We start from the raw sequence: 57,671 nt of genomic DNA on the forward strand, positions 1-57,671 counted from the left end.
AATTGAAGAAAGGGTCGGTCGCGAACCGACAGGCTAACCGGATGAAGGCAGGTTTTCTCGTGTCGTGTATTTTGAACGGTCTTTGGCTGCTCGCGTTCACAAACGAGTGGTTCATCGCCTCGCTCGTCGTCATGGCCGCTTTTTTAGCGACGCTCGCTTGGTTGTATTACATCGCCTTCCGCACGTCGACGAGCTGGCTTGACCGTTTCCCATTCTCGGTTTACCTCGGTTGGGTGTCGGTCGCGACGATCGTTAACGTCTTCATCGTCATGAAGACGGAACGGATTACGACGTTGCTCGGCTTAGATGAGTTGGCATGGACGTCACTCATGCTCATGGTCGGGGTCGTCCTCGCTTTGGTGTTCATGTGGTGGCACCGCGACTTCATCTACCCGCTCGTCTTCGCCTGGGCGTACGTGGGCATCTTCGCCCGAATCGACAACGGGACGCTTTACGTCGTCCTCGTGAGCGCGCTCATCGTGCTCGCGCTCGGTTACGTCGGCTTGATCATTTGGAAACGGCCGCGTTCGTTTTTGCATCACTCCAGAAAAACAGTATGACAAGCAAAAAGATAGCCTAAAACGGGCTATCTTTTTCTTTGGGAATAACAAGTTCTGATGAACCTATACATAAATATATTTGATGGATAAATATTCATTATGGATTATAAGTTGTTTTGAGAAATCCCTTGATATCAAATATGTATCCGCTTACAAAAAATATTCATCCCGTTACCGTTATGCAAAAATCTATTCAACATACTTGATTTTTCAGAATATTTAGAACAGAATAAAAATTACGAACAAGATGGATAGAGAGGGGCTGATTCGATGGAGCGAACAAGTTTGTACGATCCACGATTCGAAAAAGACGCATGCGGTATTGGATTATATGTCAATTTAATGGGAGAAACAAAGCACGAGATCGTCAGCAAATCGCTATCGATGCTCTGTAAGCTCGAACATAGAGGTGGGCAAGGCGTCATCGACGCTGGTGACGGGGCCGGCATCATGACCGAGTTGCCACACGAGTTATTCACTCAGACGATGAACTTGCCAGCGCCGGGGGGCTATGCGGTCGGCATGGTGTTCTTCCAACCGAACGAGACAAAGTTGCGCGACAAGCAACAACAAATGGAGCGACTCGCCGATGAACTCGATTTCGCGACGATCGCCTGGCGGGAAGTACCGGTCGACAGTTTGGCGATCGGTGAACACGCTCGGGTGACACAACCGACGATTTATCAATGGTTCGTGTCGTGCCCGTTCGCGGACTACGATTCAAACGAACGCTCGCTCTATCAGCTTCGCCGGATGATCGAGAAAACAGACGAATTAAACCTTTATCTTCCGAGCCTGTCGACGAAGACGATCGTTTATAAAGGGATGTTGACGCCGATCCAGATTGAGCGGTTTTATCTCGATCTGCAATCGCCGGCTTATAAGAGCACGTTCGGGATCGTCCATTCACGGTTCTCGACGAACACGTTCCCGTCATGGGAGCGGGCCCATCCGAACCGGATGATCGTGCATAACGGTGAGATCAACACGTTGCGTGGGAATATCGATGCGATGCGTGCCCGCGAAGGTGTGACCTCGACCGACCTGTTCGATGATGTGAACGAACTGTTCCCCGTGCTCCAAGAAACGGGCAGTGACTCCTCGATGCTCGACAACGCGTTCGAGTTCTTCACTCGGACCGGTCGTTCGATCGCACACACGGCGATGATGCTCATCCCTGAGCCGTTCGCCGAAGTATCGATGGATCCGTTCAAAAAAGACTTTTATCAGTATCATTCGTCGATCATGGAGCCGTGGGACGGACCGACGGGCGTCGTCTTCACGGACGGGCGTCAAATCGGGGCAATCTTGGACCGGAACGGCTTGCGGCCGATGCGTTATATCGAGACGATGGACGGGGAACTCATCCTGTCGTCTGAGAGCGGAGTCATCCCGGTCCATGCGGAGAACGTCAAGACGAAGCAGCGTCTCCGTCCCGGGCAGCTCCTCCTCATCGACTTGGAATCGAAACGTCTCATTCCGGATGCTGAGATCAAACAGACAATCGCCCGGGCCGAACCGTACGGGAAATGGTTGAAGCAGATGACGACGATTGCGGACCAGCCTGTGAATGAACCGGTCGTCGAACAGGTGCACCGTAAACAACGGGCGTTCGGATACACGAAAGAGGATATCGAGCAGTATCTCGTGCCGCTCATCCTCGAGAAAAAAGATCCGATCGGCTCGATGGGCCATGACCAACCGGTCGCCGTCTTGTCAGAGCGACCGCGGTCACTGTTCCATTACTTTAAGCAACACTTCGCCCAAGTGACAAACCCGCCGATCGACGCGTTGCGCGAGAAAATCGTTACGGCGACGTTCACTTGGCTCGGTCCTCAAGCGAATCCGGTTCATACCGGTCGGGGACACGCCCGCCGCGTCTGGCTCGAACATCCGATCATTGACGCGGCGACAGTCGAGGCGGTGAAGTTGAAAATGAACGTCGCCCGCATCACGACAACGTATGAAACAGACCTCGAACGTTCGCTCGAGTCATTGTTTGAACGTGTCGATGCGGCCGTCCGAGATGGGGCTGAAGTCATCGTCTTGTCTGACCGTGACATGTCCGAGTCATCGCTCGCGATGCCGGCCCTGCTCGTCATGAGCGCGGTCCATCAACATTTGATTCGGTCGAACTTACGGGCGTCATGCAGTCTCATCGCTGAAAGCGGAGAAGTGAGAGAAGTGCACCAAGCCGCCGCTTTGATCGGATACGGGGCCGATGCGGTCTATCCGTATTTAGTGTACGCGACGATCGCGGAAGCGGTAGAAGCCGGATTGATTTCGTTCTCGGTCGAAGCAGCAATCCGCCGCTATCAAACGGCTGCAGTCGATGGAATCGTCAAAATTATGTCGAAGATGGGGATCTCGACCGTGCAAAGTTACCGGGGAGCACAAATTTTTGAGGCGGTCGGCATCGACCGCGCATTGATCGACCGTCATTTCCGCGGGACGACGTCACAACTGTCCGGGATCGGGTTCAAGGAGCTCGAAGCAGAATCACGGCGTCAGCACGAATCGGCGTTTAGCCGTGACCGTCCGCTTGAAGCGGGAGCAGATTTCCAGTGGCGAGCCGACGGAGAAGAGCACGCCTTTAACCCTAAGTCGATTCACTTGTTGCAGCGGGCGTGCCGTGAGAACGAACGCCGTTACTATGACGCTTACGTCAAACAGCACGAAGCATCCGGTCAATTTTTAAGACAGTTGTTCGACTTTAAATCGCAAGAGCCTATCCCGATCGACGAGGTCGAATCGGTCGCCTCGATCGTCAGCCGTTTCAAGACGGGCGCGATGTCGTTCGGCTCACTGTCGAAAGAGGCACATGAGACGCTCGCCATCGCCATGAACCGGATCGGCGGGAAGAGCAACTCAGGTGAAGGCGGCGAAAACCGTAACCGCTTCACTCCTGACGCGGACGGGAACGAGCGCATCAGTCGGATCAAACAAGTGGCAAGTGGACGATTTGGTGTCACGGCCGAATATTTGTATCATGCCGATGAGATTCAAATCAAGATGGCGCAAGGTGCGAAACCAGGGGAAGGTGGGCAGTTGCCGGGCAATAAAGTCTACCCGTGGGTCGCCGAAGTGCGCGGCTCAGTCCCAGGTGTCGGGCTCATCTCGCCGCCACCGCACCATGACATCTACTCGATCGAAGACTTGGCCCAGTTGATCTTTGACTTGAAGCACGTCAATCCGCAAGCAAAAGTGAGCGTCAAGCTCGTCTCGAAATCCGGTGTCGGAACGATTGCGGCCGGCGTCGCCAAAGCGAACGCCGACACGATCGTCATCAGCGGCTACGATGGCGGGACAGGGGCTTCGCCTCGGACGTCGATCAAGCATACGGGTCTTCCTTGGGAGCTCGGATTGCTTGAGACACACCAGACGCTCGCATTGAACGGACTTCGCGGTCGCGTCACGCTCGAGACGGACGGCAAGCTCATGACCGGACGCGATATCGTCCTCGCCGCCATCTTTGGGGCGGAGGAATACGCGTTCGCGACGGCACCGCTCGTCGTGCTCGGCTGTATCATGATGCGGGCCTGTCATCTGGACACGTGTCCGGTCGGCGTCGCGACACAAGACCCGGCGCTTCGCCAAAAGTTCATGGGTAAACCGGAACACGTCGTCAATCTTATGACGTTCCTCGCCGAAGAAGTGCGCGAAATACTCGCCTCGCTCGGCGCGAAGACGATCGGTGAGGTCATCGGCCGAACGGACTTGCTAGAAGAGAGCGCCTGGAAACAGGAGCACGCGAAAGCGAAAATGCTCGATTTGACACCGATGTTATCGGTCCCGACAGCGTTACCGGGGAAGGAAGAGTTACCTCATCCGGCTTTTCAGTCGTACGACCATCGAAAATTGATCCCAGCCGTATCGCGTTCGATCAAATCGCTTCAACCGACGTTCTTCGTCGGGCGGGTCCGCAATACGGACCGGGCCGTCGGGACGATGCTCGGCTACGAAGTGACGAAAGTTCACGGCAACATCGGTTTGGCTGAAGATACGATCTCACTCCGACTGAGCGGATCGGCCGGACAAAGTTTAGGCGCATTTCTTCCTCATGGCATCACGATCTCTGTGATCGGGGATGCGAACGATTATGTCGGAAAAGGGTTGAGCGGCGGGAAACTCGCGGTCATCGCTGAGAAACATGCCCCGTTCGACGAGAGCGAACAAATCATCGCCGGCAACGTCTGCCTGTACGGGGCGACATCGGGGATGGCATTCTTTAACGGACACACGGGGGAACGGTTCGCGGTCCGAAACTCAGGTGCCGTCACCGTCACTGAAGGCGTCGGGGATCACGGGTGTGAATATATGACCGGTGGGACGGTCGTCGTCCTAGGAACGGTCGGCCGCAACTTCGCGGCCGGGATGTCCGGAGGTGTCGCCTTCCTATACGGTGACCAAGACTATGACCAACTCGTCAACACGGAACTCGTAGCGGTCGAACGCGAGTTGACCGATGAGGACACAGAACAGATTTATTCGCTGCTCGAGATGCATCAATTCCACACGGATAGTGTGAAAGCGAGTCGTATCCTCGAGTCGTTCGATGACGAGCGGAAGCGCTTCGTCAAAATCGTACCTCGCGATTATGCGAACGTACTTGACGTCATGCGTCAAATTGAAGCCACTCGTCCGGAACTGAACGAGGCAGACCGTGCCCTCGAACTGTTCCGGGTCGTGACTGAAGGAGGCGTAGTATGAGACATAAATTTATCGATATCCCACGTGAGACGCTCCCTGAGCGGACAGTGCTCGAGCGGATACGTGACTATGATGAATATGCATCCCGGATGGACGATGAACCGATCGTCAAGCAGGCCGAGCGCTGCATGGACTGCGGGACCCCGTTTTGTCACGTCGGTGACATGATCGGGCAAGAGACGATCGGGTGCCCGATCCACAATTTGATTCCGGAATGGAACAAGCTCGTCTCGGACCAAGACTGGTATCGCGCTTACGAGCGGTTGATGGAGACGAACAACTTCCCAGAGTTCACGGGCCGCGTTTGTCCGGCCCCATGTGAAGGGTCGTGTACGCTCGGCATCAGCGAGGACCCGGTCGCCATCAAATCGATCGAACGGACGATCATCGACCGCGCGTTCGAAGAAGGATGGGTCCAGCCGCGCCTCGTCCAGATGCGGACCGGACGCTCGGTCGCCATCATCGGCAGCGGTCCAGCGGGTCTCGCTGCGGCGGACCAGTTGAATCAAATCGGTCATCACGTCACTGTGTATGAAAAAGCTGACGAGGCGGGCGGGTTGTTGTTTTACGGAATCCCAAACATGAAGCTTGATAAAGACGTCGTCCGGCGCCGGATTCACTTGCTGGCGGCGGAAGGAATCCGCTTTAAGACAGGTGTCAACGTCGGTGTTGATGTGACGGTCGAGTCACTCCGCCACAAGTTTGATGCCGTCATCCTCGCGACGGGGGCGCAGAAACAGCGGACGCTCGGAATCGAAGGGGACGATGCGACCGGCGTCGAACCGGCGATGGACTATTTGACCGAGTCGACACGGGTGCTCGGCGGAAAAATGATCGACGCACAGTATGACGCGGCCGGGAAAGACGTCATCGTCATCGGTGGCGGTGACACCGGGGCCGATTGTGTCGCGACGGCGATCCGGCAAGGTGCGAAATCGGTCACACAGTTCGGCAAACACCCGGAAAAAGGCATGTTCCGGGCGCCAGAACGTCCGTGGCCACTTCAACCAGACACGCTTTCGGTCGATTATGCTTACGCCGAGGCGATCGAACGTTATGAGCATGACCCGAGAACGTATTTGATCCGCTCGAACCGAGTTATTAGCCAAGACGGTCGCGTCGCCGGCATCGAGACGGAACGGATGGAAAAGATCGTCAAACCGGACGGACACGCGACGTTCTTCGTCGTCGAAGATTCAGTTAAGACGTATCCGGCCGACCTCGTCCTCGTCGCCATCGGTTTTGAACGTCCTGAATCCGAATTGCGCAAACTTGGCGTCGAAGCGAAGCAAGACTACGTTTCGAACGTAGACGGCGTCTTCGTCGCCGGGGACGCGAGACGCGGACAAAGCTTGATCGTCTGGGCGATCCGCGAAGGGCGAGAAGTCGCCGAAACGGTCGACGCTTACTTGGAGGCTTGTCAATCTCGTCTAAAAACTTCATCATAAAAAGGAGCGACGATTTCGTCGCTCCTTTTTAGATTGATCAATAGGAGGAGTCAGAGATGCTAATGGAAGTCCTCATGTATACGGGTTTTTGGTTTTTACTCGTGCTCGTCTTACTGGGCACGATTTACGCGCGGCGTAACCGGAAGTGATTACAGCACCATTGCGGCAATCAAACCGAAGACGATGAGCGGGATGTTGTAGTGGAGGAACGTCGGCCAGACCGTCTCACGCAAGTGGTCGTGTTGCCCGTCCGCGTTCAAACCGCTCGTCGGTCCGAGCGTCGAATCACTCGCCGGGCTACCGGCGTCACCGAGTGCTCCGGCCGTTCCGATGATGGCGATCGTCGCCTCGACCGAGAAACCGTACTGGATACATAACGGCACGAAGATGGCGGCGATGATCGGTATGGTCGAAAAGCTCGAGCCGATACCGAGTGTGATGACGAGACCGACGAGGAGCATGACGAGGGCGGCGAGGAACTGCGAGTCACCCATCAAGTTGCTTGCTCCGCTCACGAGCGGTTCAATCGCACCCGTTTCACGGATGACGGCGGCGAATCCGCTCGCGGCGATCATGACAAAACCGATGAAGGCCATCATGCGCATACCGCTCGTAAAGATATCGTCCGCTTCTGACCAAGGGATGAGACGGAAGAGCGTCAACAGGATCAAACCGGTCACGGCCGAAGCGATCATCGATTCGGTCTGCAATTGAACGACCAAGACGACCAAGACGACGATCGCCGTCAACCAAATCTTCATGTTGCTCAACGTGCGGACCTCATAGTCGCTCGGACCGAGTTGGATCGTTTCATACGACCGCGGTTTCCGGTAGTGGAAGAAAGCGGTGATGAGTCCGACGAGCATCCCGAGTGCCGGGATGGCCATGATGCTGACGATATTGACGTCACCGACGGCCATCCCGTTCGTCTCGACGTTCGGGAGCAAAATCTCGTTCAAGTAGATGCCGCCGAAGCCGACCGGTAGCAACATGTACGGTGTGACAAGCCCGAACGTGAGGATCGTCGCGACGAGCCGGCGATCGAGTTTCAACTCATTGAACAAGACGAGTAACGGCGGTACGACGATCGGGATGAAGGCGATGTGGATCGGTAAGACGTTCTGTGAGCTGATAGCGAGTAAGAGCAGCAGCGACAGCAGTAACGCTTTGACGCGACCGACACTCTTGCCGGTCACATCACGGCCAGACATGCTGATCAACCGTTCAGCCAGGACGTCAGGCAGGCCGGTCTTTGACAAGCCGACAGCGAACGCACCGAGCAGGGCGTAGCTGAGGGCGATCGTGGCACCGCCACCAAGCCCGTCGCTGAAAGCGGTCAACGTGTCGTTGAAACCGAGTCCTCCGACAAGTCCACCGACGATGGCGGCGAGGATGAGCGATAAGACGATATGGACACGACTGATCGCGAGAGCAAATAAGACAATGACAGCTAATAATACAGCATTCATGAGTTCCAACACCTTTCGAATCATAAGTTCTTTCTCTTGTTATCACTTTAATACGATAAAGACTTTTGAAATTTAACATACGTTTTATGACTTGTCAAATCATGAAAACAAAAAAAGCGACAACTTCGAAAAGTTATCGCTTCTTCATCATAGTTCGACGTTATGGTACACCTGACGAACGTCTTCTAAGTCTTCGAGCACGTCGAGTAGTTTCTCGAATTGCTCTTTCGACGCTTCGTCGAGTTCGACTTCGTTTTGCGGTAGCATCGTCAGCTCGGCGACTTCGAACGTCTCCACACCCGCCGCTTTGAACGCGGTCTGGACGGCATGGAATTCTTCCGGCTCGGCATAGACGATGACCGTCTCATCTTCTTCGATGACGTCACGGACATCGAGATCGTGCTCCATCATGAGTTCGAGCACGTCGTCTGCTGTCATCCCGCCGACACCGATGACGGCCGTCGCATCGAACATATACGCGACCGACCCGCTGACGCCCATGTTACCACCGTTCTTGCCGAACGCGGCCCGAACTTCAGAGGCGGTCCGGTTGACGTTGTTCGTGAGCGTGTCGACGATGAGCATCGACCCGCTCGGCCCAAAGCCCTCATAGCGGAGTTCGTCGAAGTTCTCTTCGTCGCCGCCTTTCGCTTTGTCGATGGCCCGGTCGATGATCGCTTTCGGGACGTTATACGTCTTCGCGCGCTCGACGACGAACTTGAGCGATTGGTTCAATTCTGGATCAGGTTCACCTTGGCGGGCGACGATGTAGATCTCGCGGCCGAACTTCGCGTAGATACGACTCGTATTGGCGTCTTTAGACGCCTTTTTCTCTTTAATATTGTTCCATTTACGACCCATTACGTGTCATCTCACTTTCCATTGTTCGATAGATTCACTGTCGATTATATAAGAAGAAGCGAGCGTTGACGAGAGAAAATCATCCCTCGCTCTTGTCCATCTTCTCAACGATCTCGGTCAGCGTCTTTAAACTGTCGATCAAGCGGTCGGTCTCATCCTCATCGAGGAACGCTAACCGATCCTCGAACAGGCGCCGAAACGAGTCGCGCCGCTCGAGGAGCACGCGCTCTCCTTGGTCGGTCAATTGGTTCCAGATGACGCGGCGGTCGCGCTCGTCAGGGACACGTGTAATATACCCTTCGTCGACGAGCTTCGTGATGAGCGGCGTCACGTTCGGCGGGGCAATTGATAACGTCTCACTAATTTGTCCGTTCGTGACCGCGCCTTCATCCTCGATCAACATCAATAGATGAAAGTGAGAGAAATTTAAGTTCGGGATTTGCGGGAGGTCGGAGCGGCGGAGCAGTTTTCTTCTGATTAACGGGATCAGTTTCACAAACTGATCGGCTGCATCTTGTCTTGGCATAGTCATAGTCACTTCCTAGTCAGGTTCTTTCTTCATTATACACGACCACAGGCGGGGTGGACGAGCAATCATCGGACTGTGAGCATTTACACACCGATTCCGCCAAACTAACGACACAAATAATGTAAGCGTTTACATATAGGTCTGTCCTTGTTTTCATGAAAACGCATACGATTTTACTGAGCTGATCTATAAAAATCAAGACCTATCCTCAAACAGCAAAAAAATATTGTGAAAGAGTTCACATTGTTGTCACGCACAAATTGAATGAAACGGTGTATTCTATGAATGTGAAGGAAAGCACAAACTCTTATCAGGCAAACCGATTATCCCGTGCTCTCCATCAAGTCAGAAGATCAGCTCTCATTCATGAGGAGGAAACCAACATGGCAGTTAAAGAGAAAGCAGTAGTGGAAACATCAGCAGAACAGATGGTCGACACGCTCGTCAAGCAAGCGCACACGGCACTCGACACGTTGATGACGTTTGACCAAGAGAAAATCGACACGATCGTCCAAGCGATGGCGTTAGCCGGACTCGAGCAACACGTCGTACTCGCTAAACATGCATATGAAGAAACAGGTCGCGGTGTGTTTGAAGACAAGATGATCAAAAACATCTTTGCGACAGAATATATTTTCAACTCACTTCGCGGTGAGAAAACAGTCGGCGTCATCGAAGACGATGAGCAAAACGGCATCACATACATCGCCGAGCCGGTCGGTGTCGTCGCCGGGGTCACACCGGTCACGAACCCGACATCAACGACGATGTTCAAAGCGATCATCGCCATCAAAACACGTAACCCGATCATTTTCGGCTTCCACCCGTCAGCACAACAATGTTCAAGTGCAGCGGCCCGCGTCCTTCGTGACGCAGCGATCGCAGCAGGTGCACCGGAACATTTGATCCAATGGGTCGAAAAACCGTCACTCGACGCGACGAAAGCACTCATGAACCACCCGGGCGTGGCCATGGTACTCGCAACAGGCGGCGCGGCAATGGTGAAGTCGGCTTACTCGACAGGTAAACCAGCGCTCGGCGTCGGACCTGGTAACGTCCCGGCTTATATCGACAAGACAGCGAAAGTGAAACGCGCCATCTCGGACGTCATCTTATCGAAAACGTTCGATAACGGCATGATCTGTGCGTCAGAACAAGCGATCATCGTCGACCAAGAAGTATATGAAGACGTGAAACGTGAAATGACAGCGCTCGGCTGCTACTTCTGCTCACCAGAAGAAAAAGCCAAACTCGAAACACTCGTCATCAAGACAGACACATGTGCGGTCAACCCTGAGATCGTCGGGAAACCGGCAGCATGGATCGCCGAGAAAGCTGGACTCAGCGTCCCGGCCGACACGAAAATCTTGATCGCTGAACTCGAGACAGTCGGCGCGACAGAACTGCTCTCACACGAGAAGCTTAGCCCGGTGCTCGGCGCTTATAAAGTTCAATCACGAGAAGAAGGCTTCGCCATCGCTGAGAAAATGCTTGAAATCGGTGGTCTCGGCCATACAGCTGCAATCCACTCGACAGACGACGACGCGATCCTCGCGTTCGGACTTCGCATGAAAGCTTGCCGCATCATCGTCAACTCGCCAACGGCACACGGCGGTATCGGTGACCTTTACAACGAAATGACACCATCACTCACACTCGGTTGTGGGTCGTACGGTAAAAACTCCGTCTCTGAGAACGTGACGGCGAAACATCTACTCAACGTGAAAAAGGTGGCGAGACGTCGCGTGAATATGCAATGGTTTAAAGTCCCTGAAAAAATTTACTTCGAGAAAAACTCGGTTCAATACTTGCAGTCGCTCACGTCAAAAAAACGAGCAATGATCGTCACAGACGAAATGATGGTCAAACTCGGATTTGCTGACAAAGTCATCAAAAACTTGCCGGCTGGTGTTGACTACCGCATCTTCGACCAAGTCGAGCCAGATCCATCGGTCGAGACGGTCATGGCCGGAGCTGAGGCGATGCGCCAATTCCAACCAGACATGATCATCGCGCTCGGTGGTGGTTCACCGATGGATGCCGCGAAAGGGATGTGGCTCTTCTACGAACGTCCAGAAGAGAAGTTCTCAAACCTTCGCCAGAAGTTCATGGATATTCGCAAACGGACGTACAAGTTCCCGACGCTCGGCAACAAGTCGATGTTCGTCGCGATCCCGACGACGTCAGGTACAGGTTCAGAAGTGACACCGTTCACGGTCATCACTGATAAAAAACGGAACGTCAAATACCCGATTGCCGACTACGCGATCACACCAGACGTCGCCATCATCGACCCTGAGTTCGTTATGACGGTACCGGCTTCAATCACGGCTGACACAGGAATGGACGTCTTGACACACGCCATCGAAGCGTACGTATCGGTCATGGCGAACGACTATACAGACGGACTTGCCCTCCGTTCGATGAAGATGATCTTCGACTACCTCCCGAAAGCTTACGAAAACGGAAGCGACGCTGAAGCTCGTCAAAAAGTGCACAACGCCTCAACAATGGCCGGTATGGCATTCGCGAACGCGTTCCTCGGGATCAACCACTCGATCGCGCACAAAATCGGTGGCGAGTTCCACGTGCCGCACGGTCGGACGAACGCGATTCTCATGCCGCACGTCATCCGCTACAACGCGACACGCCCATCGAAACTTGCGGCGTTCCCGAAATATGAGTCATTCATCGCTGACGAGCGCTACGCTGAAATCGCACGCTTCCTCGGACTCCCGGCGAAGACGACTGAAGAAGGCGTCGAGTCACTCGTCCAAGCGATCATCGAGCTCGGACAGCGCTTGAACATCAAACTCTCGTTCAAAGCACAAGGCATCAAGAAAGCGGACCTCGATGCGAAGATCGACAAAATGGCGGTCGATGCGTTCGAAGACCAATGTACGACGGCGAACCCGAAAATGCCGCTCGTCGAAGAATTGAAAGAAATCATGTACGCAGCGTACGAAGGCGTCTAAGAATCCATGATCAGAGCGGTCATCCTCACAACGGGGATGACCGCTTTTTTTGCTGTAAATTAGGATATACAATTGTCAGATGACTTACTATAATTGAATAATGCCAATCAAGTATGGCGAATATTGATGTAGATGGAGACGACCAAATGACAATCATTTATAGCTTACTGTCGGCCTTGTATGCCGTATTTCTTTACTTCAGTCCGGCCGCTTACGCAAGCCCGTATGAGACGGCCGAATATTTTGCGTCGTACGACCGAGACGTTAACAGTTGGGAGAACGTCGAGCTGTTCGAGTCGCTCGGGACCGAGCTCGATCTTGAGATGGACCGTTTCGTCCATTATGCCTCCGTACCGAGCCATTGGACGACGTTGACCATTGAAGACGACGAACGATTCGATGGTGTATCTCATTTCATCTTAGAAGCTGGATTTGACGGTGAAGTGATTCAAACGGATTGGAACGAACCGATTGATGATGTAGAAGGAAAAGTCGTCGTTTTGCCGATGACGGTCAAATCACTCGAGCTTGACGGGAGGGACACGTCGGCTGATCCATATGGAGAGGTCCTCATTGATGATGAGGCGAATCGCCACTTACTCAACCTGTTGGAGGCAGGAGCCGAAGGGTACATTGTCACGCCCGATGAACAAGAAGAGGGTTATTACGGAACCATTTATACTTCGCCACGGACGCGGCTGCCCGGCATCGGCGTCGATGTTGAGACAGCAGATTGTTTGACGGACGGGACGCATGTCTCGGTCGAACCGTTCGTCGACGACGAGGTGCCGTATGTCGAATTTATTCAACCTGGTAAAACAGACGAGGAGATTGTGATCTTGGCTAGGCTTGACGGCACGGGTTACGGGGACCATGCGTTATGGAGCCTTGGTGGTTCATCGATATTGTACGCGCTCATCGAACAAATGGATGGCATTGATACGGATGCGACGATCCGGTATGTCTTCTTGAACGGAAGTGGGGGTGGCTACGAGACCGCCATGGATTATTTAGAAACAGCGAAACAGGCTGAAACTTTGCCGTCTTTAGTACTGTCATTAGATATTCTTGGTACCGGGGAAGATGCACGTTTTGTAAGGACAAAAGGGATGACAAGACTGCCGGTCCTTGAGCAAGGAAGCTGGTCATCACTTGATGTGAAGCCACTCGGGACGTCGTATTTAGATGAATTTCATGCGGAAGGCGTACCGGTCATGTCATTAAGCGATTCATTGACGGCTGAGTTTGATGCTTTAACTGAAGCCGATACAATCGACCGTTTGTCGAACGAGGCGATGGAAGACCACGTCGCTTGGCTAACAGATTGGCTCGCCACACAATGATGTCTTGAACCGTCCCCGTGTGAGGGCGGTTCTTTCTTTTTGACTGAAACACTCGTCCTCTCTCGAATTGTTCGGTATGATGAAAGAGGAGGCGATACAATGGAACGAAACATGAACATTACAAGACATTACGGTGAACTGGCCGGTACGCTTTTATTGCATGACACGCCGCGAAAGACGGTCGTCATCTTGAGCGGGAGCGGGCCGAGTGACCGGAACGGCAATGTCGGACCCGTCCACTTCAATACGTATAAAAAACTAGCCGACGCGCTATATGGCATGGGCGTCAACGTATTTCGGTACGACAAACAAGGGATCGGGGAGTCGGATGGTGACTTTAATAAAGTCGGACTCCATGACTTGGTCAACGATGCGATCGAAGTCGTGAAAACGATCCAACGGTTGCCTGAAACGGGCGACGTCTACGTGCTCGGCCATAGCGAAGGGGCGGTCATCGCCCCGGCCGTTCAACTCGAGACGAATGCGGCCGGGTTGATCCTCCTCGCCGGCTTCAACGACTCGTCGAAGCAGATGTTCTTACATCAAGCCGACGCGCTCGCGTCCGAGATCGGGCGCGTGAAAGGGTTGAAAGGGATGTTTTACCGGTTGACCGGCGTCCCGAAAAAAGTCAGACAGCGTCAAGACGATCTGCTCGAGCGGTCGCTCCGGACGAACGTCGCTGCGTTCAAATACCGAGGCCAAGTCGTCAACGCCAAGTGGATTCGCGAACATGCGTCGTATGACGTCCGGGAACGGCTCGAGCTCGTGCGCGTCGCGCTGCTTGCCATCACCGGTGACCGCGACGTCCAAGTCCCGCCTGAACACGTCCATTCACTGCGGACGAAAGGCGATGTCGACAGCTATATCATTAAAGATATGAACCACCTCCTCGTCGAACGGACGAGCCCGCATTCACTTTTAACGTTGCACAAAGAATATCGTGAGGCGATCGAGGCCCCACTTCATCCACAGTTGTTACAGAAATTGAACGATTGGTTAATCAAATAGTAAAAAACAGTCGTAAACGGTCACTAAGTGACCGTTTTTTGTGTTACAATTGTGACAATAAGACAAAAAGTGAATGAATTTGAATGTTTTTGATTGTTTTTTGAATGTAAACGCTTTATATTGGAGATACGGAGGGAATACGATGTTAACGAAACAACGACATCAGATGATTTTGCAACGGTTGTCGGAACAAAAGATCGTCAAGCTGAAAGAGTTGGTCGAATGGATGGGGGCGTCAGAGTCGACGATCCGCCGTGATTTGACGGACCTTGAGGCCGAAGGCTACCTTGAACGGGTCCATGGCGGGGCGACGCTCGTCGTTCGCGCTGAAGATGAGCCGACGTTCGAGGAAAAACGGGATCGGCACGTCGATGAGAAAGTCGCGATCGCACGGAAGGCCGCGACGTTCATCGAAGACGGGATGTCCGTCTATCTCGATGCCGGGACGACGACACAAGCGATGGTCCCGTTCTTGACCGGAAAGAAAGTCATCGTCGTCACGAACAGCCTCCCGATTGCCAACGACTTGTTCGATCTCGATATTAAGACGTTCGTGGTCGGCGGCGAGTTGAAACGTTCGACGCAAGCGCTCGTCGGCTACAATGCCCGCGAGAGCATGATGAACTACCGGGTCGATGTCGCTTTTCTCGGTATCAACGGGGTCGACCTAGAAGCGGGCTATACGACGCCTGACCCAGAAGAAGCCCTCGTCAAAAAAACAGCGATTGAACTGGCTCGGGACGCCTACATCTTGGCGGACGATTCAAAATTCGGGAAACGTTCGTTCAGCCGAGTGGCGCCCCTCGAGGCGGCGACACTCATCACGATGAGCGGTGCACCGTACGTCAGTTCAGTCGAAACATTAACAAAGGTGGTGAACGCCCAATGATTTACACGTTAACACTCAACCCATCAATCGATTATTACGTCACGTTACCAGAAGTCGTCTTAGGTGAGGTCAACCGCATCCAAGAGACGACGCAGCGGGCCGGAGGAAAAGGTATCAACGTCTCGTTCGTCTTACGTGAGTTCGACGCCGATACGGTCGCCCTAGGATTCATCGGCGGGACGACAGGTGAATTTATTAAGAAAGCGTTGACGGACAAGGGTGTCGAGACCGATTTCATCGAAGTCGATGGCGAGACCCGAATCAACGTCAAGATCCGGGCGAAAGAAGAGACGGAATTGAACGCGAGTGGTCCTGTCATCTCGGACGCGGAACTTGAACAGTTGACGGCACAGTTCGAACACGTCCAAGCAGGTGATATCGTCGTCTTGGCCGGAAGTATCCCTGGCAATCTGCCGAGCACACTTTACCGGACGCTCGCTGAGAAAGTTCGAGCGAACGGAGCCGACTTCGTCGTCGATACAACAAAAGAGGCGATGCTCGAGGTGCTCTCGCTCGAACCACTCATGATCAAACCGAACCATCACGAACTCGGTGAACTGTTTGATGTCGATATCGAGACGTTTGACCAGGCGCTCCCTTACGCGGAACAGTTAGTCGAGCGTGGCGCCAAAAACGTCATCGTCTCGTTCGCAGGAGACGGCGCGATGCTCGTCAACGCGACAGGTGCCTATACGGCGAACACGCCGAGCGGGAAACTCGTCAACTCGGTCGGAGCGGGGGATTCACTCGTCGCCGGTTTTGTCGCTAACATTTTAGACCACGACGCAACCAAGGCGTTCCGCTATGCGGTCACGACCGGCAGCGCGTCTGCTTATACGTTTGGCCTCTGTACGAAACAAGACGTGGACCGCTTGGTCGGCGAAGTCGACGTCACCCCACTATCCCGATTGGAGGAAACAACATGAACATCACGGACCTACTCAAAAAGGACACGATCCAACTGAATCTCCGCAGTCGTTCAAAAGCAGACGTCATCGAAGAGCTCGTCGACGTGCTCGACCGGGCCGGTAAGCTAGCGGACCGGAACGGTTATCGCGACGCCATCTTGGCCCGCGAAGCGCAAAGCACGACCGGACTCGGTGAAGGGATTGCCATCCCGCACGCGAAGACGAAAGCTGTCAAAGCACCCGCGATCGCCTTTGGTCGCTCGAGCGGAGTCGACTATGAAGCGCTCGACGGCCAAGACAGCCGCCTGTTCTTCATGATCGCAGCAGGCGAACACGCCGACAACGAGCACTTGGAAACACTCTCGAAATTATCCGTCTTCCTTATGGATCCAAAATTCCAGGAACGTCTCTATGCGGCAACGTCAGAAGATGACGTCATTCGCGCGATCGAAGAGAAAGAAGCGGCCGAAGCGGCACCGGTTGCTGAAAAAACGGTCAAAAAGGATGCACCTTATATCCTTGCCGTCACGGCTTGCCCGACCGGCATCGCGCACACGTATATGGCAGCAGACAGCTTGAAACAAAAAGCAGAAGCGATGGGTGTCGACATCAAAGTCGAGACGAACGGTTCGACTGGCGTCAAAAACGAATTGACGGCAGCTGATATCGCCAAAGCGACAGCTATCATCGTCGCGGCCGATAAAGCCGTCGACATGGAGCGGTTCGCCGGGAAACACGTGATCGAAGTACCGGTCGCGCAAGGCATCCGCAAACCGGAAGAGTTGATCAACCGGGCTGTGAAACAAGATGCACCGGTTTACCGTTCGACAGGGACGTCAGGCGCTCCTAAAGAACAGCGCACCGGCATTTACAAACACTTGATGAGCGGGGTATCAGCCATGCTGCCACTCGTCGTCGCCGGTGGTCTATTGATTGCCCTCAGCTTCTTCTGGGGCATCAACTCGGCAAACCCAGATGACCCGTCGTACAATGAATTTGCGGCTCAGCTCATGACGATCGGTGGCGCGGCGTTCGGATTCCTCGTCCCAATCCTTGCCGGTTTCATCGCGATGTCGATCGCCGATCGTCCGGGTCTCGCACCTGGTCTCGTCGCCGGTGTGCTCGCGAGCGAAGGGAATGCCGGATTCCTCGGTGGACTCATCGCCGGTTTCTTAGCTGGTTACGTCGTCCTGTTCTTGAAAAAAGCACTCGCGAAATTGCCAGCGACGCTTGAAGGAATTAAACCAGTCCTCCTGTATCCGTTGCTCGGCTCGTTCATCTCAGGGATGATCATGCTACTTGTCGTCAACGAACCGATTGCAGCGTTCATGACATGGTTGATGGATACGCTCAACAGCATGAGTGGTGCTAACGCCATCTTGCTCGGTGTCATCGTCGGTGGGATGATGGCCGTCGATATGGGTGGCCCGATCAACAAGACAGCATACGTGTTCGGTACGGCGGCACTCACAGCCGGTAACCAAGAAGTCATGGCGGCCGTCATGGCAGGTGGGATGGTGCCACCGCTTCTCGTCGCGCTCGCGTCAACCGTGTTCGCTCGTCAGAAGTTCTCGAAACAAGAACGTGAAGCTGGTAAGACGGCGTACATCATGGGCGCCTCGTTCATCACAGAAGCGGCCATCCCGTTTGCTGCGGCCGACCCGATCCGGGTATTGCCGTCAGCGATTCTCGGGTCAGCACTCGCCGGTGGATTATCTGCCTTCTTCGCGATTCAATTGCCGGCGCCACACGGTGGGATCTTCGTCTTCCCGTTACTTGAAGGAGCTGGAAACGTCGCGATGAGCATGGGTCTCTACGCACTTGCGATTCTCGCAGGGGCACTCGTCGGGGCACTCCTTCTCTCGTTCTTGAAAAAACCGCTTACGACAGCGACTGCAGAGCCAACGCGTGACGTCGCTTAACAAACTCGACCGTAGGGATTCCTACGGTCGTTTTTTGTCAAATGATTGTCAGTCGTTTCTGGAAGAAGTGTGATTTCGATTCGGTGATTTGTGGTAAACTACTTGTAAAACTTAGGGTAGGAGGGGGTACGGATGCAAATACGGAAAGCTGAGCCGAAAGACGCTTACGGGATCGCGCGCGTCAGGGTCAACGGTTGGCGAACGACTTATCGGGGAATCGTTCCGACCGAGTTTTTATTAAAGCTTTCTTCTGGGTCGATCGAGTGGTCGGAAAAAGTCCGGAGTGCCCTTTCCAACCGCGAAATCAGCGGATTCGTCGCCATAGTCGATGAGGAGATCGTTGGTTTCGTATTGTATGGGGACGAGCGGACGGGGGACTATCCGGACCATCCGAACGAGATTTACGCGATTTACATTTTAGAAAACCATCAACGGAACGGGATCGGCTCACTCTTACTCGAACGCGCGGTCCAAACGATGTCTAGCCGTGGTGTTCTCATTTGGGCGCTCGAGCTGAACCCGCATCGGGCGTTTTATGAACAGCGCCAAGGACGAGTCGTCGATGCGAAAGAGCGCTTGTTCGGCGAACTCGCGTTGCGCGAAGTCGCCTATGGCTGGACGGAAGCGACCCATGATGCGATCATCGGGGCATGAACGGACGCGACGAAACTGTCGCGTCCGTTTTATTTAGACAACACACAAATATATAGCAAAATAGGTGACTACATGAACATGTATAACATAACCAAATATCATCCTGAAACGAGAGGGAAGATTGACGAGTGGAGAGTATAAAGTGAATGAGTCAGACGAAGAATATAGGTTCAAAGTGTTCTTCGGATACGACTATATGATGGGCGTCCATTCGTTGAACGATTTGTCGCCGCTGCGACATGAGTTGTTGCATTTGGATATGTATCTCGAAGATTGATGCAGAGGTGACACCTAAAAAACGATTACAAGATAAGGGGAGGACGATGTTTATCTTTTCTCCTTATCCATTCCGTTAATCGGGTTTAAATGGTAAAATTTATAAAAATAAGAGTCGGAAGATTCCTGATTTTATAACGATATCTTACAAAAAGGTGCTGGCTAAATGCATAACTACACTCTACTGGAGAGAACCCTATTTTTATCGCCTTCCCTCAATTTCGAGAAGATGAAAAAAGAGATGGATGGGAAGACTGTCCTGATTACTGGATCGAGTTCAGGAATCGGTAAGGAGTTCGCCTATCTATTAGCGAATACAACTGCGCATCTGATTCTGGTGGCCCGCAGCGAAGCAAGCATGAACGTCATAAAAGTCGAAATCGAAAAAGCTACAGCCAGTGTAACGGTATTCCCGGCAGATTTGCGAAATGAAGAGGAACGAAAAGGATTGCTAACATTTCTTCATCAATTGACGGACGGAGTGGATGTTGTCGTCAGCAATGCCGGAATCTCCATCAACCGTCCAATTGCCCAGTCGCTGGATCGTTACCATGACTTCACACGTACCATGGCGCTTAATTATTTTGCTCCGGTACAGTTGTTGCTATCGCTCATTCCGGTGCTTGAGAAAAAGAACGGGCACATCATCAATGTCTCCACCATAAATGCTTTGCTATTCCCTATACCTCACTGGGCTGCCTACCAGGCGTCGAAAACCGCTTTTGATACGTGGTTGCGCTCGGCGGAGCCGGAACTGAAAATCAAAAACATTTCCACCACTTCCATTTATCTGCCGCTCGTGAAAACACCCATGATCAAACCGACGATTGCTTATCAGACTTCCCCTGCCATGTCACCGGTTCACGTGGCGGAAATTATAGGACACGCCTTGTATACGAAAAGAAAAGTTTATAAACCGTGGTGGCTGATTCTAGGTCAATGGGCTTCAGTTATTTTCAGATCACCGTTATCGTTTATCGTCCTCAGGTTATTAAGAAAAAAGGAGCGTGAAAGAGACAATGTTTAATTTGCTGAAAATATTGTCGCAGCTCAATTTTCTTTCTCCATCAAACTTAGGACGTCTTTGCTTCGCGATCCGTCAAAACGGTGTAAACCTTATGCTGCTTTTTTCATTGACGGAAAAGACAGGAGGCCAAAAAACTGCTTTGGTGGATAGTCGGGAAACATTCAATTATCTGGAGCTGCAGAAGCACTGTGAAAATCTCGCTCATCTTCTAGCGGAGAGGTATGGGATTTGTAAAGGACATAAAGTGGCGTTCTTCTGTAAAAATCACGCGTCCTTCGTGCAGGGCATTTTTGCTGCTTCGCGGCTCGGAACAGATATATACTTGCTCAATTGTTCCATGAGTCAACTACAGTTCGATCGACTAGTGCAAGAACATCATTTCGACTTGCTGATTTACGACGAAGAGTTTAGCGGATTGATTGAAAAATCGTCTTACCAACATTCAAAAATCGTCAGTTATCATGAAAAAAATGAAGCCATCAACAGTTTGTCGGATTCGGCTCTACATAGAAAAGAAAAATTGACGGCTTCTTCCAGCGGAAAGATTGTGCTGTTGACCGGTGGCACCACCGGAAAGCCCAAACAAGTGATTCACCGTCCATCCCTCTTTAATTTCCTGAATCCTTTTGCTGCTTTACTGAACCGACTGCAGCTGCCAACATACAGCACTGCCTATATTGCGACGCCGATTTACCATGGCTATGGCATCGCTGTACTGTTATCATTTCTTGCTTTGGGAAAGAAAGTTGTCATTCAGGAGAGTTTTGATGCGAAAGGAGCATGCGCCCTTATTCGGCAGCATCAGGTAGAAGTTGTCACGGTAGTTCCTTTGATGATTCATAAAATGTTGAAGCGCGATAAAGAAGCGCTCGGCTCCCTAGCTTGCATTGCGTCTGGAGGTGCAAAACTAAATCCGGTTTTAGTGAATGAAGTAAACAATCATCTGGGGAATGTCTTATACAATCTATACGGAACTTCGGAAGCTGGCTTGAACATCATTGCTACACCCGAAGATTTAAATTTTCATGCAAACACGCTTGGAAAAGCAATTCCGGGAAGTCAATTGCAGGTAGTCGTGGACGGGAAAAAAGTTGAACCTGGCAGTATTGGACAATTTTGTATTCGGAATAAATGGTCCATGAAAAACAGCCCAAGCCACTGGATTCAAACTGGCGATATCGGATACCGGGACGAGAACGGCTATTATTTCCTGTGTGGACGAACAGACGACTTGATCATTTCGGCCGGCAACAACATCTATCCTTCGGAAATAGAAGTTGCATTGTGCAGCCATCCGAGTGTCGAAGACGTCGCTGTAATCGGTGTAGAGGATGTCTACGCTGGCAACATTCTGAAGGCATATGTGCAGTTGTATTCCGAGAAAAAAATGAGTGAAGAAGAACTTTTGAGCTGGTTACGCACACGAGTGGCAGCATACCAAATCCCTCGAGAAATCGCTTTTGTTGAAGAGCTGCCTTATACACCTGTAGGAAAGCTGGACCGAAAACGAATTCAAACAATTACTCGTAGCGGGGGTTAAGTGATCTAAGAATAGAGTTATAAAGATGTTGAGAGTACTTTGATCGCGGGGGAAGGAAGTGGAATTGAACGAGGCAATCATCGAACGGATGAAGTGTTGCGCTTAATTCGACAAACCGTCGGATGTAAAGGTTTTCAGGTTAGAAAAATAGAAAAACGGTGACGATTTTTTGTCTAGGTCATCAAAAAGCCCCAGTTCTAGCCGATAGATAGAATAACGCAGCGGGAATTATTCTCGGGAAAAGGGGTTTTCTATGAATCGGACGAAACAACGAACCATCAGCATTAAACAAAAGTTGATCACGATGTCATTGCTCTTATTATTGATTCCATCGTTATTGATCGGCTTTGTCGCTTACTATCAGGCGAAACAAAAAATTACGGATCAAATCATGCAGTCGGCGCACGCGGGTGTGGAGCGGATGAATGACGAGATCACGAATCTGATTGAACCGATTGAGCGCGACGTCGCCTTTTTTGCGGGGCGGATTGACGAGTCGCTCTACGAAGAAGGAGAAGACAACCTTGGGTTAGAGGAGAAGTTCGTCGAATATTTGGCGACCCATCCGAAAGTGACGAACATCTATTACGCGTCGACGGAAGGCGTGATGACGATTTACCCTGTCCAGTCGTTGCCTGACGGCTATGATCCCCGGACACGTCCGTGGTACGAAGCGGCAGATGGTGCCGGAGGGAACGTCGTCATCACCGACCCTTACGTCGATGCGTCATCAGGTAAAATGATGGTCACGCTATCGCAGACAACGGATGACGGTCGTGGCGTCATCGCAGTCGACGTTGACGTCGATGACATCGCGAGTGTTGCGGCTGGCATTCAAATCGGGAAAGAAGGCTATGTCACAATCCTTGATGCGAACCAGCAGTTCGTGACCCATCCGACGTTAGCCGCAGGCGAGAAGGCATCAGGCGATTGGGTCGAATCGCTTTACGACGGCAAAGACGGCAGCTTTTCATATGTGTTCGAAAATGAAGACAAACAAATGGACTTCATGACGAACGACTTGACGGGCTGGAAAGTGGCCGGGACGTTGTATGATAAAGAAATTACAGATGAGACGGTCGGTATCCTGTGGACGACATTAAGTGTCATCGCCGGGATGAGTTTGCTTGCTGCCGTCATCTTATACTTCATCTTACGCTCGATCATTCGACCGTTGAACCGGTTGACGACGGGCGCGGAACGGATTCAAGCAGGAGATTTGACGGAAGAGATCGTCGTCGATTCGAACGATGAGATCGGACGTGTCGCTGAAAGTTTCAACGGCATGACGGCGTCACTCCGCTCGATCATCATCAATCTCGATCAATCGATCGGGCAAGTCGCCGCATCGTCGCAAGAACTCATGGCCAACTCGGCGCAGAATGCGGCATCTTCTGAGCAGATTGCCGGCGCGGTCCAGCAGATGGCGGCCGGGGCCGACGATTCGAAACGTCAGCTCGACGACAACGCCGTCTCGCTCCAAGCAATCACGGCAGGCATCATGCGCATCGCTGAAAGCTCGACGGACGTATCGGAACTGTCTCGCGAGACGGCGATCGAAGCGGAAGACGGGACTGCTGCCGTCACTCATAACGTGACGCAAATGAAAGCAATCGACACATCGGTCGAGACGTTCGGTGCAGTCATCGAGTCGCTCGCCAAGCGTTCGAACGAGATCGGAAACATTGTCGATGTGATCAACGGGATCGCGACGCAGACGAACTTGCTCGCCTTGAACGCGGCGATCGAGGCTGCCCGCGCCGGTGAGAACGGGAAAGGGTTTGCCGTCGTCGCGAGTGAAGTTCGGAAGCTAGCCGAACAGTCACAGGACTCGACGAAGCAAATTTCGCAGTTGATTGAGAACATCAAGCAAGAGACGGAGCGGTCTGTCACGTTGATGAAAGAAGTTTCAGCCCATACGAAAGCGGGTCTTGAGACGACCGAGAACACGGCGGAGCGCTTCAAGAAGATCATGTTACGGACGCAGGAGATGACGCCACGGATCGAGGACGTGACGGCCACTGTCGAAGAAATCGCGGCGAACGTCGAAGAAGTTTCAGCATCAGCGACGCAAATCGCTCACATCGCTGAGGAGAACTCGAACGCCTCGAGACAAGTCGCGGCGACGACAGAAGACCAGCTCGGTTCGATGGAGGAAGTGTCGCAATCCGCGAAAGCACTCGCCGATATGGCGGAGGAGTTGCAAGAACTCGTATCACGATTCAATGTATAAACGAAAGGCAGAGCGGATCCGCTCTGCCTTTTTGGTACACTTCGATTCTTCTTAGAGTTCATATCATCGTTTGCTCGACACTTGGTTGCGGCCTGAGTTTTTTGCCACGTACAGCGCCTCGTCCGCGTCTTGAAGTGCTTGTTCGACGGTCTTTCCGCCATCAAGCGAACTGACGCCGAACGAACATGTGACGTGCGGGACCGGACCGAACGGTTCGTCGTTTATCTTTTGACGTAACTTGTCGGCCAACTGGATGCCATCAGTAAGTGTCGACTGCGGGGCGACGATTAAAAACTCCTCGCCACCCCAGCGACCGATCGAATCGGTCTTCCTTATATTGCGGCGGAGCAATTGAGCGATCGAACGTAACACGAGATCGCCGGTCGGGTGACCGAACGTGTCGTTGACGAGCTTGAAGTAGTCGATATCGAGCATGATGACGGCGGCAGGTGCTTTCGTGTCGACCGTATCTTGGACAGCCGAGGTCAGGACGTCGCCGACTTTTTTACGGTTGAATAACTCGGTCAACGGGTCGAGTGACGACAGATGCTCCATCCGTTCTTCATAACGTCGCTGTTCGGTCATGTCTTCGATGACGCCGACCCCGCCGTCGATTCGGCCATCAGCCTGAAAGCTTGGTGACATCGTCGTCCGGACGAAACGGGGCTGTCGATTCGGAGGGGTATACCAACCGGCTAAACGGACGGTCTCGCCTGCCAATACACGGGCGACGGCACCGTATAAGTCAAACGTTGAGGTCGTGCACCGTTCAAACGTCGAGCTTGTCATCGGGACGACCCCGAGTAAGTCGACGAACGAATCGTTGTAACTGATGATGCGTCCGAACGTATCGAATGCAAAGAGACCGATCGGTAACTGGTCCCACGAGGAAGGATCGGGTTTCATGGTGTGGGTGTCTTGGTGAATTCGTTCTTGATCAGCCATAGAATGACATATGCGCGAACGCATACTTCCTCCTTTCTTTAACGAAACGAGAGTTTAGGACGTTCGTACTGATACTTTATACCCTTATTTGGAAGAATATTAGCTAAAACATGATAAAAATAAGCTGAAATCTAGAATCTGTCGGCTGATGGACATAAAAAAGAGACCGCTGGCGCGATCTCACAACGGTCATAAGATTGGGCTGAGCAACCGTGACACACCTTCGCGCATCCGGACGCTCCACTTCCGGACCGCATAGTCGTCGACCGTATAGCGCCGACTGACGGCGACGTCCGACTCGAACAACGAGGCGAGCTCAAGCGCGACCCGCTCATCGTAGATGATGGCGTTCACTTCGAAGTTCAAGCGGAAGCTGCGGGCGTCCAAATTCGTCGTGCCGACGGTCGAAATTTCGTCATCGACGACGAGCGTCTTCGCGTGCAGGAAGCCTTCATCGTACATGTAGACGTTCGCCCCGTAATCGAGCAGCTCACCGAGGAACGACAGTGACGCCCACATGACGAACGGATGGTCCGGTTTTCCGGGAATCATGATGTCCATCTCGACACCGGACAACAGTGCCATCTTGCAGGCGTCCATGAAGCTCGTATCCGGGATGAAGTAAGGCGTTTGGATGATGACCCGCTGCTTGGCCGACGCGATCATTTTGATCATCATATTTTTCAAGTGCTCGGTGTCCGAGTTCGGTCCGCTCGTCACGATTTGCATCGGTGACTGCTCTTTAATATCGTGGCGCGCGAAGCAGAACGAGTTTTCAGGGTCGTGATGCTTGCTCCCCGAAAAGTTCCAGTCCAAGATGAACCGGTGCTGCAGGTGATAGACGACGTCCCCCTCGACCCGGAGGTGGGTATCGCGCCAGTAGCCGAATTTTTCGACGAGGCCGAGGTATTCGGTACCGACGTTGAAGCCGCCGACGTAGCCGATTTTCCCATCGATGATGACGACTTTTCGGTGGTTCCGGTTGTTCAACTTGAAGTTGATCAAGCCGAACGTCGGCGGGAAGAAGACACGGACTTCACCGTTATGCGCGATCAACTCCTTGAAGTCTGAATCGCGGAGGCTGCGCGATCCGACCGCGTCATACAACAGCCGGACTTTGACGCCCGCTTTGGCGCGCTCGATCAGTTCGTGGATCAGTGCCTTCCCGAGGGCATCACGCTGGATGATGTAATACTGGATGTTGATCTCGGTCTCTGCGCTACGGATATCGTCCATCAGCGCCTTGAACTTCTGTTCCCCGTCATGCATGATGGTCGACTTGTTGTGGACGCTGATGAGTGACTTCGATGAGCGCAAGTTCATCTCGAGCAACTGCTCGTACTTCTCAAATAGCGGTTGGGCGAGCGCGGTCTCTTTACGGTGAATCTGCTCGATTTGACTCTCGACTTGCAACGAATGAAATGAGCGTTCCTCAACACTCAAGTTAAAGAAGTTATCTTTTTTCAGCTGTCTACCGAGGAACAAGTAGATGATAAATCCGAGGATCGGTAGGAAAAACAAGACGAGCAGCCAGGCCCAGGTGGCACCGACATCGCGGCGTTCCGCGAAGATAACGGCTAAAGCGAACAATAAATTTAACCCGAGGACGATATACAGCCCCCAACTGATCATGACCGACCACTCCATGCGACCCACTCCTAAACGACAAATTGTGCAACTAGCTTTATAATACCTCAATCGAGGGAATAGTATGCTAGTGAAAAAATAAGGGGGAGACTGAGATGAACTTGAAAGTGGATTGGCAACAAGGGATGGCGTTTCAAACGACGACTCCTTCCGGTCATAGCGTGACACTCGATGCGGCGGCGGATGTCGGGGGATTGGATACGGGGCCACGGCCGACCGAGATGTTGCTGCACGCCACGGCGGCCTGTACGGGCATCGATATCGTTTCGATTTTGCACAAGATGCGCCTGCCGCTCGAACGGTTCGGGATGGAAGTCGACGCGGTGCGGGCGACCGAGCACCCGATGCGGTTCACGACGATCCATATTTTATATGTACTCGAAGGGGAGATGCCGGAGGAACGGGTCCGCCGTGCCATCGAACTGTCCGTCGATCGCTATTGCTCGGTATCGCATAGCTTGAACGCGACTTTGACGTATAGTTATCAATTGAACGGGGGCGACGTCATCCCGTTCCGATGACATCGCTCAGGCAAGATGGTTGAAATCGGTCAAACGTCTCCGTTATATTGGTATTTCAAATACTGCATAAATAAAGGAGGACGTTATGATTCGACTCGCGACGAAACGCGATGCTAAACACATCGCGCACCTAATCGAACAACGAGCCGTAGCGCTTAATGAAACAGGAAGTGACCAGTGGACGGAATATTTGGAGCTAGATTTGTTAGAACGCGTGCGAACCGACATTGCGACGGGAAGTGTGTACGTGTATGAACAACATGGCTTTGTCTTGGCCTCGATCGCCTTGCTTCCTCCGGATGAATGGGATCACAATTTATGGGAAGATGGCGAGCGCGGTCAATACATCCATCGCATCGTCGTCAGTGAGCAATTGAAAGGCCGTGGCGTCGGTCAACAGCTGATGCAACATGTACTCCGCGAAGCCGATGGTAACGAGCCGATCCGTCTCGACTGTGTCGCCGACAACGAGTTTTTGAACGAGTATTATCCACGTTTTGGTTTCGTTTACGTCGATTCACGTAACGGATACAACACGTTTGAATATGGTTTGGATGAAAGTGTCAGTGCGTGAGGGGTCAATGTACCCCTTTTTTTGTTACAATCAATCGTGAAGAAACAAAGGAGGAATAGATATGATCAACACTATATTGGTCGGTTTCGGCTTCTCGGCGACGACGTTCCACCTGCCATTTTTGACGACGCTCGAGGAATTCAACATCACTGGGGTCGTCTCCTCTAGACCGGATGACGTCCGTGCCGTGCTCCCTGATGTGGACGTATACGCGACGCTCGAAGAAGCGATCGCGACCGATGCGACGCTGTTCGTGATCACGACACCGTCGAACTTACATAAAGACATGGTAACGACGTGTCTCGACGCAAACAAAGACGTCCTCGTCGAGAAGCCGGCGTTCCTAACGTCTGAGGAAGGGGAATCCCTCATCGCCCTCGAGAAGACGCGTGACGGGATCGTCAACGTGTTCCACAACCGACGCATGGACGGAGATTTCTTGACGGTGGCGTCACTGCTCGAATCAAACCGAATCGGAGACTGGAAAGTGTATGAATCACGCTTTGACCGGTTCCGTCCGCTTGTCCGGGACAGATGGCGTGAGAACGCAGGTCCTGGGTCTGGTATTTTGTTCGACCTCGGCAGTCATTTGATCGATCAGGCGCTCGTGTTGTTCGGCGAACCGGACCACGTCTCAGCAGACGTCATGGTCCAACGAGACGGCGGACAGTCCGACGACGGCTTCAACGTGACGCTGCACTACGGTGAAAAGCGCGTCTACTTACGTTCGAACCCGTTCGTCGCCGTTGAAGCGCCTCGCTTTGAAGTCCACGGTACGGCAGGCAGCTTTATGAAATACGGTCTCGACCCGCAAGAAGCCGCGCTCCGAGACGGCACGATCGAAGCGGGTGTCCGTGAGACGGGGACACTCGTTGTAAATGAGCCGCAAACGATTGAAATCGAGCCGGGGCGTTATTTGGCATTTTATCGCCAGCTCGCTGACAGTTATTCGACGCGACGGCCGGTCGTTTCCCTCGAGGACGCTTTGTTGACGACGCGTGTGATCGAACTTGCACGGCAATCGTCTCGAACGCAAACAACGTTATCGTTTGAATAACGAAAAAGCAGGAAGTCCGCGAATTGGACTTCCTGCTTTTTCATGCGGCTTCCTCTTCAGGATTTGCCATCTTTTCCGTATGCCGAACGATCGGGAAATTGCTGAACAGTTTGCTGCCGACGAGACCGGCGATGATGCCGACGGCGAACACGATGATTGCCGTCACCGTCACCGTCTGCCAGTCATTAAAGCCATACATGACGAGCAGTCCCGGGATACCGGCGGCAGACCCAGGTGCGTTGTTCACCATTCCGGTCATCGCGACGATGAGTCCGGCGATGGCACCACCGACAAAGTTGACGCTATAGATTGGGATCGGATTCGCCGAGATGAGGTCGGCTTGTGTGAGCGGTTCGATCGCGACCGAAAGTTGGTCTTTCTTCGAGCCGATGTTCAATCGCTTAAAGAGTAAATAGTTCATCGAAATCGACGCCGTCAGGGCAAGGGCCGCGATTGCCATCGGGACACCGGTCAGACCGAGCATCGCCGTGAGCGCCATCGAACTGAGCGGTGATGTCGAGACGACCGTGACGATTCCGCCAAGGACGAGTCCCATCACAATCGGATTTTGCGTCGCTGCGAGCTCGATGACCGCCCCGATTTGAGCGAGCGTGTTCGAGACGAGCGGATCGACACCGATGGCGACGAGACGGGCGAGCGGTGCCATGATGATGACGTAAAAGATCATGTCGACACCGGCCGGAAGGTGCCGGTCGAGCTTGCCGCCGAGTAAGGCGAGGACGTACCCTGCGAAAAAGCCGGGGAGAATCCCGAAGCCTGACACGGACAAACCGAGCATCAACGAGTAGACCGGGTTGATGCCGAGCGCAATCGCGACAAGTGCCGCTGCCGCAGGTCCCGACAGCGCACCGGCAGCTTGGCCGACTTCTTCATATAAAGGGAGCGGCAGTAACCCACCGATCGCGTAGGCGTTGAACGCTTCGACGAGGAAGCTCGCGATTGCGGCGCCGGCGAGTGCTCCCATCGCTTTCATCCCGAACGGTGCTTTGTAACTGAATAACGTGAACAAGGCGAGAATCAACAGCAACAGGGCGATCCCTTGAATAATGACCATACGTGTACCTCTTTCTCTCTGTTTTATTTTCTCTATAGTTAACCATTCAGACTGTTATGTAAAGCCATTTCATCCATCTGACACGACTTTTTTGGATGGTAGCGTTTCCAAATGAAAAACGAGGCAAATGTGAACGGTTTTTTTGAAAATGTTGTGAAAATGTGTCGTCTGATGTGTCAGGAAGCCATGGAGTGGGAACATAAAAGAGATAGATTTTCATATAGGATCGACCAAGGAGGAGTAGAGATGCAGATGGAGAACAAGAATTGGCACGCACTCGAACCGGAAGAGGTGAGGAGTAGTCTTGAGACAGACGTAGACAACGGGCTGTCGAAGCAAGAAGTGTCGAGTCGGCAAGAACAGTTCGGGAAGAACGTTCTGCCGGAAAAGGAAAAGACACCTGAAATCATAAAATTTTTGAGACAGTTCAATGACATTCTTGTGTACGTCCTGATCGGTGCGGCCGTCGTCACTGGCTTTTTAGGTGAGTATATCGATACGATCGTCATCGCGCTCGTCGTCACGATCATTGCCGTCGTCGGCTATTTGCAAGAAAACAAGGCTGAACAGGCGCTTGAAGGGATTAAAAAACTGCTCGAGACGAAAGCAAGCGTTATCCGAGACGGCAAACAGATTCAAATCGAATCGAGCGAACTCGTCGTCGGAGACCTTTTGGTGCTCGCCGCCGGTGACAAAGTGCCGGCCGATGCGCGAGTCATTCTAGCCGAGAAGTTCAAAGTCGAAGAATCGGCTTTGACAGGTGAAGCGACGACGGTCGAGAAGAAAATTCAAGTCGTGGCGGAAGATGCTGTCCTCGGTGACCGGAAAAACATGATTTATTCAGGAACGAGTATAGCGACGGGCAGCGCGAAAGCGATCGTCACGTCGATCGGTGAAGGGACGGAGCTCGGTCAAATCAACGCATCGATCGCTGAAGTCGAGACGGTGAAGACACCGCTCATCCGTCAGACGACGAAATTCGGTCAAACGGTCTCGATTGCGATCCTTGTGATCTCGGTCATCATTTACGCGTTCGGCTACTTTGTACGTGATTTCGATCCGATCGAACTGATGCTGACGACGATCGGGTTAGCGGTCGCAGCAATCCCGGAAGGTCTCCCTGCCGTCATCTCGATCATTCTCGCACTTGGTGTTCGTAACATGGCCGAGAAGAAAGCAATCGTCCGTAGTCTACCGTCCGTCGAGACGTTAGGGGCGGTCTCTGTCATCTGTACCGATAAGACGGGTACGCTGACGAAAAACGAGATGACCGTCAAGCAAGTCGTCACGGCGAAGCACGACATCGAAGTGTCAGGCGGCGGATACGCTCCAGATGGTGACCTCGAACAAAACGGTCAACCGTTCGACCTCGATGACGACGAGTCGATGATCGACCTGCTCACGGTCGGGAAGACGTGTAACGATGCCCAATTGTATGAAGAAAACGGCGAATGGGTCATCAATGGCGACCCGACAGAAGCTTGCTTGCTCACGCTCGCCGAAAAAGCGGAGCGACCGATTGAACGGCTGAAAGTCATCTCGAAAATCCCGTTCGATTCGGAGTATAAGTACATGGCGACGCTCGTCGACTATAAAGATGAGCGGATGATCTTCATCAAAGGGGCGCCAGACCGCCTGTTCGATATGGCTGAAGATACGGAATTTGACCGCACCTATTGGGATGAGAAACGTAAAGAGATCGCCGACCGCGGACAACGTGTCCTCGGTGGCGGATTCAAACGGGTCGATCGCTCGAAAGAGACGGTCGACCATGAGGACGTCCAATCCGGTATCACGTTCCTTGGTTTGTACGGAATCGTCGATCCACCACGTCCAGAGGCGATTGAAGCCGTCGCGGCGTGCCGTGACGCCGGTATCCGCATCAAGATGATCACGGGTGACCATAAAGACACAGCCGTCGCCATCGCCCGTGAACTCGGCATGGAAGTCGAAGGCGCACTTGAAGGGAAAGAATTGACGAACATGTCGGACGAGGAGATCAAAGAAGCGTCGGTTCATAACGATGTGTTCGCACGGACGAGCCCAAATGATAAGCTGCGTCTCGTCAAAGGATTGCAGCAAAACGGGCTCATCACATCGATGACCGGTGACGGTGTCAACGATGCCCCGGCCTTGAAACGGGCCGACATCGGTGTCGCGATGGGTATCAAAGGGACCGAAGTCGCAAAAGAGGCGTCGCAGATGGTCCTCGTCGACGACAACTTCAAAACGATTTACAACGCGGTGCGTGAAGGCCGCCGTGTATACGACAACTTGAAGAAGACGATCTTGTTCTTGCTCCCGACGAACGGTGGACAAGCGCTCCTCGTCGCGATGAGCATCTTGCTCGGTGCCGCGGCACCGCTCAGCCCGGTCCAAATCCTTTGGGTCAACATGGTCGTTGCCATCACACTGTCGCTCGCGATCGCCTTCGAACCGCTCGAAGAGAGCACGATGAAACGTCCGCCGCGTCCGGCGAACGTCCCGCTGTTGAGTCGCTATTACGTGTTCCGGATCATCTTCGTCTCGATTTTGATCGGGGGAGGTAGCTTGATCATCAACTACATGTTAGCCGACTTTGATTTCTCAATCGCGAAGCTGCAGACGATCACACTCAATACGATCGTCATGGCCCAGTTGTTCCACTTGTATAACTGTCGGACCGAACTCGCTCCGGCGTTTAACCGCCACTTTTTCGATAACAAGATTGCGTTTATCGTATCGGCACTATTGATTGCACTTCAACTGTTCATCACGTACGTGCCGTTTATGCACACGTTGTTCGGGACAGCGGCACTTGATTTGAATGATTGGATCTATCCGGTCGTCTTCGGTGCCATCGTCTTCGTCATCGTCGAGATTGAAAAAGCGATCTCACGTCGTGTCATCGGCAATAAAGACATACACTGATGTTTCGACTCTTGATCAATGTGGAATTAGTCCACTATGACAGAGGAGGGATGCTCAATGAAACGTGACGAATCGCAACCAGGGGTTCACCCGGACCCGATGCCAGACGATGAGTCTGATCCGGCGAAAAAACCGGCTCCGACGCAACATCCAGATCCGGATCCGGAAGAAGATAACGAGGAGTCATAACGCACGTCGATGACTCGAACGATAAAAAGGCGACTTTCCCGATTAAATGGGAAAGTCGCCTTTGCTGTGGATCACTTTTTCGGTGCGACCACACGATACTCGTTCATTTTATCAAACTCTTTTTCATTGAAGTATTCGACGACGACGAAGTCACCGACCGGGCATTCCCACCGGTCTTTCGCGACTTGGCACTCTTTGAGCGTCACTTTCTCGTCGAACATGTCGAGCTCTAACGTATCTTTGAGGAATTGTTCAGCCTGTTTGTCGGCGATTTTGAAATACTCGCTTAGGATGACGTCTTCTCCCTTGTCGTTCGTGTGTGTCATTACTTTAAAAAATCTCATTGGATTTGACCCTTCTTTCTCTAGATAAACTCTCGCTCTAGTATAAAGGAAAGAGTGGGTTTTGGGAAACCCACTCTCAAGTACAGCATCAAACCACTTTCGGCCGTCGCGGCGGCGCCTCGTTGAACGGTTGCTTATGACGAATGATGAGCCAAAACAATAGACCGAATAGCGGGATGTACGGGAGCGGCCACAAGCTCATCTTATAGCGCTTCGCATCCCGGGTCATCAATGTCATTTGGACGAAGGCGAGCAAGAAGAAATCGACCGTCATCGTGCGGACGAATTGATTCTGTTCGACGTATGACCAATACTGTGCGACGTTCCCAGTCATCACGGCAGCGATGAATAAACCGATCGTGACGAGGAGCAACACGACCCCGAGCAGTCTCGTCGGCAACGGCTTGATTGGCGTCGGGTAGGGCGACTGCCGTGCGAACGCGAGATACGGAGCGATGATGAATCCTCCGACGACAAAACCGGTTGCTGCCGGTAGGAGTGGATTCGGCCGCAGTTGGTTCACTTCCGACCAAAGCAGCGGGAACAGCGCGAGCGGGTAGACGCCTAGCACGCTAAAGAGGGACAAAGAATATCCTTCATAGGCATCGGTATTGTACGTCAGGAAGTCGAGCAAGAACCGGCTCGAGAACGGGGTGTTAGGACCGAGTAGCGCGATGGCGATCGCGGCGGCCCAAGGAATCAATAAAAATTTTCTAGTCATGGCTACACCTCTAATCTGTCTCTGTTGTCATTAGTATACCCTGTTATCGGACGAACAAAAAATGAGAAGTGTCTGACGACACGTTCTCATTGGTTCTCTCTTGCATAAGCTTTGATCATCGTCACGAGCTGTTGGGCTTCTTCTGAATTCGCTTCAAGACGGATCCCGTAATCGTACATGCTTCCCATTTGACTACGGTGACGGACGTGACCAGTCAATTCGATTGATTGGATTAAAGGAACGAGGTCGAGCACGACCTGAACTTTCAGCCCTTCCGACAGTGGGAACAAGTAGTCGCAGCGCAACTTCAAGCCGTGGGCACTAATGTTGAGCAGCATGCCTTCACCGTCATGCAACTCCTTGTCTTCCCATACGAGGCGGTAGGGGATGAAACGGGGGTTCGGTAAAATATAGCGGAACGTTTCTTGTCGGCGATAACGCATCGGTTCACCTCATTTCTCTACTAGATTATCGGTTCGATTTCACGATTTTTGAAGCGTTGGACCGCCAAATTTTCGGGAAGCACGGTTTACAGAATCGTAAGCGCTTTCTATAATGAGGATAAAGGTTTGGTTTAAGGAGGGGATCGCGTGAACGTGTCTGATTTACTCCGACGTTACTCGATTGACGAACCAATCATCTATGTGAAGAACCTGCACGGGCAGTGGGTCAAGCTCGAACATCTGCCGCCCTACACCATACTTGAGGTCGAGACGACGGACGAGACCATCGAAGCGCTCGCTATCGACGCTTACATGGCACTCACTGTTTGTCGGGAGACGTCGTCACTCGAAGATGCACGGCCTTACGCGGTGCGTCTGCAAATCCGAGAAAAAACCGCAACCCGTTGAGGTTGCGGTTTTTTATTTAGGCTGCTTTTTCCGTCTCGTCGTCTTGTGGTTCGGTCCGTTTCGCATAATACATGAACGGCGTGGCCATCCAGGCGATGATGAACTTCGCGACATACGTCGTGACGAAGATGTTCCACCAGATGTCCCATTCCATTCCCCAAAAGGCGATCGTACAGAACGTGAGCGTATCGATCAACTGTGAGACGACCGTCGAGCCCGTCGTCCGGAGCCACAGTTTCTTCTCACCCGTCTTCGCCCGAATCTTCGAATAGATGAAGACGTCGAACAGTTGTGAGACGAGGTACGCCGCGAGACTGCCGAGCGTGATGAGCGGGAGCATCGAGAACAACGCCTCGAAGCTCTCATGCATATAGAGCGCTTCTTCAAACGGTTCGTAAAGCAAGGCGAACTGCATGAGTACCGTCGAGACGATCAAGATGAAGAACCCGAGCCAGACGCCTTTGCGGGCAGCGTGACGGCCATGTTTCTCGTTCAAGATGTCTGTCGCTAAATAAAGGGAACCGTAGACGATGTTCCCGAGTGTGAAGATGAAACCACCAATCACAATCTGCTGCGTCACTTGGATGTTGGCGACGACCGAGGCCATCGCGATCCAGGCGTACAGTCCGACCCGTCCGAACAGCTTGTAGCTGAGGACGAGGAGACCGAGCGTGAGCAGGGCAGAAGGGATCCATAACCATTCATTCAGCATTTGTCATGCTCCTTCCGAAAAATCATTCAATTCAACTTTTCAAGTTTATAGAGGAACCGGAGACGTGTCAAGACAGTTTCCATGACTGTAAGAAAAAAAGCCCTCACCCGAGTTTGGATGAGAGCAGCCTATGTAGTTGATATAATGTCACACACCACTTAGATAAATAGCGATGCCTTTTATGGTCGATGACATGCTATTCAATTGGGTCCGGGCTTCTTCCCAAAATGACCAATCGTCAGCTTCTAAAAAATGCGTCAACGCCTCACTCACGGATGTGAATTCGTTCAATACGTTGGTCAGTCCTTCACGGTCGATTCCTGATACGTCAGATGACACAAGGTGGTCAAGCGCCGGAAGAATTTCATCAATATCGGCACGGATTGATTCAAGCTCTTCACGGTTACTGTCGATTTGAGTAGAGATTTCTTCGAGCGGACGGTCTTCACAAGACGTCCCACAGGCGAAGATGGATTGCTCGGATTGACGCAGCGCACCGAGCGTATCACTGCTCAATGACTGGAGATAGCCTAAAAATATCGAGACTTCTTTTTCGGTCGGGACAGGTTCGGAGAAGGGTTGCGTCTCAGATACATCGATCACGACATTTTCATTCCTTTGGGCTGAGTCAGACGCACGATCTGTCGTCTGTTCAGAACAGGCGGCCAATAAGGTGACGGCAGCAAGTAAGATGGGGATATGTTTCATATCTAGTCTCCTTTATATATGTATTTACCCATTATACCATTTATTGGAATATCAAATCGGATTAGATACAATAAAAAGCACTTTCTCTATTTTTCGAGAAAGTGCTTTTATCGCTCCGTAAAACGGATTCAGTTGATGCCTCCGACGAGAATCGAACTCGTGCTGCAGCATTACCATTGCTGAGGTCTGCCACTAACCTACAGAGGCGTTACAACTAATATGTTACACAGTCTCACTTGAAAATTCAAGCTTTTTTAGAATAATAAGACCCCCGTTCTTCTCTTGATGAGAAGGGCGAGGGTCAAACAAATCATGCTTACTTCGTCCGGACCCAAACAGCTCCAGCCGAATTGTCTTTCGCTTCGCCGACGACGTCGACGACGAGTCCGTATTGTGGAAGCTTACGGCCCGCATCCGGGATGAGCGAGTTGATGTACGTGTTGGCGTCATTGAACTGTTTCACGCCAGATTGTGCCTTGTAGTCGTAAATTCCGCGGCTCGGAGAATCGAGGTACCAAGCGAGCGTTTTGTCTAAACTGAACGCCGCGTCCGCAATTTGGTAGCGCGTACTGCCTGAAACCGTTTCTTTGCCGTTCAAGTTACCGATGAGTGCCTCTGGATGTGAGTCGACGACTCCGAGGAAACCTTCACCCGGGTGGATACCGACCCAGTTGTCCGAGAACGAGTCGTCGGCATACCAGACGACGAGACCGGTGTTGTACTTGACGCCACGGCCGTTCAAGAGACCCGTGTCAGCGCCTGCGTGGTTACGCCATTCGAGGTAGTAGTAGTGCGGTTTCGTGTCATAACCGTCCGACTTGACGAAGCCGTCGAGCGTGACCGCCTCAGCACCTTCCGCGTCATCTGCGAGAAGCGTCTGTCCGTCTGACGTGATCGCCAAGTTGTCGAGGGCGAATCCTTCAAGGGCGAGACCGCCGTCTGTCACGTATTCGAACACGATCTGGACGTCTTGACCGGCGAACTGTGACAAGTCGTACGATTTGTTCACCCATGCGCCGTTCGTCGACTCGGCGTCATTTCCGGTGTTGTCGTCACCATAGACGTCAAGGACGACTTCTTTGCCGCCGCTCAGTGCTTTGACGTACAAGTAATCGTAATCATATTCGATATCGAACCGTGTATCGAAGGCGAGTGTGCCGTCAGCACCGAGCTTGACGCTTGGTGTCACGAGTTCAGTGTGCAAGTTATCACCTTTTGTCGAGTAGTAGTAGTACTGTCCGAACTCAGGTTCAATACCTTTCACTTTCTTGTCCGGAAGGTTGACTTTCAACAACCCTGGGTTGTTCGATTTCGTCACCGATTGATCGAGCTTCGAGACGAAACCTTGCTCAGTGATGTCTTCAAGATCGACTTCCGTGATGTTGGCCCAGTTGCCGCCCATCAATTTTTGGAAGTATTCCTTGTTTTGTGGCGAGAAGCTCGTCGGCTCCGTTCCTGCCACTTTACCAGCCCAGCTGCCGCCGCTCATGATCGACCATGATTGGACCGGCTCGCCTTGGCCTGTGTACTGCGTGTCATATTCGTCAGGAAGACCGAGGTCATGACCGAATTCGTGGGCGAATACGCCGACCGCTCCGTCTTCAGGTTGGATCGTGTAATCGTATGCGGCCATTTTACCGCCCCAATATGGGACGTCAGCCGTCGTGTTCTCAACACCATATACGCCATCCAGTACCCAACGGTGTGACCAGACCGCGTCGTCACCGAGGACTCCGCCGCCTGCTTCTTGGCCGGTACCAGCATGAATGATCATCAAGTGGTCGACCAAGCCGTCCGGTTCGTTGAAGTCGCCGTCGCCGTCGAGGTCATACAAGTCATACTCATCGTATTCGGCGAGGTCCATTCCTGAAGCGACCGCCGCGTTCAATGTGTCTTTGACGAGTTGACGGGGACCTGGACCAATGTTGTCATTCCCGCCGGCCGGATTGTCACCGCCGTAGTCTTTCGCCGTACCTGGTACGGTCAACCATTCAGAGACAGTACCGTCGACTGTGTAGCTGCCGCCAGACTGTTCTTCATAATACTGTTTGAACGTCTGAACTTTCTCACCGTTGAACAGTTCGAACGACTTATCACCGAACATATACTGCTCGTAGTGTTCTTTGCTGAAATTGTCGCTATACATATAACCGGGATCTTGGACAATGTTGTTATGTTTGAAGTCGCTGTACTCGACGAGGAGGACGAGCACTTTGTCTTCACGAACCGCACCGTTATAGCCCGTTGCTTTGGCCGGATCGACTTTGATTTGGCCATTCGGTTTGCCTTTTCGATAATTGCCTTGACCTTTTTTCGCTTTGTCGAGGAGACGTTTCGATTCTTTTTCGAATTGGTTATGTATCTTCTCTTTCGCTTTCGCCGCTTTGTCATTCAATTTGTCATCATGTTTGTGATCGTGGGCATCTTGCGCTGTACCTTGCTTCTTTTTAATATACGCGTCGACGGCTTTCTGTCGCTCTTTCGTTGAAAGCCCTTTTTTGATGACGCCACGCTTTTCGAGCGCTTTGGCGAGACGATCCTCATCGATGATATTGTGATCGAATGGGGCAGTATTTGTTGCGGTTGGTAACGGTGAAGCGGCAAGTGGAGCGGCACCGACGGCCGGGATCGCACTGACGCTCATGACCGATGTCAGCGCGACGGCGAGCGTCGTACGACGGATGGAACGTTTTTTCATTTGGACTAACCTCCTGTAAAAATAATGGGAAATTGTGTGAGCTTGATGTAAACGTTAAACTTGTGTCTGATTAATGTCAATATTCAGAAAATAATAATTATGAAAAATAAGAAAAAAGAGACTTTCGTCCCGATTAAGTCAAATTACCTAATCCGAACGAGTCTCTTTTTCGATATATCCATAATGGAACTTCGAAGTTTTGCGTGAAAGTCGCTTAAATCCATACTTTTCGAAAGCCGGGCTCTCATAATGTGCTTTTAGGACAATTCTGTTTTTCGAAACGCGTTTGGCTTCTGAAATCAGTTCATCTGACAACTGCGCTTCGTTTGCCAACGCTCGTAACGGGTTCAGATGAACTGATTCTGAGATCGTTTTTTCGAACATCGGGTCGAAATAGACGACTTCAAATTCGTCATCCACACAATTTTTCAAATAAGTGAGGGCGTCGGTCCAGACGACCTCGATGCGTCGCATCGCTTCATTCAAAGCGTTCTCTTTCTCTTCCCAGACCGACATGCCTTCTTTGACGAGTGTCGCTGTGATGAATTCGCTCTCGAGGCCGACGGCGCGACCGCTCGGGCCGACGGCGTGGCTCATGACGATACTGTCGGAACCGAGTCCGAGTGTACAATCGAGCACGCGGTCTCCGAGTTGAAGGTCGGCCGCATCGATCAGTGGGTCGTTGCCGTCACGAAGCAGTTGCTTGACACGGAAGACCGAGCTTGATGGATGGAAGAAGAACGGCTCTTTGGCGCCGAGCGGCGTATACTCAACGCGGCGCTTATCGAAAACGAGGACGGCGGCACCGTGCCGGCTCATCAACGTCTCGATTGAATGCTTTCGCCGCGAGACGAACGGCACATCGTGTAGCAATGAGTGCTCGTTTGCTTTGTGAATGATTGTTTCAGTCGGTCGTAGACAAGTTGTGACGATATACATCATTTAATCTCCTTACTTAAAAAATGAGACGCGGTGGCGTCTCATTTTTTCTTACTGAGTAGATCTGACAACTCATCGATGAGCGCCTTGTTCGAGGCGAGTTCTTTCTTTTTCTCATCGTTCGGGTTGATCGGGCGTTTCGAGCGGGTTTGGAGCGCTTCGAGCGTCTCATCGATCGACGTTTTGAGCGTATCACGATCTTCCGGCTTAAGTGACGCTTCTTGTGGGCTCTCGCCACTCGCATCAAGTTCGCGTAAGCGTACCATCAATTGTTTCGCTTCACGATTCAAATCGGATAACAATCTGTCAATTTGTTCCAAACGAAGTTTAATACCATCACGTTCTGTGAACATATCTTTCACCTCTTTTACGGTTTAACCACAAGGGTCTCTTCTTGTTTACTTTACCATAATTTTCGGAAGACGAAACTACCGGGAATATATTCCATTTATTTTGACTTCGGGAAACACTGTTTCTCTATGCCCACACGAAGAACAACTGGTATACTAACCTAGCTAAAAAGGAGGTGGGCGGATGCATTCGACAAATCATCCACCAAAAGCGCTCAAAGGAGCCATTTTATCAATCACGACTTATTTGATTTTATCTGTCCTCAAAGTCGTCTTCGGCTATATTTACAATTCGGAAGCCGTGCTCGCCGACGGTTTCAACAATACGACCGACGTCATCGCATCAATTGCCGTCTATATCGGGATTCGTGTGGCGGCAACGCCGCGTGATGCTGAACATAAGTATGGCCATGCGAAGATGGAGACGATTGCCGCGCTCGTCGCTTCGCTCATCATGGTCGCGGTCGGGGTGTTCGTGTTATTAAACAGCATCGCCAATCTGCTCGCCGGTGTCTACGTCGAGCCGAACCCGCTCGCCGCCGTCGTCGCATTCTTTAGTGCGATCGTCATGTACGGTGTCCATCGCTACAATTTGAACTTGGCGAAACAGACCAAATCACTCGCGCTGAAAGCGGCCGCGAAAGACAATTTGGCCGACGCCTTGATCTCGATCGGTGCGACGCTCGGCGTCTTGTTCGCTTACTTTAAGCTGCCGTGGATGGATACAATGCTCGCGGTCGTCATCGCCGGACTCATCATCCGCACCGCCATCCAAATCTTTCTCGATGCGACGCATCAACTGTCTGACGGGTTCCCGCCCGATCTCGTCGAGTCTTATGAAGAGACTATTCAACATTTCGATACGGTCAAAGAGGTACGGGAGATCAAAGGCCGGCATCTCGGTAACCACGTCATGCTCGACGTGACGATCGCCGTTGACGGTGCCTTGACCGTCGACGAGGCCCACACGCTTTGTGACGATATCGAACGGGAACTCGATAAACACCACGCCGTCGATTCGGTCCACATTCATATCGAACCGGTCTGATTTAGGTTATCTTTTGCGCTTCGTGACGCGCTTCGTATATAATGAGTTTGGAAAGACGTTGGAATAACTGTTAAGGAGGGCACGGGATGAAAATCGTGCGTCAACCTATTCGCCAGATCGATGAGATCGAATATGAACATTTTCAGAAATATGGTCAAAGCTCTTACGGCATCTCAGCCGAAGAATTAAAAGGTATTTTCGTCGAGATGGGGGCCGAGCATGTATACACGGCCGACGAACATAGTTATGGGGAGGACTTTTACTTCGACCTCGTTCAAGACGGACAAATCGTCGGTAAAGTACTGCTTCTCAAGCTTGCTCGCGTCTATCAGCTCGATTTGATGGTGTTTGACCCGTATAAAGATAAAGGTTATGCGACAGAAGGATTGCGCCTCGCGCTTGAGCAATCCGATTTAAAAGACGGTCATACCGTCCGCGCCGGCATTCCGCCGACGAGTCCACATAAAGATGCGATGCGTCGCGTCCTTGAAAAGAACGGCTTCGAGAAACGCAACGGACTTTATTATTTAAACTTTAAAAAACGATACGTGATGAACCACTGAACTGACGGCGTCTAGCGCGTCAGTTTTTTCGTATGGAGGTTTTGAGATGAAACAAGTGACGATCAATGATATTGCCAAGCTCGCCGGGGTCGCCAAAAGTACCGTCTCCCGCTATTTGAACGGTGGATCGGTCGGGAAGGCTACCCGCGAAAAAATCGAGCGGGTCATCCGTGAGACGAAATATGAACCGAACCAGTTCGCCCAAAGTTTGAAGTCGAAGCAGACGAAAATGATCGGCGTCATCGTCCCACGGCTCGATTCGTACGCGGCTTCAAGGACGATGATGGGGATTGACGAACGCTTGACCGAGCATGGCTATCAGATGCTCGTCGTCAACACGGCCCAACAGACCGAGCGTGAGATCGAGCAACTGTATAACTTGGCCAAACAAAAAGTGGCCGGCATCATTTGGCTCGGGACGACCGTGACGCCAGCGCATCTACAGGCGATCGAAGCGATTCAAATCCCGGTCCTGTTGATCGGTCAGCAGCACGATAGCGTGCATAGCCTCGTCTACCCGGACAATGAGTCGGCTTATGCGCTCGGGCAACAGTTCATGGAGTGGGGGCACCGGGACATCATCTATGTCGGAGTGGCAGAGGATGATATCGCCGTCGGACAAGCCCGTCGTGACGGATTTTTGAGAGCGTTCAATGAAGCTGGCGCCATCGTCCGTTCGATGACGACGACGTTCAGAATCGACGACGCCATTCCGATCGGTGAGCAGCTCGCGACCGACGTGACGGACGCGACGCTCGTCGTTTGTGCGACCGACAACATCGCGCTAGGTGTCTTGAAAGGGTTAGCGAACGGCGGCAAACGAGTGCCGGACGACATCTCGGTCAGCGGTTTCGGTGGGTATGATTTCACAGAAGTATTGCATCCATCGCTGACGACGGTTCACCTTCCATATCGACGGACCGGGTCTCGTGCGGCTGACATGATCCTCCAGTTGCTGACAGGTGAAGCCACCCCGATGAAAACGTTCACAACTTTTGAATTAAAATTGCGAGAAAGCGTTGACATGTTGAATTAAATCGTTTACATTTGTGTTGCGGAACCGGTTCCGCAACATTTTTTATTTGTTTATGGAACCGGTTCGATAAATGATACGAAGCAATACATTCAAACATGGAGGTGGACGGATGAACACCGTACATTGCATTGGTGAACTATTGATTGATTGGGTTTGTGAAGACGCGTCGAGCGATCTCGTCAATGGGACGACGTTCGTGAAGAAAGCAGGTGGCGCACCGGCGAACGTGGCCGCCGTCGTCAGTAAACATGGGGGACGCTCAAGTTTTCTCGGACAGGTCGGAGCCGACCCGTTCGGACAATTTTTAAAACAGACGCTCGTCGACAACGGCGTCGGCGTCGAGAATCTAGTCGAACAGGGTGACACGACGTTCGCTTTCGTCTCGATCCAAGCGGACGGGGAGCGCGACTTCACGTTCCGTCGTGGGAGTGACGGCGACTATGCGTTCGAAGCGATCGACTTGACCGCGTTCAAGCCAGGTGACATCGTCCATTTCGGTTCAGCGACGGCACTGCTAGACGGTGAGTTGAAGAATGCTTACTTCAAACTGTTACAGTTCGCCAAGCGTGACGGCTTGTTCGTCTCGTTCGACCCGAACTACCGGGACGCGCTCGTCACAGACATCGACGCGTTTAAACAAGACTCGCTCCACTTTATCGGAGAAGCCGATTTTGTGAAGTTGAGCGAAGAGGAAGCGCAACTTTTGACCGGGCATGACGATTTAAATCAAGCGGTCGCGTCACTTCTCGAAACAGGTGCGACACGGATCGCCATCACGCTCGGCTCGCGCGGGACATTGATCGCCACGAAAGACGGCAACAACGTGATTTCGTCGGTGAAGATTGACAGCGTCGATTCGACGGGAGCGGGTGACGCCTTCGTCGGTGCCTACTTGTATCGCTTAGCGACACTCGGGGTCGATGACGCTCGTTTACTAAAGGATATCGAATATGCGAACGTGACCGGCGCGCTTACATGCACCGCTTACGGCGCGATTCCGGCCATACCATCACAACAACGTGTGCTTGAAGCGCTAGGAGGGAAATCAGAATGAACTACAGACAAGAAGCAGAAGCGATTTTAGAGGCGGTCGGTGGAAAAGATAACGTCGCCGCCGCGGCCCACTGTGCGACCCGGCTCCGCCTCGTCCTAAACGACGAGTCGAAAGTCGATGAGAAAAAACTCGACGCACTTGACGTCGTCAAAGGAACGTTCTCGACAGGCGGCCAGTATCAGGTCATCATCGGCCAAGGTACGGTCAACAAAGTGTACGCCGAATTCGCCGAATTGACAGGTCTCGGTGACATGTCAACGACCGACGTCAAGTCGGCCGGGGCGAAGAAGATGAACCCGCTCCAACAGTTCGTCAAGATGCTATCTGATATTTTCGTACCGATCATCCCGGCCATCGTCGCCGGTGGTCTCTTGATGGGGATCAACAACTTGCTCACGGCACCTGATTTGTTCTTCGACGGCAGCTCGCTGATCGATCAGTACCCTGGTATCGCCGACCTCGCTGCGATGATTAATACGTTTGCGAATGCCGCCTTCGTCTTCTTACCCGTCCTGATCGGGTTCTCCGCCGCCAAGCGGTTTGGGGGTAATCCATACCTCGGCGCCGCGCTCGGGATGATCATGGTCCACCCGGATCTCGTCAACGCCTACGCACAAGCGACGGTCGGTGACATCCCGGTTTGGAACATTCTCGGCTTTGAGATTGAGAAGCTTGGTTACCAAGGACAAGTGTTACCAGTCCTCGTATCGGCTTATATCTTATCGAAACTTGAGATCAACATCCGCAAATTCATGCCGGTATCACTCGACATCTTGCTCACACCGCTGCTTACACTCCTCATCACGGCGTTCGTCACGTTCGCCTTCGTCGGACCGATCACGCGTGAAGCAGGTAACTTGATCATCGATTCGCTCGTTTGGACGTATGACTCACTCGGCTTCTTCGGTGGTCTCGTCATGGGTCTCTTGTACGCCCCAATCGTCATCACAGGGATGCACCACAGCTTTATCGCCATCGAGACGCAGCTTCTCGCCGACATCGCGCGCACAGGTGGTTCGTTCATCTTCCCGATCGCGGCCATGTCAAACGTCGCCCAAGGCGCGGCTACGCTTGCCGTCTTCTTCTTGACACGCGATAAGAAGATGAAAGGTGTCGCTTCGGCATCAGGCATCTCGGCACTGTTAGGAATCACTGAGCCGGCCATGTTCGGGGTCAACTTGAAACTACGCTATCCGTTCATCGCCGCCATCATCGGTTCTGGGATCGCCTCGGCGTTCATCGTCGGTCGTGAAGTCCTCGCCGTCGCCCTCGGCGCGGCAGGTCTTCCAGGGATCATCTCGATCGCACCGGCATCGATCGTGTCGTATATTATCGGCATGGCAATTTCGTTCGCGGTCGCATTCGGATTGACGTTCGTCCTTGCGAAACGCCAAGCGAAAAAAGAAGCAGTCAAACAAGCAGCTTAAGAAAAAGGAAGTGATTGTATGAGTTGGACGAAGGCAGAGCGTTACCGCTCGTTACGTGACGTGAGTGCCCTCGAGATGGAGACGCTCCGCACGAAGACGGCCGCTTCCCCGTGGCGGTTCGGATACCATATCCAACCGCCGACAGGACTCCTGAACGATCCGAACGGATTCACGTATTACAACGGGGAGTATCACATGTTTTATCAGTGGTTCCCGCTCGGACCGGTACACGGTCTGAAGCATTGGTATCATGTCACATCACCCGATCTCGTCACGTGGACGGACCGCGGGGTGGCGTTAGTCCCGGAGACGACCGAAGACTCACACGGTGCCTATTCGGGCAGCGGCTTCGTGAAGGACGGTGAACTCCACGTCATGTACACCGGCAACCACCGGACGGACGACTGGACGCGTCACGCCTCGCAAATCATCGGCGTGCTACGAGACGGCAAGATCGAACGCCGGAACGTCGCCATCCCGGACGTACCGGCCGGGTACACGGAACATTTCCGTGACCCGAAAGTGTGGCTCGAGAACGATGTCTATTACGCCATCGTCGGAGCGCAGCGTGATAACGAGACGGGATGTGTCGTCTTGTATCGTTCAGCTGATTTGAACGACTGGACGTTCCTCGGCGAAGTCAAAACGGGTCTCGACCCGTTCGGCTACATGTGGGAATGCCCCGACGTGTTCGAACTGAACGGTCAACACGTCCTCGTCTTCTCGCCACAAGGCATCGAGCCGGAAGGCCACCGTTATCACAACATCTATCAGTCTGGATTCTTGATCGGCAAACTCGACGTCGAGACGTTGACGTTCACACACGGCGCGTTCGAAGAGCTCGATTTCGGGTTCGACTTCTACGCACCACAGACGACCGAACATGAAGGCCGCCGTGTACTTGTCGGTTGGATGGGTTTGCCGGAGATTGACTACCCGACGGACCGCTACGGCTGGGCCCACGCCTTGACGTTACCGCGTGAACTCTCGCTCGAGGACGGGGCGCTCAAACAGCGTCCGGTGCAAGCGATGACGAAGCTGCGCCAAGACGAATTCGTCAACGCATCCGGTACGGTGATTGAAACTTCGACACCGGACCGTTACGAGCTCGAGCTGAAAACGGACGGATCTGACTTCACGCTCGACCTGCTTCAAGTCGGGAATGAGTCACTCGTCATCCGTTATGATGCAGCGACGCATGAATTGACGATCGACCGGACGAACGCCGGTGAGCCGTTCGCGACCGAGTTCGGAACGACACGGACGAAAACGATCGCCGTCGAATCACTTCATGTGTTCGTCGACTCGTCGAGTGTCGAATGCTTCGTCAATGACGGCGAGGCCGTCGCCACGCTCCGCGTGTTCCCGAGCGAGCTCGAGAAGCAGTTGCGCTACGTGGGTGCGGTCGCAAGTCTGACAGGTTGGACGTATCAATAAGGAAGAGCTGGGCTTCGGCCCGGCTTTTTTGTTGTCCTATAAATCCGACTGTTTCATTCCTTGCGTGTGTTATTCTGGGAATAGGTAATAACTTACATATCAAACAATAGGAGACGATAGGACAATGTGGATCATATTTGGATTACTTGCGATTGCGGCGACGCTGTTCAACTTGTATACGTTCAGTGTCGGGAGAGACTACAAGCTGCCGATGGCGATTGCCTTGTCGCTGACCGCGTTGACGGTGTGCGCGGATTATAGCTATTTATCTGTCTGGGTCGAAGCGGAGGATTGGAGTGCGTTGGCGGATGTCGTACCTGGCATGGGGCGAGCTTGGTGGGTACTGACGAGCATCTCGATTGGATTGAACATGTTGCCAATCTTTTTAGAACGAAGCATGAAGAAACGAAGATTATAATTCCGAAATGCAAGTGAAACCAAGCGCTCACTTTTTGCGTATGAAAGGATAATCATAAACTTGGGAGTGATGTAATTGTGGACCGACTGTTTGATTTTATGAAAGAAGTAAGGCGGATCACGTTGCCATATGGATATGGCAGAGAACGACTCAAGGCGATTGACGCTGAAGAGATGGATCAGGTGAAAATCGCTGAGTCCTCAGGGAGGACGCGATTCAGTGAACAATTTTTAATCGAGTTGAATCGATTAAGTGACATTAAAGTGTTCGCGGACATGCTTCGAAATGCTGATGAGTTTACGGGCGAAACGATTCACAATGAACCGGATTTTGATCTCGAAATCCGTTACAAGGGCGATGACGTGGAACGCTATCATCTTTGGCTCGGTCGAGTCGGGTCACCGAGTGTACTGATGAACGTCTCGCAAACGCATCTCGTATACAAAGTGCCGGCGGACGTCACGGACCGGCTGATTCGTACGCTCGGGATTGACGACTGAAGCGGTATATAAGAAGGTTTTTTTTGCCCCATGAAACCAATCACACGCGTCTCTCGTATAGATACAAGACAACATGCGGAGGTGAGACTAGATGAAACGTCGGGATAAATGGATGACAGGTTTGGCGGCCTTGACCGTCGGCTTGATGGGAGGGTGCGAAACGAGCGAACTGGTTGCGGAAGACATCGCGCAAGTCCGTATCGCTGAATCGGTCGACTTTGGTCGGTTCCAGGAGCGGGCCGTCGTCACGTACGACAGACTCGAAGACGTCAAAGTGTTTGCGGACATGATTCGAAACGCTGACGAACAACCAGGAATCGTGAATATGGCGACACCCGAATATGATGTGGAAGTTCGATATACGAGTGATAAGACAGACCGCTATTACGTCTGGATTGGGGAATTTGGTAAACCGACTAGCCTGATGAACGTAAACGATACGAACACGGTTTACCTCGTCCCGGCTGACGTGACGGACGAGTTGATTGAACTGCTTGAGACGGATTGAAAAAAGACACCTGACTAAAGGTGTCTCACGAGTTGAAGCGGATGAAGCGTTCGATCTGCTGTTCGCTCTTCCGGGCTTGGCGGCCGATCCAAATCAAGTGGCCGGGGCTGTTCAAAATGATAATTTGGGCGTGCGGGATAAGCCGCTTCGCGTAGAACGCATGCCGGACCGGGACGGCCTTGTCGTTCTTCGAATGGACGATGTACGTCGGACACGTCACCCCGCGTAACGCCTCGGCGGGGACACGTTGCCTAAGATCGAACTGGGCACCGAGCCCGAACGCCATCTGGCTCGCGACCCGCTTCAATAAGAAGATATCGTACGGCGTCACTTCGTCCCGGATGACGTCAAGCGCGAGCAGACTCGTCGATTCGATCATCCGCGCCGTCGCCTCGAACGGTTGCTTTTGAAGCGCTTTAAAGACGAAGTACTTCATCGCATATTGCGCCATGATGAACGCGGGCTGGGCGACGTTTCGGCTGACGTAATCACGGTACGGGAAGTCGACTACGCTCGTCACGGCGGCAGCGAGCGTCAAACTCGCCGTCCGCTCATTGTTAGAAGCGAGCTCAATCGCCGTTGGCCCACCTGCCGAGATGCCGTAGATGTGATAGCGGTCGATGGCCATGACTTCCATCAAGCGCCGTAAGTGTCCTGCGAACTGTTGCGGCGTGGCCGAAAATGAGTACGGAGTCTCACCGTATCCAGGCCGTGATGGGACAATGACCCGGAAGCCGGACAAGACGAGACGGTCCACATGGTACGGTTCTAGACTCGACGATTGGGTCCCATGAATCAAGATGACGACCGGACCATGACCGCGGTCCATATATTCGATTTTCGTGCCGTTGACATGGGCATAGTGTTTCACAGCGGCGTGCGCCTCCTTAAATGAATTGTAATGGAAAATAACTTTATTTCATGGAAATTACATGATAATGTCTGTTTATACATCATACATATAGAGAACTGAAAGGGGATTAAACCGTGAACAACCGAGAACGGTTACTCGAGGTGAGACGGTTTTTCGAACGCCACACAGATGACAATCATCCAAAGACGTTAGAAGACTTGCTCGAATATTTATCGACAATTGGAGATACTTCTAAGTTAGCAAAAAAATCGGTGAAAGACGACATTCAAGCATTGACCGATTCGGGGTTCGAGGTGCAGGATGAGCTTGAAAAGAACGGTCTCGCCAAAAAATACTGGCATTCGGCCCGTCTGTTTGAAATTCACGAGCTTCGCATGATGGTCGATGCGATCGTCGCGGCCAAGTTCATCTCGGAAGATGTGACGGAAAGTATCGTCGAGAAGCTCCAGAAGCTGACGAGCATCCCGGAAGCGGAGACGCTCCAGTCGATCATCAAGACACCGAAGAAAAAGCATGGACAGATTCCGTACCATATCGACCGCATCCAACGGGCGATCCAAGAACAGAAGGCGATCTCGTTCCAATACACGGACGTCGTCGGCTTTGACGTCACGAAACGCACGTTCCCGCTCCGCCGTGACGGCGAGCGCTACGTCGTCAATCCGATCGACCTACACTGGAACCATGAGCAGTACTATTTGATCGGCATCGACGAATCGATCGGGGAGATTCGCAACTATCGTGTCGATCGCATCGTCAATTCGGAAATCGTCGAGGACGACACGCCGCGCCTGAAGCATCATCTGGCGGACGATTACTTCCAAAAATCGTTTAACATGTATAACGGGCTCGATGAGGAGATCATTCTTGCCGTCGATGAGCGGGTGCTCCCGGTCATCTTCGACAAGCTCGGGGAAGATGTATCGATCACACGTGAAGAGGAACGATTCCTCATCCGCTTCGACGCGGCCGTATCAGACGGTTTCGTCTTCTGGCTCCTGTCGCTCGGCACGCAAGTCGAGGTGCTCGAACCGGTCACGCTGCGCGACCATATGCGTGAAACGATTGAGTCGATGGCAGGCCGTTACGCCAAGGCGAGCATCCACTAAAACGATTGATTTGAAACTGTGATATACTGCTTGCGACACTTGTAGAAGGGGGACAGGCGGATGTTGAATTGGATGCCTTTGATCATTCCGATTGTCGCTGTCATTTTTGTCGCCGTCGTCGCAAGACGCGCCATGAAAATGGACCAAGAGAAATAAAGTACGGACGGACATCCGCCTCGCGATGAGGGGGATGTCTTTTCAAAACAGAAAGAAGGTGTTGCATGGATACGATCACACATACGTTGTTCGGCTTGACGCTGTACGGGGCGGCCGACAAACGTGAACTACAAAAAAACGAAAAGCGGGCGCTGTTCGTGACAACACTCGTCGGGAGTCAGATTCCGGACAGTGACGTCGTCTCGCGGTTATGGGATACGGAAGGGATGTATCAGATGTGGCACCGCGGCATCACCCACTCGATTTTCCTCGTGCCGCTGTTCGCGTTACTGATTTACATACTCGTCCGCGTACTGTTCAACGTGACCGATGTCCGCTATTTCTGGTGGGCGCTCTTATCCGTCTTCATCCATAATACGGCCGATTTGTTCAACGCCTGGGGGACCGGTTATTTCGAACCGTTGTCCGACGTCCGGGTCACGTTCGGCGTCATCCCGATCGTTGACTTCGTCTATTGGGGGATTTTCCTCGTCGCTTGGCTCGTCGCGCGTCGGGCGGACGTCCGGCATACGGTGTATCGCTACGCTTGGGCAGCCATCGTTGTCCACGTCTTGATTCAAAGTGCGCAGGGTGCGTACTTGTATCAGACGTACGCCGCCGAGCACGATGAAGTGGCACTATCGGCCTCGTTCATCCCGACCCAGTTCACGGTCGTTACGAAAACGGACGAAAGCGTCTCGATCTTCAGTGACTCGATCTACCAGACACCTGAGCTCGAATACGAGCTGACGAGCGCGGACGATGCCGACTTGACGCCGCTGTTTGATGAGAATAAAGAAGCGATCACGCTCAAACAGTGGTCCCCGTTCGTTGTCGTCGTCGAAGAGGATGAACGTCTCGGTCTATACGATCCGCGTTTCTTTGACGGCGAGTCGTCATTCCTCTATGAATACATCGAATTGTAGGTGACATCATGCGACGGCTACGTTATTTGTTCATCTTCGGTTACGAACAGGCGCTCAGTTGCATCTTCCCGGTTGCGATCTTCGGCGCGCTCGCGCTGACGAAATGGCTCGACTTTCCGCTGCCACGTTATGACGTGCTGCTCATTTGGTGCCTGCTCGTCCAAGTCGTGCTCGTCAAGACAGGGCTCGAGACGATGGAAGAACTGAAAGTCATCAGTTGGTTCCACGTCATCGGTCTCGGCCTCGAACTGTTCAAAGTACAGATGGGGTCGTGGAGCTATCCCGACGAGGCGCTGACGAAACTTTTTGGCGTCCCACTTTACGCCGGCTTCATGTATGCGAGCGTCGGCAGTTACGTCGTCCAGTCGTGGCGCCGGCTCGACCTCGAGTTTTTGAAGATGCCCCCACCGCTGATCGCTTTCGGGCTCGGCATTGCCATCTACTTCAACTTCTTTTGGCACCATATTTGGCTCGATCTACGTTGGGTGTTGATCGGACTCGTCTTTCTCACGTTCGGTCGGGCCATCGTCACGTATCGGCTTGACGACCGCCGTTTCACGATGCCGGTCGTCGTCGCTTTCTTTTTGATCGCCTGCTTCGTCTGGTTCGCCGAGAATATCGTCACGTTCTATAACGGTTGGGCGTATCCGAATCAGTTGAGCGGCTGGGCACTCGTCGACCTCGGCAAGTTGTCGTCGTGGTTCTTGCTCGTCATCATCAGTATCTTGCTCGTGGCGTGGCAGAAGCGACGCCAGGAACTCTCGTAAAAAACGTGTGCAACCGGAATCGGTCGCACACGTTTTTTAGGTCGTTGGTTGTTTGGAACGGGCCCACATATGGACGATGAATATATAGAGTGGGAACGTGAGCGTGAGGGCGATTATCAATAGACCGACGACCGGTGTCGGCCAGGCTGCTTCGCTAGGCGGAGGGATGATACGCGTCCAGCCGTATGTGAACAGCGCCAAATAAGGGAGCCATAGGACGTAGAAGAAGAGGTTCCAACGTGAAATGGGAAGCAACAGGAGGCGCCTGATAAGGACGCGCGCGAACGAGACGAGTAAGGCGAGTCCGATCACGGCGACGACGGGTACATAAGCGTCACCGATCAACAAATAGAGCCGTCCGCTGTTGGCGAGGAGTTGGATGTTCAACAGCAGGGTGAGTGCCGATAGCGTCGAGATAACTTGTAACTTGAGAAAGTGGGTCATCGAAGTCTCCTTGGAAATGAAATGAATTCATGAAACGTTTGTCTGTTCTGACACGTACAAAAAGAAGAGGTGATCATGTTGTTAGAGTTGATTGTTTTTTGGTGTTTGGCGCTATTACTCGCTTTATCGGCGAGTGCGTATTTCGTTCAATGGCGCAACGGGCGACGGTTCGTAAAGTTACTGGCGACTGTCGGGTCGCTCCTATTGATGGGGTTGATCTTGCTGTTGGTAGTCCCAGATACATACGATCGCGCCCTCGGCCGCTATGAGACGGAGAGCGGAAGTTGCTACGTCGTCGACAATCAATCGAAACAGGGAGGGGTGACGCTCTGGTTTGAAGAAGCATCGTACGATTTTTGAGCAACGCCGGACGTCGCGTACGGGCCGGGCACGCTGTTTGATTGTACGGTCACGTTGACGAAAGTACAGTCGACCGGAGTTGACTATGAGTTGCGTTCGGCAGAAGGAGACGTCCTTTACTCGAGCGATTGATTCAAAATATCCCTTTTACAGATGTCGAGTCCTGATTCGGTTGTTTCGACATGCAGCCATCCACGCGCTAAGTAATAGTCGGTCGCATTGTCTGTACGTAAATAGACGGTTGAATGACCGAACTCGATTGCAAGGGCAAGTAATGACTCAATCAACTTTTCAGCAATGCCTTGTCCTCGGTATGTCGGATCAGTGTATAACGAAGCGAGCCAAGGAGTGTAGGCGGGCCGAGTCGCGCAATCTTGCTCAAACAACGACACGGTCCCGACGCACCTCCCTTCTTTGAGCGCAATCAACGTTTGCGGATAAGTCGTGGACGACGTCTTCGTATGTTTTTTTGCTCGATGTACCCATGACGAACGCTTGATACACTATATGGGCGACGTCCGTCAATCACGTCTTCTCCATCTAGCTAGTTGCTGATGCTTTAGAGAGGATTTGCTCGACGACCGCATTGCAATTTTCTCGACTCACTTCATAAAACGTGTCCTCATACGTCAATCCAACGTGTTCGCCGCTCTGCAGTTCATATTGTTCGAGCAGCGGACGGATGCGATCATGGACGACTTGTGCCGATTCAGGTGATGTATACGGGAAAATGATAGCGAACGTATCGTGTGCGATCCGATATTTTTGATCGGTACGTCTTGTCGCCATGTGGAGTTCGTCACTGAAGTAATTCAAAAACCATTCATATTCGGTCCGTCCATAACGTTCCTCGAAATGCGTGAACTCGTGCAGCTGGATAAACGAGACCGCGAAGGAACCACCATGGCGGATAAGACGGTCTCGTTCTGAGTTGACGTCCATCTGAAACCGTTCTGAGTTGTCGAGCCACGTCTCGGGATCGACGGCGATCAGTTGCCGGGCCCGTTCTTCTAGCTCATGTCGTGACAACTGGACCTTCTTCACGAGTTGATGAATGAGGCCGGACAAGATAGACATGGTGAGGAGGAGAGCTGTATAGCTAAGCCCTTTCCAGTTGAAAAACTGAACTTCTCCTTCTTGATAGATAGGAGCGAACCACAAGAAGTAGACAAACAAGAATGCCAGCAAGGCGACAGAAAACGTCAATCCTGCCCGCATCCCAAAGGCGAGAGAGGCAATGACGATGATTGGTAAGATGACTAATCCGATGACTCCGACGTCACTCATCAAGAGTAGAGACACGTATAGAATGGTGCCGATGATGAGGCAAGAGATGAGCCCGAATAGTTTAATTGATTCTTGAGTCCATTGATTCATGATCATTCCTCTTTCTGAGTTCGTGTTGTCCCCAATTCTACATGAAGTATTAAGTATAGACTATACAGTTCGTTTTAGAGTGAACAACAGAAGTGGACAGACGATTTTTCGGAATGAAGCGAGTGTGTTCTCCGACAGTTTTTATACATAATTTTTTCTAGGAGACGGTGAGTCCGTCGTGGATTAGCGTACCAATCTTCTCACCCAAGTGGATTCGCCTCGCTCGTTTGACTCGGGTCTTGATTGTAGACTCTGGAGATGCCGTTTTGGACGACGAAGAGCGCATCACAATGCATCTGCAAGTTGCACGACCGGATAGTCGCTCGACACGAGCGGTTGACCGTTTCCCCTTGCAAAAATGAGGATATACCCTTTCTGTAGATGGTTGAGTGCCTTCAGTCGAATGTATGGTTCAGCCATACTTAGAATATGAAAACTGAAGCCGATGGTCGAAATGACGAGCAAGATGACTGTACCGTCTATCCAGACGAATCCAGCATGCGTCCAGTTCGGAGCGAGTAGAAAGTAGGGAATGGCAATCAGCAGGCTTGAAGATCCGATGAGTTGCGCTCTTGTCATAGCCGTTCACGTGAAGCCGTCATTGAGACCTCGTGGATGATGAGTAAGAGAATCGCGATGAAGAAAGTGATCAATGAGACGTATTCCGCTCCGACGTTCAAAAAGAAGTTGAGGCCGAACAACGGGGACACGAATAGAATGTAGAGCGGGTATTGGATTGAAAATAAAGCGTCCAAAAGAAGGATGTCACGCATATACGTCTCGAAGCTGTTCAATGTGAAAACGGTGACACTCGCGAACAGGAGTGCCGTGATATACAGCTTGGCAACCTGATTTCGCAATAAACAAGTTCCTAGTAGACAGAACAGGAGCGCGACCGAGGCTGCGGCATGCAGGGGACGAATTGTTGCGTCGGGGAAGGTGGCCGACGGGATAATATTCACGATCAACGCGATGACATAAACGACTGACAACGTCACGATGCATCTTTTATTAGTTTTCACGATCTGACTCCTTTCATACGTCTTGCGCTAGTTTGGCCAACACGAGTGTGGCTTCTTCTACGTCGAACGAGCTGTGCCAGCGGACGTTTTGACGATCTAAAATCCGGTAATGGCCGCTGATCAGGTTTTGTTGCAACACATAATCTCCTTCTGTTGCGGTTTGCTTCCACCAGACACGACCACCGAGTGTCTTTGACTTCGGTTCGTACGAGACGTCTTTGGCGATCAGTCTGACGAACTCGACTGGGTCGTCCCCGATTTCGCTCAAAAGAATCTCGCTATCATTAAACAGGGAGCACAATGTGACGATCGTGCTCCAGTTGGCGATGGTCCGCTCTTTTTCAATTTGAATGAGCGTCTTTTTGGATAACCCTAAGATGTCAGCCATCTCTTCTTGAGAATATTGTCGTTCCAGACGAACCGTTTTTACTTGTTTTGATACGAGTTGGATGAAATCCGATTTGTTCATCGAGCACCTCTTTGCTTGAAAGCATTAACCCTTTTCTAGGTGTTTTATTTACAATTAGTTACAAGTGTAATTTTACACTAAGCATGAACAGTGTCAATGTGATCTCTCATTTTATGTATATAATTCGGAATCATCCTTGCGATAAAATAGATGAAGTTGGAAAGGGGAATAAAAATGACGAAAGAACAGTTGATTACGTTGTTACCCGTTTCAGAGACGGAAGTTCAGCTCGAGGATGTAGTGGGAATCACTTTAATTTGGAGGGGATTACGTGGAGCTGCATTTGCCTAAGCGAATAAATCCGTTTTTCTGGTCGATGTTTCCGTTTGTTTTTGGGTTGGTCGGTTATTATCAAGTTTTTATCAGTTGGGAGATTCCACAGTTTGGTTTTCGTGAGCTTGAAGACGTCGGGCGACTGGCTTTCATCCTATTCACGAGTGCCTGTGAGGCTGCCTGGATCATTGTCATTTTATGGATTGGGATTCAGTTGCTGAAAAAATGGTTTAAGTCAGCCAAACAAAAAGGAGTGAAACGCGATGACGATGAGCGGATCACATAACCGGTTACTTGATGCCGACTTGTGGGGCGGGACAATCATCACGCTGCATCAAGCAGACGACGCTGCCATCGTGACGTGGCGAGGCGAAGAAATAAAACTCGCACTCGCATTGACAGATCCGTTCATTCGCGTGATGGATGAAACCACATTTGTGCTTGTCGACTTCACACGCGATAACTTGCGACCAAACGCCTGGGTCGTTCGAGCGGACGGTTCCATCGAGACAAGTTTTCACGCCGGTACGTTTATCGCGTCCATCGTCGTCGATGAGTCGGGTATTTGGGTCGGCTATGGAGATGAGGGAATCTTTGGCGAGGGGATATCGACCGAGGCGCTCGTCTGTTTCTCAAGAAGCGGGTACGTCTTGTTTCGCTATAACCACGACACGCGTAAAGCCCCGATTATCGTCGACTGTGAGCACCTCGTCACGACCGAATCAGGTGTCTGGTTCTTCCCGTCGCTCGAACGCGAATTGACACAGATTGACCGTAACGGACGCATCGTCGCCTATCGGACACCAAAGATAATCTGTGATAGCGAGGCGATGACGATTGTCGACGAGATAGCTTATTTCGTGACGGGCGGCGAACTGTACCGTTGGACGTTCGGTCGTCGGGAGAAGCCGATTCGATGCGGACGGGTGACAGGTGACCTGCGCGGATGTACTGGCGGATTTCTTCAAATCAACGGAACGGATGTAACGTTTCTTCGTGTTTGAAGCGTTAAAACACCAAAGCAAACCACGAAAAACGCATTCCCTCTTTTCGCCAAAAAAAGTATACTCATGTTATTGAATGACGAAATGAGGGATTGCAATGCGAATCGAAACAAATCTTCCAGGATTTACGTTAGAGACAATCGAAGCGGTCGAAAAAGAGCTCGGGAGTCGTTTGCCGAACGAACTTCGGGAGGCGTGGCGACATGATAATAAATTCGAGGTCGGGGAATGGTTCTTCTATCCGATTAAAGACGAACGCTTCTTCAACAAAACGTGGGACGATATCATCCGTGCGAACAGGGACGA

General features: G+C 52.1%; 57 protein-coding genes and 1 tRNA gene (2 of these 58 cut by a window edge). 36 read left to right on the top strand and 22 right to left on the bottom strand.

Annotated features, from left to right (window positions below; genetic code table 11):
- From EVJ28_RS07300 to EVJ28_RS07310, 3 genes are all read left to right on the top strand, one after another.
- A protein-coding gene (locus EVJ28_RS07300) for a TspO/MBR family protein (RefSeq protein WP_070327341.1) crosses the window boundary here: on the top strand, positions 1–560 show its 3' portion. The gene continues 187 nt to the left of window position 1, outside the view; only the last 560 of its 747 coding nucleotides appear in the window; its start codon lies off the left edge, out of view; its stop codon occupies positions 558–560.
- 270 nt (positions 561–830) lie between these two features.
- A complete protein-coding gene (gene gltB / locus EVJ28_RS07305; RefSeq protein ID WP_131457631.1) occupies positions 831–5,270 on the top strand; it encodes a glutamate synthase large subunit in 4,440 nt (1,479 codons plus the stop codon).
- On the top strand, positions 5,267–6,718 hold the full coding sequence (locus tag EVJ28_RS07310) for a glutamate synthase subunit beta (RefSeq protein WP_131443846.1): 1,452 nt from the start codon (positions 5,267–5,269) through the stop codon (positions 6,716–6,718). Before gltB ends, EVJ28_RS07310 begins: the two co-directional genes overlap by 4 nt.
- Before the next feature lie 149 nt (positions 6,719–6,867).
- Here EVJ28_RS07310 and EVJ28_RS07315 read toward each other — a convergent pair whose 3' ends face one another.
- From EVJ28_RS07315 to EVJ28_RS07325, 3 genes are all read right to left on the bottom strand, one after another.
- Positions 6,868–8,187: a Na+/H+ antiporter family protein gene (locus EVJ28_RS07315; protein WP_131443845.1), complete on the bottom strand. Its 1,320-nt coding sequence runs from the start codon at positions 8,185–8,187 to the stop codon at positions 6,868–6,870.
- Positions 8,188–8,334: 147 nt separating this feature from the next.
- Positions 8,335–9,048, bottom strand: coding sequence for a YebC/PmpR family DNA-binding transcriptional regulator (locus tag EVJ28_RS07320; RefSeq protein ID WP_070327338.1), 714 nt, complete (start codon positions 9,046–9,048; stop codon positions 8,335–8,337).
- A gap of 79 nt (positions 9,049–9,127) precedes the next feature.
- Complete coding sequence (locus EVJ28_RS07325; RefSeq protein ID WP_070327337.1) at positions 9,128–9,574, bottom strand: MarR family winged helix-turn-helix transcriptional regulator; 447 nt, start codon at positions 9,572–9,574, stop codon at positions 9,128–9,130.
- Between the two features lie 386 nt (positions 9,575–9,960).
- Here EVJ28_RS07325 and adhE point away from each other — a divergent pair, with 386 nt between their 5' ends.
- From adhE to EVJ28_RS07375, 11 genes are all read left to right on the top strand, one after another.
- The gene (gene adhE, locus EVJ28_RS07330; protein WP_131443844.1) at positions 9,961–12,552 is read left to right on the top strand and encodes a bifunctional acetaldehyde-CoA/alcohol dehydrogenase; all 2,592 of its coding nucleotides are present in this window, start codon (positions 9,961–9,963) and stop codon (positions 12,550–12,552) included.
- A 146-nt stretch (positions 12,553–12,698) separates the two neighbouring features.
- Positions 12,699–13,895 (top strand): zinc-binding metallopeptidase family protein, encoded by a 1,197-nt coding sequence (locus EVJ28_RS07335; RefSeq protein WP_131488529.1) that lies wholly within the window; start codon positions 12,699–12,701, stop codon positions 13,893–13,895.
- Between the two features lie 99 nt (positions 13,896–13,994).
- On the top strand, positions 13,995–14,903 hold the full coding sequence (locus tag EVJ28_RS07340) for an alpha/beta hydrolase (protein WP_131457636.1): 909 nt from the start codon (positions 13,995–13,997) through the stop codon (positions 14,901–14,903).
- A 142-nt stretch (positions 14,904–15,045) separates the two neighbouring features.
- Positions 15,046–15,792: a DeoR/GlpR family DNA-binding transcription regulator gene (locus EVJ28_RS07345; RefSeq protein WP_131468073.1), complete on the top strand. Its 747-nt coding sequence runs from the start codon at positions 15,046–15,048 to the stop codon at positions 15,790–15,792.
- Positions 15,789–16,718, top strand: a complete 930-nt coding sequence (gene pfkB / locus EVJ28_RS07350) for a 1-phosphofructokinase (RefSeq protein WP_131457638.1) — start codon at positions 15,789–15,791, stop codon at positions 16,716–16,718. Before EVJ28_RS07345 ends, pfkB begins: the two co-directional genes overlap by 4 nt.
- A complete protein-coding gene (locus tag EVJ28_RS07355) occupies positions 16,715–18,622 on the top strand; it encodes a PTS fructose transporter subunit IIABC (protein ID WP_131457639.1) in 1,908 nt (635 codons plus the stop codon). Before pfkB ends, EVJ28_RS07355 begins: the two co-directional genes overlap by 4 nt.
- A gap of 132 nt (positions 18,623–18,754) precedes the next feature.
- Positions 18,755–19,276 carry a GNAT family N-acetyltransferase gene (locus EVJ28_RS07360; protein ID WP_131488531.1) on the top strand — a complete coding sequence of 174 codons (522 nt, stop codon included), beginning with the start codon at positions 18,755–18,757 and terminating at the stop codon, positions 19,274–19,276.
- A gap of 142 nt (positions 19,277–19,418) precedes the next feature.
- Complete coding sequence (locus EVJ28_RS14345; RefSeq protein ID WP_255417578.1) at positions 19,419–19,553, top strand: hypothetical protein; 135 nt, start codon at positions 19,419–19,421, stop codon at positions 19,551–19,553.
- Positions 19,554–19,718: 165 nt separating this feature from the next.
- Positions 19,719–20,579: an SDR family NAD(P)-dependent oxidoreductase gene (locus EVJ28_RS07365; protein ID WP_131488533.1), complete on the top strand. Its 861-nt coding sequence runs from the start codon at positions 19,719–19,721 to the stop codon at positions 20,577–20,579.
- Positions 20,560–22,119, top strand: coding sequence for a class I adenylate-forming enzyme family protein (locus EVJ28_RS07370; RefSeq protein ID WP_236634083.1), 1,560 nt, complete (start codon positions 20,560–20,562; stop codon positions 22,117–22,119). Before EVJ28_RS07365 ends, EVJ28_RS07370 begins: the two co-directional genes overlap by 20 nt.
- Positions 22,120–22,372: 253 nt before the next feature.
- Positions 22,373–24,352 (top strand): methyl-accepting chemotaxis protein, encoded by a 1,980-nt coding sequence (locus tag EVJ28_RS07375; RefSeq protein WP_131488535.1) that lies wholly within the window; start codon positions 22,373–22,375, stop codon positions 24,350–24,352.
- 63 nt (positions 24,353–24,415) lie between these two features.
- On the opposite strand, the gene EVJ28_RS07380 is transcribed toward EVJ28_RS07375, so the two are convergent.
- Entirely contained in the window at positions 24,416–25,258 is an 843-nt protein-coding gene (locus EVJ28_RS07380) for a GGDEF domain-containing protein (RefSeq protein WP_158625523.1), read from the bottom strand.
- A 228-nt stretch (positions 25,259–25,486) separates the two neighbouring features.
- On the bottom strand, positions 25,487–26,944 hold the full coding sequence (gene cls / locus EVJ28_RS07385) for a cardiolipin synthase (protein ID WP_131488537.1): 1,458 nt from the start codon (positions 26,942–26,944) through the stop codon (positions 25,487–25,489).
- A gap of 125 nt (positions 26,945–27,069) precedes the next feature.
- Here cls and EVJ28_RS07390 point away from each other — a divergent pair, with 125 nt between their 5' ends.
- From EVJ28_RS07390 to EVJ28_RS07400, 3 genes are all read left to right on the top strand, one after another.
- Positions 27,070–27,465, top strand: coding sequence for an OsmC family protein (locus tag EVJ28_RS07390; RefSeq protein WP_370253647.1), 396 nt, complete (start codon positions 27,070–27,072; stop codon positions 27,463–27,465).
- 85 nt (positions 27,466–27,550) lie between these two features.
- Complete coding sequence (locus EVJ28_RS07395) at positions 27,551–28,039, top strand: GNAT family N-acetyltransferase (RefSeq protein WP_071397441.1); 489 nt, start codon at positions 27,551–27,553, stop codon at positions 28,037–28,039.
- 61 nt (positions 28,040–28,100) lie between these two features.
- Positions 28,101–29,096, top strand: coding sequence for a Gfo/Idh/MocA family oxidoreductase (locus EVJ28_RS07400; RefSeq protein WP_131488541.1), 996 nt, complete (start codon positions 28,101–28,103; stop codon positions 29,094–29,096).
- Positions 29,097–29,136: 40 nt separating this feature from the next.
- On the opposite strand, the gene EVJ28_RS07405 is transcribed toward EVJ28_RS07400, so the two are convergent.
- A complete protein-coding gene (locus EVJ28_RS07405) occupies positions 29,137–30,171 on the bottom strand; it encodes a PTS sugar transporter subunit IIC (RefSeq protein WP_131457648.1) in 1,035 nt (344 codons plus the stop codon).
- A gap of 246 nt (positions 30,172–30,417) precedes the next feature.
- Between EVJ28_RS07405 and EVJ28_RS07410 the strand changes: the two genes are divergently transcribed.
- Together EVJ28_RS07410 and EVJ28_RS14350 are read left to right on the top strand one after the other, a co-directional pair.
- Positions 30,418–33,081, top strand: a complete 2,664-nt coding sequence (locus EVJ28_RS07410) for a cation-transporting P-type ATPase (protein WP_131468079.1) — start codon at positions 30,418–30,420, stop codon at positions 33,079–33,081.
- Between the two features lie 57 nt (positions 33,082–33,138).
- Positions 33,139–33,270 carry a hypothetical protein gene (locus EVJ28_RS14350; protein WP_016509559.1) on the top strand — a complete coding sequence of 44 codons (132 nt, stop codon included), beginning with the start codon at positions 33,139–33,141 and terminating at the stop codon, positions 33,268–33,270.
- 71 nt (positions 33,271–33,341) lie between these two features.
- On the opposite strand, the gene EVJ28_RS07415 is transcribed toward EVJ28_RS14350, so the two are convergent.
- The 3 genes from EVJ28_RS07415 to EVJ28_RS07425 all read right to left on the bottom strand — a co-directional run bounded on the left by EVJ28_RS07415 (position 33,342) and on the right by EVJ28_RS07425 (position 34,778).
- A complete protein-coding gene (locus EVJ28_RS07415) occupies positions 33,342–33,596 on the bottom strand; it encodes a hypothetical protein (protein WP_070327313.1) in 255 nt (84 codons plus the stop codon).
- A 106-nt stretch (positions 33,597–33,702) separates the two neighbouring features.
- Positions 33,703–34,335 (bottom strand): hypothetical protein, encoded by a 633-nt coding sequence (locus EVJ28_RS07420; protein WP_131457650.1) that lies wholly within the window; start codon positions 34,333–34,335, stop codon positions 33,703–33,705.
- 86 nt (positions 34,336–34,421) lie between these two features.
- On the bottom strand, positions 34,422–34,778 hold the full coding sequence (locus EVJ28_RS07425) for a PilZ domain-containing protein (protein ID WP_070327312.1): 357 nt from the start codon (positions 34,776–34,778) through the stop codon (positions 34,422–34,424).
- Between the two features lie 147 nt (positions 34,779–34,925).
- On the opposite strand from EVJ28_RS07425, the gene EVJ28_RS07430 reads away from it, so the two are divergent.
- On the top strand, positions 34,926–35,186 hold the full coding sequence (locus EVJ28_RS07430; RefSeq protein ID WP_233589672.1) for a hypothetical protein: 261 nt from the start codon (positions 34,926–34,928) through the stop codon (positions 35,184–35,186).
- 16 nt (positions 35,187–35,202) lie between these two features.
- Here the strand turns inward: EVJ28_RS07430 and EVJ28_RS07435 are convergent, their stop codons facing one another.
- From EVJ28_RS07435 to EVJ28_RS07460, 6 genes are all read right to left on the bottom strand, one after another.
- Positions 35,203–35,898: a queuosine precursor transporter gene (locus EVJ28_RS07435; RefSeq protein ID WP_201738373.1), complete on the bottom strand. Its 696-nt coding sequence runs from the start codon at positions 35,896–35,898 to the stop codon at positions 35,203–35,205.
- A 147-nt stretch (positions 35,899–36,045) separates the two neighbouring features.
- Positions 36,046–36,606: a hypothetical protein gene (locus EVJ28_RS07440; RefSeq protein WP_131457651.1), complete on the bottom strand. Its 561-nt coding sequence runs from the start codon at positions 36,604–36,606 to the stop codon at positions 36,046–36,048.
- 136 nt (positions 36,607–36,742) lie between these two features.
- Positions 36,743–36,813, bottom strand: a tRNA-Thr gene (locus EVJ28_RS07445).
- Positions 36,814–36,922: 109 nt separating this feature from the next.
- On the bottom strand, positions 36,923–39,304 hold the full coding sequence (locus EVJ28_RS07450) for an immune inhibitor A domain-containing protein (RefSeq protein WP_131457652.1): 2,382 nt from the start codon (positions 39,302–39,304) through the stop codon (positions 36,923–36,925).
- A 147-nt stretch (positions 39,305–39,451) separates the two neighbouring features.
- Positions 39,452–40,243: a class I SAM-dependent methyltransferase gene (locus EVJ28_RS07455; RefSeq protein WP_236634084.1), complete on the bottom strand. Its 792-nt coding sequence runs from the start codon at positions 40,241–40,243 to the stop codon at positions 39,452–39,454.
- Between the two features lie 41 nt (positions 40,244–40,284).
- Entirely contained in the window at positions 40,285–40,596 is a 312-nt protein-coding gene (locus EVJ28_RS07460; RefSeq protein ID WP_070327307.1) for a hypothetical protein, read from the bottom strand.
- 181 nt (positions 40,597–40,777) lie between these two features.
- On the opposite strand from EVJ28_RS07460, the gene EVJ28_RS07465 reads away from it, so the two are divergent.
- From EVJ28_RS07465 to EVJ28_RS07505, 9 genes are all read left to right on the top strand, one after another.
- On the top strand, positions 40,778–41,641 hold the full coding sequence (locus tag EVJ28_RS07465; protein WP_131470559.1) for a cation diffusion facilitator family transporter: 864 nt from the start codon (positions 40,778–40,780) through the stop codon (positions 41,639–41,641).
- 86 nt (positions 41,642–41,727) lie between these two features.
- Positions 41,728–42,204: a GNAT family N-acetyltransferase gene (locus EVJ28_RS07470; protein WP_070327305.1), complete on the top strand. Its 477-nt coding sequence runs from the start codon at positions 41,728–41,730 to the stop codon at positions 42,202–42,204.
- 46 nt (positions 42,205–42,250) lie between these two features.
- Positions 42,251–43,240 carry a LacI family DNA-binding transcriptional regulator gene (locus tag EVJ28_RS07475; RefSeq protein WP_131440597.1) on the top strand — a complete coding sequence of 330 codons (990 nt, stop codon included), beginning with the start codon at positions 42,251–42,253 and terminating at the stop codon, positions 43,238–43,240.
- A 109-nt stretch (positions 43,241–43,349) separates the two neighbouring features.
- Positions 43,350–44,294 carry a carbohydrate kinase family protein gene (locus EVJ28_RS07480; protein ID WP_131457655.1) on the top strand — a complete coding sequence of 315 codons (945 nt, stop codon included), beginning with the start codon at positions 43,350–43,352 and terminating at the stop codon, positions 44,292–44,294.
- On the top strand, positions 44,291–45,721 hold the full coding sequence (locus EVJ28_RS07485) for a sucrose-specific PTS transporter subunit IIBC (protein WP_070327302.1): 1,431 nt from the start codon (positions 44,291–44,293) through the stop codon (positions 45,719–45,721). Before EVJ28_RS07480 ends, EVJ28_RS07485 begins: the two co-directional genes overlap by 4 nt.
- An 18-nt stretch (positions 45,722–45,739) precedes the next feature.
- The gene (locus tag EVJ28_RS07490) at positions 45,740–47,158 is read left to right on the top strand and encodes a glycoside hydrolase family 32 protein (RefSeq protein ID WP_131457656.1); all 1,419 of its coding nucleotides are present in this window, start codon (positions 45,740–45,742) and stop codon (positions 47,156–47,158) included.
- 124 nt (positions 47,159–47,282) lie between these two features.
- The gene (locus EVJ28_RS07495; protein WP_131457657.1) at positions 47,283–47,576 is read left to right on the top strand and encodes a hypothetical protein; all 294 of its coding nucleotides are present in this window, start codon (positions 47,283–47,285) and stop codon (positions 47,574–47,576) included.
- A 77-nt stretch (positions 47,577–47,653) separates the two neighbouring features.
- Complete coding sequence (locus EVJ28_RS07500) at positions 47,654–48,076, top strand: YhfM domain-containing protein (RefSeq protein WP_131488546.1); 423 nt, start codon at positions 47,654–47,656, stop codon at positions 48,074–48,076.
- A 91-nt stretch (positions 48,077–48,167) separates the two neighbouring features.
- Entirely contained in the window at positions 48,168–48,584 is a 417-nt protein-coding gene (locus tag EVJ28_RS07505; RefSeq protein ID WP_236634085.1) for a YhfM domain-containing protein, read from the top strand.
- Between the two features lie 25 nt (positions 48,585–48,609).
- Here the strand turns inward: EVJ28_RS07505 and EVJ28_RS07510 are convergent, their stop codons facing one another.
- Entirely contained in the window at positions 48,610–49,455 is an 846-nt protein-coding gene (locus EVJ28_RS07510) for an alpha/beta fold hydrolase (protein ID WP_131468089.1), read from the bottom strand.
- Between the two features lie 116 nt (positions 49,456–49,571).
- On the opposite strand from EVJ28_RS07510, the gene EVJ28_RS07515 reads away from it, so the two are divergent.
- From EVJ28_RS07515 to EVJ28_RS07525, 3 genes are all read left to right on the top strand, one after another.
- On the top strand, positions 49,572–50,567 hold the full coding sequence (locus EVJ28_RS07515) for a helix-turn-helix transcriptional regulator (RefSeq protein WP_071397464.1): 996 nt from the start codon (positions 49,572–49,574) through the stop codon (positions 50,565–50,567).
- A 221-nt stretch (positions 50,568–50,788) separates the two neighbouring features.
- Positions 50,789–51,649, top strand: a complete 861-nt coding sequence (locus EVJ28_RS07520) for a metal-dependent hydrolase (protein WP_131488548.1) — start codon at positions 50,789–50,791, stop codon at positions 51,647–51,649.
- A gap of 8 nt (positions 51,650–51,657) precedes the next feature.
- Positions 51,658–52,416, top strand: a complete 759-nt coding sequence (locus EVJ28_RS07525; RefSeq protein ID WP_131470548.1) for a DUF817 domain-containing protein — start codon at positions 51,658–51,660, stop codon at positions 52,414–52,416.
- Positions 52,417–52,452: 36 nt separating this feature from the next.
- Here EVJ28_RS07525 and EVJ28_RS07530 read toward each other — a convergent pair whose 3' ends face one another.
- Positions 52,453–52,860: a hypothetical protein gene (locus EVJ28_RS07530; RefSeq protein ID WP_131470546.1), complete on the bottom strand. Its 408-nt coding sequence runs from the start codon at positions 52,858–52,860 to the stop codon at positions 52,453–52,455.
- 105 nt (positions 52,861–52,965) lie between these two features.
- Here EVJ28_RS07530 and EVJ28_RS07535 point away from each other — a divergent pair, with 105 nt between their 5' ends.
- Complete coding sequence (locus tag EVJ28_RS07535) at positions 52,966–53,220, top strand: hypothetical protein (RefSeq protein ID WP_161566964.1); 255 nt, start codon at positions 52,966–52,968, stop codon at positions 53,218–53,220.
- 116 nt (positions 53,221–53,336) lie between these two features.
- Here EVJ28_RS07535 and EVJ28_RS07540 read toward each other — a convergent pair whose 3' ends face one another.
- The 5 genes from EVJ28_RS07540 to EVJ28_RS07560 form a co-directional block, all read right to left on the bottom strand.
- Positions 53,337–53,648, bottom strand: coding sequence for a GNAT family N-acetyltransferase (locus EVJ28_RS07540; protein WP_236634086.1), 312 nt, complete (start codon positions 53,646–53,648; stop codon positions 53,337–53,339).
- Positions 53,649–53,760: 112 nt separating this feature from the next.
- Complete coding sequence (locus EVJ28_RS07545; protein WP_161566965.1) at positions 53,761–54,597, bottom strand: GGDEF domain-containing protein; 837 nt, start codon at positions 54,595–54,597, stop codon at positions 53,761–53,763.
- Between the two features lie 285 nt (positions 54,598–54,882).
- Positions 54,883–55,176 carry a hypothetical protein gene (locus tag EVJ28_RS07550; RefSeq protein WP_131470541.1) on the bottom strand — a complete coding sequence of 98 codons (294 nt, stop codon included), beginning with the start codon at positions 55,174–55,176 and terminating at the stop codon, positions 54,883–54,885.
- Positions 55,173–55,619 carry a hypothetical protein gene (locus EVJ28_RS07555; RefSeq protein ID WP_131457669.1) on the bottom strand — a complete coding sequence of 149 codons (447 nt, stop codon included), beginning with the start codon at positions 55,617–55,619 and terminating at the stop codon, positions 55,173–55,175. Before EVJ28_RS07555 ends, EVJ28_RS07550 begins: the two co-directional genes overlap by 4 nt.
- A gap of 13 nt (positions 55,620–55,632) precedes the next feature.
- Positions 55,633–56,088, bottom strand: coding sequence for a helix-turn-helix transcriptional regulator (locus EVJ28_RS07560; protein ID WP_131457670.1), 456 nt, complete (start codon positions 56,086–56,088; stop codon positions 55,633–55,635).
- 271 nt (positions 56,089–56,359) lie between these two features.
- Between EVJ28_RS07560 and EVJ28_RS07565 the strand changes: the two genes are divergently transcribed.
- The 3 genes from EVJ28_RS07565 to EVJ28_RS07575 all read left to right on the top strand — a co-directional run.
- The gene (locus EVJ28_RS07565) at positions 56,360–56,647 is read left to right on the top strand and encodes a hypothetical protein (RefSeq protein ID WP_131468100.1); all 288 of its coding nucleotides are present in this window, start codon (positions 56,360–56,362) and stop codon (positions 56,645–56,647) included.
- Positions 56,625–57,365 carry a hypothetical protein gene (locus EVJ28_RS07570; protein ID WP_131468102.1) on the top strand — a complete coding sequence of 247 codons (741 nt, stop codon included), beginning with the start codon at positions 56,625–56,627 and terminating at the stop codon, positions 57,363–57,365. The genes EVJ28_RS07565 and EVJ28_RS07570 overlap by 23 nt, the downstream gene beginning before the upstream one ends.
- 97 nt (positions 57,366–57,462) lie before the next feature.
- On the top strand, positions 57,463–57,671 hold the start of the coding sequence (locus tag EVJ28_RS07575) for a DUF2750 domain-containing protein (RefSeq protein WP_131468104.1). Its footprint extends 508 nt past the window's final position; the window shows 209 of its 717 coding nt (coding positions 1–209); its start codon is at positions 57,463–57,465; its stop codon lies beyond the right edge, outside the window.

The sequence above is a fragment of the Exiguobacterium sp. SH3S3 genome (assembly GCF_004337115.1).
GTDB lineage: Bacteria > Bacillota > Bacilli > Exiguobacteriales > Exiguobacteriaceae > Exiguobacterium > Exiguobacterium aurantiacum_A.

Coding starts and splice junctions, on each gene's coding strand:
- cls (WP_131488537.1), bottom strand. CDS start 26,944: ATGGAGTGGTCGGTCATGATCAGTTGGGGGCTGTATATCGTCCTCGGG.
- EVJ28_RS07490 (WP_131457656.1), top strand. CDS start 45,740: ATGAGTTGGACGAAGGCAGAGCGTTACCGCTCGTTACGTGACGTGAGT.
- EVJ28_RS07380 (WP_158625523.1), bottom strand. CDS start 25,258: ATGAAACCCGATCCTTCCTCGTGGGACCAGTTACCGATCGGTCTCTTT.
- EVJ28_RS07550 (WP_131470541.1), bottom strand. CDS start 55,176: ATGACAAGAGCGCAACTCATCGGATCTTCAAGCCTGCTGATTGCCATT.
- EVJ28_RS07400 (WP_131488541.1), top strand. CDS start 28,101: ATGATCAACACTATATTGGTCGGTTTCGGCTTCTCGGCGACGACGTTC.
- EVJ28_RS07345 (WP_131468073.1), top strand. CDS start 15,046: ATGTTAACGAAACAACGACATCAGATGATTTTGCAACGGTTGTCGGAA.
- EVJ28_RS07495 (WP_131457657.1), top strand. CDS start 47,283: ATGTGGATCATATTTGGATTACTTGCGATTGCGGCGACGCTGTTCAAC.
- EVJ28_RS07545 (WP_161566965.1), bottom strand. CDS start 54,597: ATGAATCAATGGACTCAAGAATCAATTAAACTATTCGGGCTCATCTCT.
- EVJ28_RS07480 (WP_131457655.1), top strand. CDS start 43,350: ATGAACACCGTACATTGCATTGGTGAACTATTGATTGATTGGGTTTGT.
- EVJ28_RS07485 (WP_070327302.1), top strand. CDS start 44,291: ATGAACTACAGACAAGAAGCAGAAGCGATTTTAGAGGCGGTCGGTGGA.
- EVJ28_RS07410 (WP_131468079.1), top strand. CDS start 30,418: ATGCAGATGGAGAACAAGAATTGGCACGCACTCGAACCGGAAGAGGTG.
- EVJ28_RS07435 (WP_201738373.1), bottom strand. CDS start 35,898: ATGCTGAATGAATGGTTATGGATCCCTTCTGCCCTGCTCACGCTCGGT.
- EVJ28_RS07340 (WP_131457636.1), top strand. CDS start 13,995: ATGGAACGAAACATGAACATTACAAGACATTACGGTGAACTGGCCGGT.
- EVJ28_RS07470 (WP_070327305.1), top strand. CDS start 41,728: ATGAAAATCGTGCGTCAACCTATTCGCCAGATCGATGAGATCGAATAT.
- EVJ28_RS07475 (WP_131440597.1), top strand. CDS start 42,251: ATGAAACAAGTGACGATCAATGATATTGCCAAGCTCGCCGGGGTCGCC.
- EVJ28_RS07425 (WP_070327312.1), bottom strand. CDS start 34,778: ATGCGTTATCGCCGACAAGAAACGTTCCGCTATATTTTACCGAACCCC.
- EVJ28_RS07520 (WP_131488548.1), top strand. CDS start 50,789: ATGGATACGATCACACATACGTTGTTCGGCTTGACGCTGTACGGGGCG.
- EVJ28_RS07530 (WP_131470546.1), bottom strand. CDS start 52,860: ATGACCCACTTTCTCAAGTTACAAGTTATCTCGACGCTATCGGCACTC.
- EVJ28_RS07320 (WP_070327338.1), bottom strand. CDS start 9,048: ATGGGTCGTAAATGGAACAATATTAAAGAGAAAAAGGCGTCTAAAGAC.
- EVJ28_RS07505 (WP_236634085.1), top strand. CDS start 48,168: ATGAAACGTCGGGATAAATGGATGACAGGTTTGGCGGCCTTGACCGTC.
- EVJ28_RS07465 (WP_131470559.1), top strand. CDS start 40,778: ATGCATTCGACAAATCATCCACCAAAAGCGCTCAAAGGAGCCATTTTA.
- EVJ28_RS07310 (WP_131443846.1), top strand. CDS start 5,267: ATGAGACATAAATTTATCGATATCCCACGTGAGACGCTCCCTGAGCGG.
- pfkB (WP_131457638.1), top strand. CDS start 15,789: ATGATTTACACGTTAACACTCAACCCATCAATCGATTATTACGTCACG.
- EVJ28_RS07390 (WP_370253647.1), top strand. CDS start 27,070: ATGGCGTTTCAAACGACGACTCCTTCCGGTCATAGCGTGACACTCGAT.
- EVJ28_RS07405 (WP_131457648.1), bottom strand. CDS start 30,171: ATGGTCATTATTCAAGGGATCGCCCTGTTGCTGTTGATTCTCGCCTTG.
- EVJ28_RS07375 (WP_131488535.1), top strand. CDS start 22,373: ATGAATCGGACGAAACAACGAACCATCAGCATTAAACAAAAGTTGATC.
- EVJ28_RS07420 (WP_131457650.1), bottom strand. CDS start 34,335: ATGACTAGAAAATTTTTATTGATTCCTTGGGCCGCCGCGATCGCCATC.
- EVJ28_RS07395 (WP_071397441.1), top strand. CDS start 27,551: ATGATTCGACTCGCGACGAAACGCGATGCTAAACACATCGCGCACCTA.
- EVJ28_RS07325 (WP_070327337.1), bottom strand. CDS start 9,574: ATGCCAAGACAAGATGCAGCCGATCAGTTTGTGAAACTGATCCCGTTA.
- EVJ28_RS07570 (WP_131468102.1), top strand. CDS start 56,625: ATGACGATGAGCGGATCACATAACCGGTTACTTGATGCCGACTTGTGG.
- EVJ28_RS07365 (WP_131488533.1), top strand. CDS start 19,719: ATGCATAACTACACTCTACTGGAGAGAACCCTATTTTTATCGCCTTCC.
- adhE (WP_131443844.1), top strand. CDS start 9,961: ATGGCAGTTAAAGAGAAAGCAGTAGTGGAAACATCAGCAGAACAGATG.
- EVJ28_RS14350 (WP_016509559.1), top strand. CDS start 33,139: ATGAAACGTGACGAATCGCAACCAGGGGTTCACCCGGACCCGATGCCA.
- EVJ28_RS07355 (WP_131457639.1), top strand. CDS start 16,715: ATGAACATCACGGACCTACTCAAAAAGGACACGATCCAACTGAATCTC.
- EVJ28_RS07440 (WP_131457651.1), bottom strand. CDS start 36,606: ATGAAACATATCCCCATCTTACTTGCTGCCGTCACCTTATTGGCCGCC.
- EVJ28_RS07460 (WP_070327307.1), bottom strand. CDS start 40,596: ATGTTCACAGAACGTGATGGTATTAAACTTCGTTTGGAACAAATTGAC.
- EVJ28_RS07450 (WP_131457652.1), bottom strand. CDS start 39,304: ATGAAAAAACGTTCCATCCGTCGTACGACGCTCGCCGTCGCGCTGACA.
- EVJ28_RS07415 (WP_070327313.1), bottom strand. CDS start 33,596: ATGACACACACGAACGACAAGGGAGAAGACGTCATCCTAAGCGAGTAT.
- EVJ28_RS07335 (WP_131488529.1), top strand. CDS start 12,699: ATGACAATCATTTATAGCTTACTGTCGGCCTTGTATGCCGTATTTCTT.
- EVJ28_RS07560 (WP_131457670.1), bottom strand. CDS start 56,088: ATGAACAAATCGGATTTCATCCAACTCGTATCAAAACAAGTAAAAACG.
- EVJ28_RS07315 (WP_131443845.1), bottom strand. CDS start 8,187: ATGAATGCTGTATTATTAGCTGTCATTGTCTTATTTGCTCTCGCGATC.
- EVJ28_RS07360 (WP_131488531.1), top strand. CDS start 18,755: ATGCAAATACGGAAAGCTGAGCCGAAAGACGCTTACGGGATCGCGCGC.
- gltB (WP_131457631.1), top strand. CDS start 831: ATGGAGCGAACAAGTTTGTACGATCCACGATTCGAAAAAGACGCATGC.
- EVJ28_RS07525 (WP_131470548.1), top strand. CDS start 51,658: ATGCGACGGCTACGTTATTTGTTCATCTTCGGTTACGAACAGGCGCTC.
- EVJ28_RS07455 (WP_236634084.1), bottom strand. CDS start 40,243: ATGTATATCGTCACAACTTGTCTACGACCGACTGAAACAATCATTCAC.